The sequence below is a fragment of the Janthinobacterium paucivorans genome (genome assembly GCF_051380805.1).
GTDB lineage: Bacteria > Pseudomonadota > Gammaproteobacteria > Burkholderiales > Burkholderiaceae_D > Janthinobacterium > Janthinobacterium lividum_D.
Genome location: NZ_JBNYXR010000008.1, coordinates 172,297 through 229,967, shown reverse-complemented (window position 1 = coordinate 229,967; position 57,671 = coordinate 172,297). Strand labels below are relative to the sequence as shown.

48 protein-coding genes and 3 tRNA genes (1 of these 51 running past the window's edge) are annotated in these 57,671 nt (G+C 60.7%); 22 read left to right on the top strand and 29 right to left on the bottom strand.

What is annotated here, in order from left to right; translation table 11 throughout:
• The 7 genes from ACQ4V8_RS12430 to ACQ4V8_RS12400 all read left to right on the top strand — a co-directional run.
• A protein-coding gene (locus ACQ4V8_RS12430) for a putative selenate ABC transporter substrate-binding protein (protein WP_029496418.1) crosses the window boundary here: on the top strand, positions 1 to 286 show its 3' portion. Its footprint begins 593 nt before the window's first position; only the last 286 of its 879 coding nucleotides appear in the window; its start codon lies off the left edge, out of view; its stop codon occupies positions 284 to 286.
• Between the two features lie 66 nt (positions 287 to 352).
• The gene (locus ACQ4V8_RS12425; RefSeq protein ID WP_436571557.1) at positions 353 to 1,171 is read left to right on the top strand and encodes a phosphonate ABC transporter ATP-binding protein; all 819 of its coding nucleotides are present in this window, start codon (positions 353 to 355) and stop codon (positions 1,169 to 1,171) included.
• 17 nt (positions 1,172 to 1,188) lie between these two features.
• Positions 1,189 to 2,001 (top strand): PhnE/PtxC family ABC transporter permease, encoded by an 813-nt coding sequence (locus ACQ4V8_RS12420; protein ID WP_436571572.1) that lies wholly within the window; start codon positions 1,189 to 1,191, stop codon positions 1,999 to 2,001.
• Positions 1,998 to 2,798: a phosphonate ABC transporter, permease protein PhnE gene (gene phnE / locus ACQ4V8_RS12415; RefSeq protein WP_436571556.1), complete on the top strand. Its 801-nt coding sequence runs from the start codon at positions 1,998 to 2,000 to the stop codon at positions 2,796 to 2,798. Before ACQ4V8_RS12420 ends, phnE begins: the two co-directional genes overlap by 4 nt.
• Positions 2,799 to 3,036: 238 nt before the next feature.
• The gene (locus ACQ4V8_RS12410; protein ID WP_082261172.1) at positions 3,037 to 3,531 is read left to right on the top strand and encodes a GNAT family N-acetyltransferase; all 495 of its coding nucleotides are present in this window, start codon (positions 3,037 to 3,039) and stop codon (positions 3,529 to 3,531) included.
• A 235-nt stretch (positions 3,532 to 3,766) separates the two neighbouring features.
• Positions 3,767 to 4,675, top strand: a complete 909-nt coding sequence (locus ACQ4V8_RS12405; protein WP_010398369.1) for a LysR family transcriptional regulator — start codon at positions 3,767 to 3,769, stop codon at positions 4,673 to 4,675.
• 85 nt (positions 4,676 to 4,760) lie between these two features.
• Complete coding sequence (locus ACQ4V8_RS12400) at positions 4,761 to 5,930, top strand: ABC transporter substrate-binding protein (protein ID WP_010398371.1); 1,170 nt, start codon at positions 4,761 to 4,763, stop codon at positions 5,928 to 5,930.
• A 107-nt stretch (positions 5,931 to 6,037) separates the two neighbouring features.
• On the opposite strand, the gene ACQ4V8_RS12395 is transcribed toward ACQ4V8_RS12400, so the two are convergent.
• Positions 6,038 to 7,207 (bottom strand): 4-hydroxybenzoate 3-monooxygenase, encoded by a 1,170-nt coding sequence (locus ACQ4V8_RS12395; RefSeq protein ID WP_436571555.1) that lies wholly within the window; start codon positions 7,205 to 7,207, stop codon positions 6,038 to 6,040.
• A 125-nt stretch (positions 7,208 to 7,332) separates the two neighbouring features.
• On the opposite strand from ACQ4V8_RS12395, the gene ACQ4V8_RS12390 reads away from it, so the two are divergent.
• The gene (locus ACQ4V8_RS12390; protein WP_436571554.1) at positions 7,333 to 8,244 is read left to right on the top strand and encodes a helix-turn-helix domain-containing protein; all 912 of its coding nucleotides are present in this window, start codon (positions 7,333 to 7,335) and stop codon (positions 8,242 to 8,244) included.
• Here the strand turns inward: ACQ4V8_RS12390 and ACQ4V8_RS12385 are convergent.
• Positions 8,241 to 9,014 carry an IclR family transcriptional regulator domain-containing protein gene (locus ACQ4V8_RS12385; RefSeq protein ID WP_029496420.1) on the bottom strand — a complete coding sequence of 258 codons (774 nt, stop codon included), beginning with the start codon at positions 9,012 to 9,014 and terminating at the stop codon, positions 8,241 to 8,243. The two genes, ACQ4V8_RS12390 and ACQ4V8_RS12385, sit on opposite strands and share 4 nt — an antisense overlap.
• Positions 9,015 to 9,156: 142 nt before the next feature.
• On the opposite strand from ACQ4V8_RS12385, the gene pcaH reads away from it, so the two are divergent.
• Genes pcaH through pcaCD form a run of 4 tightly spaced genes read left to right on the top strand, consistent with a single transcriptional unit; the run spans position 9,157 to position 13,076 of the window.
• Positions 9,157 to 9,849, top strand: coding sequence for a protocatechuate 3,4-dioxygenase subunit beta (gene pcaH / locus ACQ4V8_RS12380; protein ID WP_010398381.1), 693 nt, complete (start codon positions 9,157 to 9,159; stop codon positions 9,847 to 9,849).
• 10 nt (positions 9,850 to 9,859) lie between these two features.
• A complete protein-coding gene (locus tag ACQ4V8_RS12375; protein WP_010398383.1) occupies positions 9,860 to 10,378 on the top strand; it encodes a peptidase associated/transthyretin-like domain-containing protein in 519 nt (172 codons plus the stop codon).
• An 18-nt stretch (positions 10,379 to 10,396) separates the two neighbouring features.
• Positions 10,397 to 11,824, top strand: coding sequence for a lyase family protein (locus ACQ4V8_RS12370; RefSeq protein ID WP_436571553.1), 1,428 nt, complete (start codon positions 10,397 to 10,399; stop codon positions 11,822 to 11,824).
• A complete protein-coding gene (pcaCD, locus tag ACQ4V8_RS12365) occupies positions 11,814 to 13,076 on the top strand; it encodes a bifunctional 4-carboxymuconolactone decarboxylase/3-oxoadipate enol-lactonase PcaCD (RefSeq protein WP_436571552.1) in 1,263 nt (420 codons plus the stop codon). The genes ACQ4V8_RS12370 and pcaCD overlap by 11 nt, the downstream gene beginning before the upstream one ends.
• A 154-nt stretch (positions 13,077 to 13,230) precedes the next feature.
• On the opposite strand, the gene ACQ4V8_RS12360 is transcribed toward pcaCD, so the two are convergent.
• The 7 genes from ACQ4V8_RS12360 to ACQ4V8_RS12330 all read right to left on the bottom strand — a co-directional run bounded on the left by ACQ4V8_RS12360 (position 13,231) and on the right by ACQ4V8_RS12330 (position 19,204).
• Positions 13,231 to 13,932, bottom strand: coding sequence for an ABC transporter ATP-binding protein (locus ACQ4V8_RS12360; RefSeq protein ID WP_070347409.1), 702 nt, complete (start codon positions 13,930 to 13,932; stop codon positions 13,231 to 13,233).
• A complete protein-coding gene (locus ACQ4V8_RS12355; RefSeq protein WP_010398391.1) occupies positions 13,925 to 14,686 on the bottom strand; it encodes an ABC transporter ATP-binding protein in 762 nt (253 codons plus the stop codon). The genes ACQ4V8_RS12360 and ACQ4V8_RS12355 overlap by 8 nt, the downstream gene beginning before the upstream one ends.
• A complete protein-coding gene (locus ACQ4V8_RS12350) occupies positions 14,683 to 15,684 on the bottom strand; it encodes a branched-chain amino acid ABC transporter permease (protein ID WP_193365530.1) in 1,002 nt (333 codons plus the stop codon). Before ACQ4V8_RS12350 ends, ACQ4V8_RS12355 begins: the two co-directional genes overlap by 4 nt.
• Before the next feature lie 5 nt (positions 15,685 to 15,689).
• Complete coding sequence (locus tag ACQ4V8_RS12345; protein ID WP_070347411.1) at positions 15,690 to 16,556, bottom strand: branched-chain amino acid ABC transporter permease; 867 nt, start codon at positions 16,554 to 16,556, stop codon at positions 15,690 to 15,692.
• A gap of 127 nt (positions 16,557 to 16,683) precedes the next feature.
• Entirely contained in the window at positions 16,684 to 17,886 is a 1,203-nt protein-coding gene (pcaF, locus tag ACQ4V8_RS12340; protein ID WP_436571551.1) for a 3-oxoadipyl-CoA thiolase, read from the bottom strand.
• A complete protein-coding gene (locus ACQ4V8_RS12335) occupies positions 17,883 to 18,539 on the bottom strand; it encodes a CoA transferase subunit B (RefSeq protein ID WP_029496421.1) in 657 nt (218 codons plus the stop codon). The genes pcaF and ACQ4V8_RS12335 overlap by 4 nt, the downstream gene beginning before the upstream one ends.
• A complete protein-coding gene (locus ACQ4V8_RS12330) occupies positions 18,539 to 19,204 on the bottom strand; it encodes a 3-oxoacid CoA-transferase subunit A (protein WP_010398401.1) in 666 nt (221 codons plus the stop codon). Before ACQ4V8_RS12330 ends, ACQ4V8_RS12335 begins: the two co-directional genes overlap by 1 nt.
• A 208-nt stretch (positions 19,205 to 19,412) precedes the next feature.
• Between ACQ4V8_RS12330 and ACQ4V8_RS12325 the strand changes: the two genes are divergently transcribed.
• Complete coding sequence (locus ACQ4V8_RS12325) at positions 19,413 to 20,297, top strand: IclR family transcriptional regulator domain-containing protein (RefSeq protein ID WP_436571550.1); 885 nt, start codon at positions 19,413 to 19,415, stop codon at positions 20,295 to 20,297.
• A gap of 72 nt (positions 20,298 to 20,369) precedes the next feature.
• On the opposite strand, the gene ACQ4V8_RS12320 is transcribed toward ACQ4V8_RS12325, so the two are convergent.
• Positions 20,370 to 21,458, bottom strand: a complete 1,089-nt coding sequence (locus tag ACQ4V8_RS12320) for a porin (RefSeq protein WP_010398404.1) — start codon at positions 21,456 to 21,458, stop codon at positions 20,370 to 20,372.
• A gap of 252 nt (positions 21,459 to 21,710) precedes the next feature.
• Here ACQ4V8_RS12320 and ACQ4V8_RS12315 point away from each other — a divergent pair, with 252 nt between their 5' ends.
• Positions 21,711 to 22,898, top strand: coding sequence for an ABC transporter substrate-binding protein (locus ACQ4V8_RS12315; RefSeq protein WP_010398405.1), 1,188 nt, complete (start codon positions 21,711 to 21,713; stop codon positions 22,896 to 22,898).
• A 50-nt stretch (positions 22,899 to 22,948) separates the two neighbouring features.
• On the opposite strand, the gene ACQ4V8_RS12310 is transcribed toward ACQ4V8_RS12315, so the two are convergent.
• The 7 genes from ACQ4V8_RS12310 to cyoA all read right to left on the bottom strand — a co-directional run bounded on the left by ACQ4V8_RS12310 (position 22,949) and on the right by cyoA (position 29,732).
• A complete protein-coding gene (locus ACQ4V8_RS12310; protein WP_070347413.1) occupies positions 22,949 to 23,485 on the bottom strand; it encodes a response regulator transcription factor in 537 nt (178 codons plus the stop codon).
• The gene (locus tag ACQ4V8_RS12305; protein ID WP_010398407.1) at positions 23,475 to 24,824 is read right to left on the bottom strand and encodes an ATP-binding protein; all 1,350 of its coding nucleotides are present in this window, start codon (positions 24,822 to 24,824) and stop codon (positions 23,475 to 23,477) included. Before ACQ4V8_RS12305 ends, ACQ4V8_RS12310 begins: the two co-directional genes overlap by 11 nt.
• Positions 24,808 to 25,650, bottom strand: a complete 843-nt coding sequence (locus ACQ4V8_RS12300; protein WP_010398409.1) for an SURF1 family protein — start codon at positions 25,648 to 25,650, stop codon at positions 24,808 to 24,810. Before ACQ4V8_RS12300 ends, ACQ4V8_RS12305 begins: the two co-directional genes overlap by 17 nt.
• Positions 25,647 to 26,033 (bottom strand): cytochrome o ubiquinol oxidase subunit IV, encoded by a 387-nt coding sequence (gene cyoD, locus ACQ4V8_RS12295; RefSeq protein ID WP_010398411.1) that lies wholly within the window; start codon positions 26,031 to 26,033, stop codon positions 25,647 to 25,649. The genes ACQ4V8_RS12300 and cyoD overlap by 4 nt, the downstream gene beginning before the upstream one ends.
• Positions 26,030 to 26,668, bottom strand: a complete 639-nt coding sequence (cyoC, locus tag ACQ4V8_RS12290) for a cytochrome o ubiquinol oxidase subunit III (RefSeq protein WP_070347414.1) — start codon at positions 26,666 to 26,668, stop codon at positions 26,030 to 26,032. The genes cyoD and cyoC overlap by 4 nt, the downstream gene beginning before the upstream one ends.
• Positions 26,661 to 28,664 (bottom strand): cytochrome o ubiquinol oxidase subunit I, encoded by a 2,004-nt coding sequence (gene cyoB / locus ACQ4V8_RS12285; protein WP_010398413.1) that lies wholly within the window; start codon positions 28,662 to 28,664, stop codon positions 26,661 to 26,663. Before cyoB ends, cyoC begins: the two co-directional genes overlap by 8 nt.
• A gap of 84 nt (positions 28,665 to 28,748) precedes the next feature.
• Positions 28,749 to 29,732, bottom strand: a complete 984-nt coding sequence (cyoA, locus tag ACQ4V8_RS12280) for a ubiquinol oxidase subunit II (protein ID WP_050855916.1) — start codon at positions 29,730 to 29,732, stop codon at positions 28,749 to 28,751.
• 217 nt (positions 29,733 to 29,949) lie between these two features.
• On the opposite strand from cyoA, the gene ACQ4V8_RS12275 reads away from it, so the two are divergent.
• The 4 genes from ACQ4V8_RS12275 to ACQ4V8_RS12260 all read left to right on the top strand — a co-directional run bounded on the left by ACQ4V8_RS12275 (position 29,950) and on the right by ACQ4V8_RS12260 (position 37,111).
• A complete protein-coding gene (locus ACQ4V8_RS12275; protein WP_436571549.1) occupies positions 29,950 to 31,287 on the top strand; it encodes an MFS transporter in 1,338 nt (445 codons plus the stop codon).
• Positions 31,288 to 31,568: 281 nt separating this feature from the next.
• On the top strand, positions 31,569 to 35,045 hold the full coding sequence (locus tag ACQ4V8_RS12270; protein ID WP_436571571.1) for a response regulator: 3,477 nt from the start codon (positions 31,569 to 31,571) through the stop codon (positions 35,043 to 35,045).
• Positions 35,045 to 35,917 carry a CheR family methyltransferase gene (locus tag ACQ4V8_RS12265; RefSeq protein ID WP_070347415.1) on the top strand — a complete coding sequence of 291 codons (873 nt, stop codon included), beginning with the start codon at positions 35,045 to 35,047 and terminating at the stop codon, positions 35,915 to 35,917. The genes ACQ4V8_RS12270 and ACQ4V8_RS12265 overlap by 1 nt, the downstream gene beginning before the upstream one ends.
• 3 nt (positions 35,918 to 35,920) lie before the next feature.
• On the top strand, positions 35,921 to 37,111 hold the full coding sequence (locus tag ACQ4V8_RS12260) for a hybrid sensor histidine kinase/response regulator (RefSeq protein WP_070347416.1): 1,191 nt from the start codon (positions 35,921 to 35,923) through the stop codon (positions 37,109 to 37,111).
• 44 nt (positions 37,112 to 37,155) lie between these two features.
• Here the strand turns inward: ACQ4V8_RS12260 and ACQ4V8_RS12255 are convergent, their stop codons facing one another.
• Positions 37,156 to 40,353: a PAS domain-containing protein gene (locus ACQ4V8_RS12255; protein WP_436571548.1), complete on the bottom strand. Its 3,198-nt coding sequence runs from the start codon at positions 40,351 to 40,353 to the stop codon at positions 37,156 to 37,158.
• A gap of 127 nt (positions 40,354 to 40,480) precedes the next feature.
• Between ACQ4V8_RS12255 and ACQ4V8_RS12250 the strand changes: the two genes are divergently transcribed.
• Positions 40,481 to 41,371: an alpha/beta hydrolase gene (locus tag ACQ4V8_RS12250; RefSeq protein WP_436571547.1), complete on the top strand. Its 891-nt coding sequence runs from the start codon at positions 40,481 to 40,483 to the stop codon at positions 41,369 to 41,371.
• A gap of 295 nt (positions 41,372 to 41,666) precedes the next feature.
• Here ACQ4V8_RS12250 and ACQ4V8_RS12245 read toward each other — a convergent pair whose 3' ends face one another.
• Positions 41,667 to 42,713, bottom strand: a complete 1,047-nt coding sequence (locus ACQ4V8_RS12245; RefSeq protein ID WP_436571546.1) for an NAD(P)-dependent alcohol dehydrogenase — start codon at positions 42,711 to 42,713, stop codon at positions 41,667 to 41,669.
• Between the two features lie 201 nt (positions 42,714 to 42,914).
• On the opposite strand from ACQ4V8_RS12245, the gene ACQ4V8_RS12240 reads away from it, so the two are divergent.
• Entirely contained in the window at positions 42,915 to 43,856 is a 942-nt protein-coding gene (locus tag ACQ4V8_RS12240; protein WP_070347279.1) for an AraC family transcriptional regulator, read from the top strand.
• Between the two features lie 168 nt (positions 43,857 to 44,024).
• Positions 44,025 to 45,581 carry an NAD(P)H-hydrate dehydratase gene (locus tag ACQ4V8_RS12235; protein ID WP_436571545.1) on the top strand — a complete coding sequence of 519 codons (1,557 nt, stop codon included), beginning with the start codon at positions 44,025 to 44,027 and terminating at the stop codon, positions 45,579 to 45,581.
• A gap of 38 nt (positions 45,582 to 45,619) precedes the next feature.
• Here the strand turns inward: ACQ4V8_RS12235 and ACQ4V8_RS12230 are convergent, their stop codons facing one another.
• Complete coding sequence (locus tag ACQ4V8_RS12230) at positions 45,620 to 46,267, bottom strand: ABC transporter ATP-binding protein (RefSeq protein WP_436571570.1); 648 nt, start codon at positions 46,265 to 46,267, stop codon at positions 45,620 to 45,622.
• 247 nt (positions 46,268 to 46,514) lie between these two features.
• On the opposite strand from ACQ4V8_RS12230, the gene ACQ4V8_RS12225 reads away from it, so the two are divergent.
• Positions 46,515 to 47,090: an arylesterase gene (locus ACQ4V8_RS12225; RefSeq protein WP_436571544.1), complete on the top strand. Its 576-nt coding sequence runs from the start codon at positions 46,515 to 46,517 to the stop codon at positions 47,088 to 47,090.
• 215 nt (positions 47,091 to 47,305) lie between these two features.
• Here ACQ4V8_RS12225 and ACQ4V8_RS12220 read toward each other — a convergent pair whose 3' ends face one another.
• The 9 genes from ACQ4V8_RS12220 to ACQ4V8_RS12180 form a co-directional block, all read right to left on the bottom strand.
• Positions 47,306 to 49,231: a SurA N-terminal domain-containing protein gene (locus tag ACQ4V8_RS12220; protein ID WP_436571543.1), complete on the bottom strand. Its 1,926-nt coding sequence runs from the start codon at positions 49,229 to 49,231 to the stop codon at positions 47,306 to 47,308.
• Positions 49,232 to 49,674: 443 nt separating this feature from the next.
• Positions 49,675 to 49,751 (bottom strand) — tRNA-Asp (locus ACQ4V8_RS12215).
• 17 nt (positions 49,752 to 49,768) lie between these two features.
• Positions 49,769 to 49,845: transfer RNA gene (locus tag ACQ4V8_RS12210), tRNA-Asp, on the bottom strand.
• Positions 49,846 to 49,970: 125 nt separating this feature from the next.
• A complete protein-coding gene (locus tag ACQ4V8_RS12205) occupies positions 49,971 to 50,243 on the bottom strand; it encodes an HU family DNA-binding protein (protein WP_010398442.1) in 273 nt (90 codons plus the stop codon).
• A 204-nt stretch (positions 50,244 to 50,447) separates the two neighbouring features.
• Entirely contained in the window at positions 50,448 to 52,859 is a 2,412-nt protein-coding gene (gene lon, locus ACQ4V8_RS12200) for an endopeptidase La (RefSeq protein ID WP_029496427.1), read from the bottom strand.
• A 273-nt stretch (positions 52,860 to 53,132) separates the two neighbouring features.
• Positions 53,133 to 54,401: an ATP-dependent Clp protease ATP-binding subunit ClpX gene (gene clpX / locus ACQ4V8_RS12195; protein WP_010398446.1), complete on the bottom strand. Its 1,269-nt coding sequence runs from the start codon at positions 54,399 to 54,401 to the stop codon at positions 53,133 to 53,135.
• Between the two features lie 200 nt (positions 54,402 to 54,601).
• Complete coding sequence (gene clpP, locus ACQ4V8_RS12190; protein WP_010398448.1) at positions 54,602 to 55,219, bottom strand: ATP-dependent Clp endopeptidase proteolytic subunit ClpP; 618 nt, start codon at positions 55,217 to 55,219, stop codon at positions 54,602 to 54,604.
• Between the two features lie 84 nt (positions 55,220 to 55,303).
• Positions 55,304 to 56,644, bottom strand: a complete 1,341-nt coding sequence (gene tig, locus ACQ4V8_RS12185; RefSeq protein ID WP_010398450.1) for a trigger factor — start codon at positions 56,642 to 56,644, stop codon at positions 55,304 to 55,306.
• A gap of 763 nt (positions 56,645 to 57,407) precedes the next feature.
• Positions 57,408 to 57,490, bottom strand: a tRNA-Leu gene (locus tag ACQ4V8_RS12180).
• Between the last annotated feature and the right edge of the window lie 181 nt (positions 57,491 to 57,671).

The following is a 57,671-nucleotide window of genomic DNA, read 5'->3' as shown; positions in this document are numbered from 1 at the left end:
TATTTCCGTGTGGGAAAAATTGCTCGAAGCGAAAAAGGTTGATCCAAGCAAGGTGCGCGTGTTTTACACCACGCCCGGCTACTACGATTACAACTGGAGCGTGCGCGCCGACATGAACCCCGTGGTGCGCAAGAAGCTGACGGACGCCTTCCTGGCGCTGGACCCATCCACGCCTGAAGGCAAGGAAATCCTCGAGCTCCAGCGCGCCACGAAGTTCATCCCGACCAAGGCCGAGAACTACAAAGATATCGAAGCTGCCGCGCGCGATGCCGGTCTGCTCAAGTAAAGCAAGCCAATCCGCTGGCCGGCGCCGCCACTGCGGTGCGCTGGCCAGCACTTTCCCCACTCTCGCATGACATTCCAACTTCACAAGATCAGCGTCCACCACGCGGGCGCCGCCAGCAATGCGCTGGCCCTGCGCGAGCTGGACCTGAACGTGGCCCAAGGTGAACAGATCGCCCTGATCGGCCCTTCCGGCGCCGGCAAGACCAGCTTGCTGCACACCCTGGCCTGCGCGCTGCGCCCCGCATCGGGCAGCTTGAGCGTACTGGGCAGTTCTCCCTGGCAGATCGGCAGCGCCGAGCGCCACGCCTTGCGCGCGCGCTTGTTCCTGGCGCCGCAAACGCCACCGCTGCCGCCGCGCCAGCGCGTCGTCAATGCCGTGCTGGCGGGACGCTTGCCGCAATGGAGCTTGTGGACGGCGATCCGTTCCCTGCTGACGCCCGTCGATCCGCGCGCCGCCTGGGAAGCGCTGGGCAAATTCGAGCTGCAAGACAAATTGTATGCGCGCGTCGATCGCCTGTCCGGCGGCGAACGCCAGCGCTGCGGCATGGCCCGCGCGCTGGTATCGAATGCGCAAGTGTTCCTCGTCGACGAACCGTTGTCCGCGCTCGATCCCACACTCGCTGTGCAGACGATGAAGGTGCTGCAAGCCGAAGCGGCAGCGCGCCATGCCACGCTGATCTGCAGCCTGCACCAGGTGGACATCGCGCGCGCCTGCTTTACGCGCATCGTCGCCCTGCGCGACGGCCAAATCGTCTTCGACGCGGCCAGCGCCGAGGTCAGCGACGCCATGATCGAACAACTGTACCGCAACAAGGCCGACGCCGCGCCCCAGGCCGAGGCCGATGCGCTACAAGCGAACCTGGACGCTGCGAGGCCGCTTTGCTGAAAACCGCGAATGCCGCCATGCCGCGCGATCCGGCCTGGCGCGCCCGCCTCAGTGCCGCTGCCGTCGTGCTGCTGGTGCTGTGGCCGATGCTGGTGCAGGCTGAATTTAAGCCGTGGATTTTATGCGATGCGCAAAGCCTGGCGGCCACCTGGCAATTCATTGCCAGCTTCGTGCCACCCGCCCATACACTGGAATTTTTGCACCTGGTGGCCATTGCCAGTTGGCAAACCATCGCCATGGCCACGGCCGGCATGGCGCTGGCCATGCTGGGCGCCATACCCCTGACCCTCCTGGTGACGGAGCGCCTGTCGATTTCGCGCATCGGCTCCGGCCAAGTGTCGCCGCTCGCCGCTGGCGTGCGCCATTGCGTGCGTGCGCTGCTGGTGCTGCTGCGCAGCGTGCCGGAACTGGTGTGGGCCTTGTTATTGGTGCGCATCGTCGGTCTGGGGCCGACGGCGGGCGTGATTGCCATTGCCCTCACGTATTGCGGCATGCTGGGCAAGGTGTATGCGGAAGTGCTCGAATCGTCGGACGCCGCCGCCTGCAACGCCTTGCTGCACAACGGCAGCGGCCGCCTGCAAGCCTTGCTGTACGGCGCCCTGCCCGAATCGGCCGCCGAATTGGTGTCCTACACGATTTACCGCTGGGAATGCGCGATCCGCGGCTCCGTCGTGATGGGCTTTGTCGGCGCCGGTGGCCTGGGCCAGCGCATGGATGAATCGATGAAGATGATGGCAGGCAATGAACTGGCCACCATGCTGATCGTGTTCGTGCTGCTGGTGGCGGGCGCCGATGCGGTCTCGGCCATGCTGCGCCGGAGGTTGGCATGAAGAACGACACCGCCATGCTGCCTGTTTCGCCTCGCGTGCGCTGGTCGACCTGGGCCTTGCTGGCCGGCTTAGTGCTGCTGGTCATCGCCAGCTTTGCCACCCTGCCCTTGAAATGGGGCGAATTCTTTAGCGCCGATGCCGTGCGCACGAGCGCCGACTTCCTGCACGGCTTCGCCCCGCCCGACCTGGCGCCCAACTTTTTGACGAAAATTGGCGTCGCCACCTTCGAAACCCTGGCCATGTCGGCCATCGGCACGGTGATTGCCGCTCTCCTGGGCGCGCTGCTGGCCCTGCCCGCAAGCGGGCGTTTCGGCACCCTGGCCCGCAATGCCACGCGCGCTCTATTGAACGTGCTGCGCTCGATCCCCGAACTGGTGTGGGCCTCCATCCTGCTGATCGCCGCCGGCCTGGGCCCATTCGCGGGCACCCTGGCGCTGGCGCTGCACACGGTGGGCGTGCTGGGACGCTTGTTTGCCGATGCGTTTGAAAATTGCCCGCCCTTGCCGGCCGCCAGCTTGCGCATCAATGGCGCGCGTCCCGCCGCCACTTTCCTGTACGCGACCTTGCCGCAGTGCGGCCCGCAAATGATGTCGTATACCCTTTACCGCTGGGAAAACAATATCCGCGCCGCCGCCATCCTTGGCGTCGTCGGTGCGGGTGGCCTGGGGCAGATGCTGAAATACCACCTATCGCTGTTCCAGATGCCCAGCGCCGCCACCGTCATCGTCGCCATGCTGCTGATGGTGGCCGCCGTCGATGGCCTCAGCTACGTGCTGCGCCGCGCCATGACGCGATAAATGAGACTGTCTACAGCATGAAAAACTGCTCCTCGCCCCCCGCTGCAACCTGCATGCCAGCGCCGCGCCGCTCGCAGACTTTACCGGCAGTTGGCAACTGCAACGCACCACCGTCCCGCACCATAGCGTCATCAAGCACGATGGCGAGCCGCACGATCAAGCGTCATGATGCTGGCAAAAACATACAAGTAGATTTCCCCAACCATGGCCGCGCCACCAGTGAAAGAATCTTGCCGATTTGAACAATATCATTATCCGCGCAAGCAGCGCGGCCGACTGGCCGGCACTGAAAGCCACGCGCCTAGCCGCCCTGCTCGACACCCCCACGGCCTTTGGCGCCAGCCACGCCAGCGCGGCCCGCTTTACCGATGCCGACTGGCAACAGCGCGCCATCAGCACGCCGCTGCGCACCTTTTTCCTCGCCTTTGATGGAGAGCAAGCCATCGGCCTCGCCGCGCAAGTGGTGGCCGGCAATGGCGAGTGCCATCTGATCGCCATGTGGGTGCAGCCGCAATATCGGGGGCTGGACGTGGCGCAGCGCCTGCTCGACGCCGTGAAACAATGCGCCGTCGGTAATGGTCACGCCCGGCTGGTGCTCGACGTGGCACCGGAGAATGCGCGCGCGGCAGCGTTTTACCAGAAACAGGGTTTTGCCTTTTTGCCGGAATGGGCGCCGCTGGAGAGCCACCCGCATATCCAGGTGCAGAAGATGGCGTGGCGGGCGCCAGCATAAGCCCAAGCAGCCCCTCTTTCTGCAATTGCAGCCCGTGATACGCCTGCTTGCTCCCCCCCAAAGATGCACTGTGCTTGATTCGATTTTCGACGCCATCGTCTGTGCTGCAGACCTTAGTCGTAGCAGTGCTTCACCAGTTCCGTGTGGACAGCGCAGAAAACCGGTGTTGCCACCACGATCAATTCATGAAGTACAATGGATATATCTGATAAATTCATGAACATGGCTCATATAAATGCTTGAACGCATCCACCTCAACATCGTCCAGCAAGTCGAGAAACAAGGGTCCTTGACGGCCGCTGCGGGCGTGCTGAACCTGACCCAGTCGGCGCTGAGCCACAGCATGAAAAAGCTGGAGCTGCAACTGGGCACCGACGTCTGGCTACGCGAAGGGCGCAATCTGCGCCTGACGCAGGCCGGACAGTACCTGCTGGCGGTAGCGAACCGGGTGCTGCCGCAATTGGATCTGGCCGAAGAGCGCCTGGGACAATTCGCGCAAGGCGAGCGCGGTGCGCTGCGCATCGGCATGGAATGCCACCCTTGCTATCAGTGGTTGCTTAAAGTGGTGTCCCCCTATCTGACAACTTGGCCCGACGTGGATGTGGACGTCAAGCAGAAGTTCCAGTTCGGCGGGATAGGCGCGCTCTTCGGCTACGAGATCGACCTGCTGGTCACCCCCGACCCGCTGTACAAGCCGGGACTGAAGTTCGAGCCCGTGTTCGACTATGAGCAGGTGCTGGTCGTGGCCAAGGGTCATGCCTTGGCTAGCGCGCCCTATGTGGAGCCGCAGCAGCTGACGCAGGAAGTGCTGATCAGCTACCCCGTCGACATCGAGCGCCTGGACATCTATAACCAGTTCCTGCTGCCGGCCGGTGTCACGCCCAGGCGCCACAAAGCCATTGAAACGACCGACATCATGCTGCAAATGGTGGCCAGCGGGCGCGGCGTGTCGGCCCTGCCGCGCTGGCTGGTCGAGCAATACGCGAGCAAGATGGACGTGGTGCCGGTGCGGCTCGGTGTGCACGGCATCGCCAAGCAGATCTTCCTGGGCGCGCGCGAAGCGGACACCGCCATCGACTACGTGCGCGCTTTCATCGCACTGGCCCGCCAGCCCGTCGTCGCCAGTGCGCAAGCCAGCAACTGATGGCGTCCAGCGTCGAACGCAAACGACTTTCATGACCGGGGCTGGCAAGGCACCAGGCAAACGCCATCACTATAAAGAATGCCCCATGAAAATGAAGACCTGGGCCGGGATCGCAATGGTCGCCGCCCTCCCCTTGGCTAGCGGCCATGCCAAGGCGCAAGAGACAATACGCATTGGTGTCATCGCTGCCCTCACGGGCCCGTTTGCCAACACCGGCAAGCCATTCGAAGATGGCATCAAAACGTACTTGCTGCAGTACGGCGACCGTGTGGCCGGCAAGAAAATCGAAGTCATCTACCGTGACGATGGCGGCACCAACACCGAGATGTCCAAGCGCGCGGCGCAGGAACTGATTACGCGCGACAAGGTGAGCTTCCTGATCGGCTTTTCGCTGACGCCTAGCGCGCTGGCCGTCGCCCCCATCGCCACCCAGGCCAAGATCCCGATGATCGTAATGAACGCGGTCACCACCGGCATCACCGCGAAATCGCCGTATATGCTGCGCACCGGCATGACGATGCGGCAGATGACCGAGCCATTCGGCACCTGGACGGCAAAAAACAAGGTCGGCAAGGTCTACACCCTGGTCAGCGACTACAGCACCGGCATCGATGCCGAAGCGCGCTTCGTCAAGGCCTTTAGCGCCGGCGGCGGCAAGATCGTGGGCTCGTCACGCGTGCCGCTGGCGAACCCGGACTATTCGCCCTTCGTGCAGCGCGTCAAGGATGAAAAACCGGATGCACTATTCTTTTTCGCACCTGGCGCGGAAGACGGCATCGGCGTGCTCAAGGCCTTCAGCGACAAGGGTCTGGACAAGGCGGGCATCAAGTTCCTCGGCGTCGGCGACATGAGCAGCGACTCGCCTACCCTGGAATCGCTCGGTGACCGAGCGCTCGGCGCCATCACGGTGCTGAACTACTCAACTGCGCTCGACAATGCGGCGAACAAGACTTTTCTGAAGGCTTACGCGGCAGCAAATCCCCAGCGTCCACCTGCCACCTTCGTCGCCGTGACGGCCTATGACACCATGGGCATGATCGCCGAAACCATCCGCACGCTCCATGGCAACGTGAGCGCCGACGCGGCGCTCCGGGTGCTGTCGAACATGAAGTGGAGCAGTCCGCGCGGTCCGATCAGCATGCATCCAGAAAGCCGCGACATCGTACAGAATATGTATATCCGCGAAGTCAAGAAAGTCAACGGCAAGCTAGTCAACCAGCCTGTCGCCACCCTCAAGAACGTCATGCCGAATTAAATCTCTGCCTAGTCCAATGCCGCAGATGGCGCGCGGTGCTGCTTGCCTGGAACGCTGTCGTGCTTTGAGCACCACGACAATGAGACGCACCCCGGCAATGAGACCACTCAGAATGCGCCAACATAGTTCTCCGCCAGCGCCGTTGCCATGGCACGCGAGTTGACAATGTTGGCCAGTTCGGCGCGCTGCATCTCGCGTTCGAATGGCGTAGCGTCGGCGAAGGTATGCAGCAGGCGCGTCATCGTCCAGGAGAAGTATTCGGCGCGCCAGATGCGCTTCAGCGCTGCGTCACTGTAGCCATTCAAACGCTCCTCGCTGCCCTGGCGATAAAACTGTTCCAGCCCGCGCGCCAGCAACTGCACGTCCGATACGGCCAGGTTCAAGCCCTTGGCGCCGGTCGGCGGCACGATGTGCGCGGCGTCACCTGCCAGGAACAAACGCCCGGCCTGCATGGGTGTCGAGACGAAACTACGCATGCCGATGATATTTTTCTGAAAAATATGCCCTTCTTTCAGCTTCCAGCCGTCGTGGTTTTCCAGCCGCGCATGCAGTTCGGCCCAGATGCGGTCGTCCGACCAGTTGTCCACGTGGTCGCTCGGGTCGCACTGGAAATACAGCCGCTGCACCGTCGGTGTACGGGTACTGACCAGGGCATAGCCGCGGTCATGCTGGGCGTAGATCAATTCTTCGGACGATGGCGCCGATTCCACCAGGATGCCAAACCAGCCGAAGGGATAAATGCGCTGGAAATTCTTGCGCAGCTCCTGGGCAGGCATGGCCGGTCGCGCCACGCCATGATAGCCATCGCAGCCGATGATGAAATCGGCCTCCAGGGTATATGCCTCGCCGCCATGGCGGTAGCTCACGCGCGGACGCAGGGTCTGCGTGTCATGCAGTTCAACGTCGGCGACCTCGAATAGCACGCTGCCCTTTGCCGCCAGCCGTGCCGCCACCAAGTCCTTGATCACCTCGTGCTGCGGATAGACGGTGATCGCCTTGCCCGTCAATTCGCTCAAGTCGATACGGTGACGGGCGCCATCAAAGGCCAGCTCGATGCCATGGTGCAGCGCGCCTTCGCTGCGCATGCGCTCGCCGACGCCGGCCTGCGTCAGGATGTCCATCGTGCCCTGTTCCAGCACCCCGGCGCGGATGGTCGACTCGATGTCGGTGCGCGAACGCGCTTCCAGCACCACCGATTCGATGCCCTCCAGATGCAGCAGATGGGATAACAGCAGGCCGGCCGGGCCGGCGCCAATGATGGCGATTTGAGTACGCATGACAGTCTCCGATGTTGTGGTGGTATGCCTGCATGGTAGCGGCGCCGGGAAGAAAAAAACATGGATGAAATACGTTAAAACTTGTACTATTTATACACACCTAACCTTTCAAACAATGTCCATCCATGCAAGATACCGCCTTGACGAGCACACCGGAAATTCCACAGTTTTCGCTGTATGGAGAACAATCAGGGGCGGAAAACGCGGAGTTTGTGCATATCGAATTGATCGAAACGCGTAGCCGCCTTCACGACTGGCATATCGCCAGGCATACGCATCCAGGCCTGTTTCAGGTACTTTTTTTATTCGGCGGCCAGGTCAGTGCCAGCGTCAACGATGCGCTGTGGCAGCGTGCTGCCCCCGTCGCCATCACCATCCATTCCTCGGTGGTGCATGGCTTCGACTTTTCACAGGAAGCGCAAGGCTACGTGCTGACAGTGGACCAGAACGTGATCTTCACGGTGGCGCAAAATCACGTCGACCTGTATTCATCGCTATTCGTTGAACCGCTGGCGATCGACCTTGCCAGCGCGCCCGACATACATGGCCGCCTCGATTCGCTGCTACAAAACCTGCTGGTGGAGGCGGCCTGGCCGCAATATGGACACACCCTGATGCTGGAATGGCTGGCGCGCAGCGCTTTGCTACTACTCGTGCGCGTGCATGCAGAGCACCGGCTGGCAGACCAGTCGGGACGCAGCGACTTTGAGCTGTTCAGCCGTTTTCGCGCCGCAGTGGAGCAGCACTACAAGCAGCAATGGCAAGTGGGCCAGTACGCCGATGCCTTGCGCGTCACGCCGACGCGATTGAATCGCCTGTGCCTCAAACTGGCGGGAAAGTCCGCTTTCGACATCACGCAGGACCGCTTGATGCTGGAAGCGTGCCGAAAACTCACCTATGTCCCCGCCAGCATCGCCAGCATCGCCTATGAACTGGGGTTCCAGGACCCGGCCTATTTCAGCCGGCTCTTCAAGAAGCGCATGGGCGCCACGCCCAAGCAGTTCCGCCGCCATTCGGACGAAGGCCGCGAACCTTAGAGCAAGGAACTCAGCTCGACCTGTATCTTGATCAGCGCAGGCAAACAGCGCTGCACCATCTGCTCGATCGGAATGCGCCCCGCATGCACGCTGATATTCATCGCCGCCACTATGTCACCGCGAAAGTTCTTCAATGGCACCGCGATGGTGCGCAGGCCAAGTTCAAGTTCCTGGTCCACCAGCGCATAGCCGCGCGCCCGCGCCCGCGCGATTTCCAGCAGCAGCCGCTCCTTGCTGACGATGGTGTGCTCAGTGATCTGCTCCGGTTCTGCGCGCGCCAGGAAGGCGTCGGCCTGCTCTGGCGTGAGGCTGGCGAGCAGCATGCGGCCATTCGCCGTGCAGTAGGCAGGTACCCGCGTCCCCGGCTGCAAAGTGGCCGACACCAGCTGGCCCGCACTCACGGCAGCCACGCACACCAGTTGGTCATGATCGAGCACGCCCACGGATGCCGCCTCGCCCAGCGCGTAGGCGAGCCGATACAACAGCGGCTGCACCACGCGTGGCAAGCGCGCTGAATGCAGATAGGACTGTCCCAGCCGCAGCACCATCGGCGTCAATGAAAACAGCTTGTTTTCATGGCGCATATAGCCAAGGTGCGTCAGCGTAATCAGATAGCGCCGCGCGGCAGCACGCGTCAGGCCCGTGCGTTCGGCCACTTCCGCGATGCTCAAGCGGCTGCGTTCCTGGTCGAACGCGGCGATCACTTGCAAGCCCTTCTCCAGTCCGGCGATCAAATCGCGGCTGGCTGGCAGCTCTGTTGCTAATGTCATTGTGTAGAAAAAACTTAATTTGGGCGCTATTCGCACAAATTGTGCGCATAGCGAATATAGCACGCCATGGCGACCTTGTAAGGATGGTAGCGCTTGCCTACCATCGTTTCACCCTGCCACATGACATAACAAGGAGACAGCTTTGAAATTCGATGCCATCGCCCCCGGCGTATATCCGGAATTGATCTACCCTCCCTACAAATCGACCGCCAAGCGCGGCCCCACGCAGCCGCTGCTGCGCCTGGACGCCAGCGTGCCTGTCACGCACAACATCGTGCCCTCGCCGCGCATCTTGTTGCCGCATGACATGGATCTGACGACCCAAGGTGATGCCGCACCGCTGGGCGAGAAAATCGTCGTCACCGGTCGCGTGCTGGACGAAGATGGCAAGCCGGTGCGCAATTCACTGCTGGAGGTGTGGCAATGCAATGCCGCCGGCCGCTACCGCCACAAGCGCGACCAGCACGATGCGCCGCTGGACCCGAACTTTAACGGCTGGGGCAAGATGATGACCGATGATGCGGGCCGCTACCGCTTCGTCAGCATCAAGCCCGGCCCCTACCCGTGGGGCAATCACGAAAAGGCATGGCGCCCTGCGCACATCCACTTTTCCTTGTTCGGCAATGTCTACGCCCAGCGCCTGGTGACGCAGATGTACTTCCCCAGCGATCCGCTGTTTGACTACGACCCCATCTTCCAGAGCATTCCCGACCTGGCCGCGCGCCAGCGCCTGATCTCGCGCTTCAGCCTGGAACACACCGTCGACGTTGACATGCTGGGCTATGAATTCGACATCGTCCTGCGCGGACGCGACGCTACGCCGTTTGGCATTTAAGGATACTCACATGAGCAATATCACGACTTCGCAAACCATCGGCCCATTTTCCCACGCAGCCTGGCAATGGGCGGTAGACCTGTGCGCCGCCGACCGCCTGCAAACGACTGCGCCCACCATCGTCATCCACGGCAGCATTTTTGATGGCGACGGCGTGCCCATCAACGATGCGCAGATCGAGGCATGGCAGCCCGCTGGCGCCGCAGCCGAATCAGCCCAGGCCATGCCCGGTTTTCGCCGCGTGCCCAGCGACGACGCGGGCAACTTCAGTCTGCGCCTGTCACTATGCACACAGGCGCCTGGCGAACCGCTGGCCTACATCACAGTATTCGCGCGCGGCCTGGTGAAACATCAGTTCACAGCCGTGTTCCTGGACAGCGACACGCACCTGGCGCAATCGGCCATACTGGAGCAAGTGCCGGCCGCGCGCCGCGCCACCTTGCTGGCCACCCAGGCGGGCGACGGCCAGTACAACTGGAGCATCCACATGCAAGGGCCGCAAGAAACGGTATTTTTCGACTATGTGTAATGCACAACGGGAGGCGCTGTGAGCGTATCGATCTTTGACAGCTTCCTTACCACCAGCGAGATGATCGCCGTGTTCGACGACGCGGCGATCGTGCAAGCGATGTTTCGCTTCGAGCAGGCACTGGCGCAGGCGCAGGCCGACGAAGGCATGCTCGCGCCAGCCGCCGCGCATGCCATCGCCTCGGTCTGCAACGCGCAGCTGTATGACATTGCCGCCATCATCAGCGACGGCCGGCGCGCCGGCAGCCTGGCAATCCCTCTGGTGAAAGAGTTGACCCGCACCGTCGCCCTGTACGATGCGCAAGCGGCCAGCAAGGTCCATTGGGGCAGTACCAGCCAGGACGTGATCGACACGGCCATGGTGCTGGCCACGCGCGACGCCCTGCTGCTGCTTGAGCATGGCTTGAACAGCTTGGGTCAGCACTTGCTGCGCCTGGCGCAGCAGCACCTTGCCACGCCGGTGCTGGCGCGCACCCTGATGCAGCCGGCGCAGGTGACCAGCCTGGGCTTCAAGCTGGCCGGCTGGCTGGCGCCACTCGTGCGTGCACGGGCGCGCTTGCGCATATGCGCGCAGCAGGCCCTGCAACTGCAGCTCGGTGGCGCCGTCGGCACGCTGGCCGTGATGGGCGAGCAAGGTCCGGCGGTGGCGCGCCGCATGGCCGATGCACTGGGCCTGAAGGTGGCCGATGCGGCCTGGCACACGCAGCGTGATGAATGGGTGCGCCTGGGCCTGGAAGTGGCCGTGCTCACTGGCAGCCTGGGCAAGATTGCCACCGATCTGAGCCTGATGGCCCAAGGCGAGATCGGCGAACTGGCCGAACCATCTGGCAATGGTCGCGGCGGTTCGTCGGCCATGCCGCACAAGCGCAACCCCGTCAGCGCCATGATCGCGCTGGCCGCCGCCACGCGCACGCCGCAGCGCGCCGCTGCCCTGCTGGCCAGCATGGGCCAGCAGCACGAACGGGGCCTGGGCAATTGGCAAGCCGAACTGGCAGAATGGCCGGGCCTGTTCCTCAGCGCGCATGGCGCCCTGCAGGCGCTCAACGATGCCTGCGCCGGCCTGCAAGTCGATGCGCCGCGCATGGCGCGCAATATCGACGCACTGCAGGGCCTCGTGTTTGCAGAAGCGGCGGCAGCGTACCTGGCGGCTGCCATCGGCCGGCCGCAGGCGCATGCGCTGCTGGAAAACATGAGCGGCAAGGCGCTGGCCACGGGGCGCCACCTGGCCGATATACTGGCCGAGGCCGTGCAAGCCGATGCCACGCTGGGCGCACAGGTCGATCTGGCGCATTTGGCGACCCTGTTCGATGCCACTGCTGCGGCCACGCCTGCACGCACGCTGGCGCAACAGCAATTGCAGCGCTTGCGTAGCGACATCGCCACCCTGGACGCCGTCCCCCACCCGGCCCTTACTCACCATCTATCGCGAGGCCAGCATGCGCCATGACCCCATCGACCACGACTTCGAGCGTGGCCTGAACAACCGCCGCGCCATCCTGGGAGACGCCTGGGTGGAACGCTCGCTGGCGAACGCCAACAGCTTCAATAGCGACTTCCAGAACCTGATCACGCGTTTTGCCTGGCATGAGATTTGGGGCCGTCCCGGACTCGAACAAAAGACCCGCCGCGCCATCGTCCTGGCGATAACCGCCGCGCTGGGCCGCTGGGAGGAATTCGAACTGCACGTACGCGCCGCACTGCTCGGCGAGGCGTCGAACCGTTTGACACCGGATGAACTGAAGGAAGTGCTGATGCAGTCGGCCATCTACGCCGGCATTCCTGCAGCCAATACGGCCTTCACGCACGCCATGGCGATCCTGCACGAACTGGGCCCGCAGATAGGCTATACGCTGGCCCCCGTGGCACCTGCGGCCAGCCACCATCCAGGCACGGGCTTTGAAGGGCGTAGTGGCGGCAAGCCATCGCTGCACTACAGTGTGCGCGCACCGCGCAGCGGCAAGGCGCCGCGCCACACGGTGGTGCTGAGCCACGCGCTGGGCTGCGATCTGAGCATGTGGGATGCGCTGGCCACGGCCCTGGCCGAAGATTGCCGCGTGCTCGCCTATGACCATCGCGGCCATGGCGGCTCGGAAGCGCCTGCCGGCATGTACGACATGGCGACGCTGGCCGACGATGCCGCTGCCCTGCTGCGCGAACTTGATACGGGGCCGGTGCTGTGGATAGGCTTGTCGATGGGCGCCATGGTAGGCCAGGAACTGGTCTTGCGCCATCCCTCGCTGGTGCGCGCCCTGGTGCTAGCCAACACCACTTCCGGCTATCCGGGCGCTACACGCGAACTGTGGCAGCAGCGTATCGCCACCGTGCAGTCGCAAGGCGTCGATGCCATCGGCGACGCCGTCATGGGGCGCTACTTCACGCAGGACTTCCGCGAGCAGCATGCCGCCACGGTGGCGCGCTTTCGGCGCCGCGTGGTCAGCACCGACGCTGTCGGCTATGCCGGCTGCTGCCATGCCGTCGGCGAGGTCGATACCACTGCGCGCCTGGGCGCGATCGCCGTGCCGACCCTGGTCATCGCAGGAGAGCTGGACCAGGGCACGCCAGTGGCCATGGCGCAGGTCCTGGCCGATGCCATTCCCGCAGCGCAGTTGGTCGTGCTGCAACAAGCCTCGCACCTGAGCGTGATCGAACAGCCGCAGGCGTTCGATCACGCCGTACGCAGCTTCATCGCCCACCTGTAAAAAAATGGCGGCGTCCTTCAAGGCGCCGCCATCTTGCGTGCTTACTTAGATTCCCTCTTCACACGCCCGTAGCGCGCACCTGCCGGTGCTGGCAGAATTGGACTGCTCTCTGACATGCAACAGGCGGCCCGCGTTGCAGGTCGCCTCACTGACATCAAGCCACCGAGACCAGCCGATCGAGCTTGTCGCCATCGGCCAGCAGGCTGGCACTGTCGGAGTCGTGCACAATGCGCCCCCGGTCCAGCACGATGGCGCGCTCGGTCAGTGACAGTGCCAGGCGCGCATGCTGCTCCACCACGATGACGGACAAGCCTTCATCCTTCACCAGCCGGCGCACTATGCGCACCAGTTCCTGCACGATGATGGGCGCCAGTCCCTCCATCGGCTCGTCGAGCAGCAGGATGCGGGGATTCGTCATCAGGGCGCGGGCGATGGCCAGCATCTGCTGTTCGCCGCCCGACAACTGGTTCCCCATGTTCTGGCGCCGCTCCAGCAGACGCGGAAAGATCGCATAGATCTTTTGCAGATGCCATGGGCCGGGGCGCGCCACCACCGTCAAATGCTCTTCTACCGTCAGCGAGGGAAACATGTGGCGCTCCTGCGGTACCCAGCCCAGCCCGGCGCGCGAGCGCTTCCAGGTAGGCACGCGCGCCAGGTCGCTACCGTTCCAGCGGATCGTACCCCGGTGCAAGCGGGTCAGCCCCATCAATGTCACCAGCAAGCTGGTCTTGCCAACGCCATTGCGTCCCAGTAGCGCCAGGCTGTCTCCCTCGTTCATCGACAAGGACACGTCTTCCAATACGATCGATTCGCCGTAGCCGGCGCTGACCTTCTCCAATGCCAGCAGCTCACGCATGTTCGGCCTCTCCCAGATAAACTTCCTTGACGCGCGGATCGGCCGCGATCTCTGCCGGCGTACCTTCCGTCAGCACCTTGCCTCCCACCATCACCGTGATGCGATCGGCGAAGCGGAACACCAGTCCCATGTCGTGTTCGATGAACACCACCGTGACATCGCGTGGCAATTGCGCGATCACTTTGAACAGTTCCCGGCTTTCGGCCGAAGGAATGCCGGCGGCCGGTTCATCGAGCAGCAAGATGGACGGCTTGGTGGCCAGCGCGAGGGCTATTTCCACCAGGCGCTGCTTGCCGTATGCCATGCTGCGCGTGATGCTGTTGATCTCGTCCGTCAGTTTCAGGCTGGCAAGCAGCGCCATGGCCTCCTCGACCACCTCGCTCTGGCTGGCGACGGTCTGGTACCAGACCGACTGCAAGCCGCGTCGCTCGCTGATCGCCAGCACCACCGATTCGAGCACGGTCATGCCGGCAAACAGATTATTAATCTGGAAGGTGCGCGTCAGGCCCAGCTTGACGCGCTGGTGCTGCGGCAAATGCGTGATATCGGTCTCGCCCAGCCACACCTTGCCAGCGCTGGGAGGGAAGGTACCCGTCAGCAGGTTGATGAAGGTGGTCTTGCCGGCGCCGTTCGGGCCGATCAACGCATGGCGCGCACCGGGCTGGAACGTCAGGCTGACGTCGCTATTGGCGGCAAAGCCGCCCCATTTCTTCGACAGCGCTTCGGTGCGCAGTGTCATCGCGGCGGTGTTCATGCTTTCTCCTTGGCAAACAGTTTTTGCAGACGCTCCAGGCCGCCGAGGACACCGCCGCGTGCGAACAGCACGATCAGCACCAGCAGCATGCCGATGTAAAATTGCCAATACGTGGGATTGAGGCCGGCGATAAAGTCTTGTGCCAGCATAAAGACGGCCGCGCCGATCAGCGCACCATACAGGCGCCCCGTGCCGCCCAGCACCAGGATGATCAATAATTCTGCCGAGCGCGAAAAGCCCAGCATGTCCAGGCCCACGAACTGCGTAGTCTGCGCCAGCAGCGCGCCAGCCACGCCGGCAACGGCAGCGCTGATGGTAAAGATGACACCGAGGCGACGGTTAACGTCCACGCCGATGGCCGGCATGCGCTGGCCGCCTTCGCGTATGCCGATCAGGCTGAGGCCGAACGGCGAATGCACCAGCCTGCGCAGCGCCACGAACAGCAGGAACAGCACCGCGAAACTGTAGAGGTAGGCCGTCTTGCCCTCGAGGTCAAATTCGAACACACCGAACAGTTTGCCGAGCATCATGCCGGACAATCCATCGACGCCACCCGTGATGAAGGCGGCCTTGTTGGCCGCTTCGAACAGCATCAGGCCGATGCCCAGCGTGACCATCAGGCGCGTCAGATCCTGTCCGCGCACCACCAGGAAACTAGTCATGTAACCAAACACGCCGGCCACCAATGCCGCCGCCAGCAAGCCGCTCAGCGGCTCGCCCCAGCCATGCACGGCCAGCAGGCCGGCCGTGTAAGCGCCCAGGCCAAAAAAAGCGGCATGGCCCAGCGACACGATGCCGGCATAACCGAGTATCAAGTCGAGCGACAGGGCAAACAGGCCGACGATCATGATCTGGCTAATCAGCACCAGATAGCCGGTAAAGGCGAAATAGGCGCCCACCGGCAGCAGCCAGAAAGCGATTTCCAGTGCTCGCCAGCGGCCATCGGCCAGGCGCGGCGCAGGCGCGGCAATGCGCGCGACGACGGGAACTTCATGCATGACACTCATGCTTTTCTCCTCATCAAGCCGGCGGGGAAGACGATCAACAGCACCACCATCAAGCCATAGATCACGAAAGCACCCATTTGCGGCACATAGTATTTGCCGGCGACGTCAAAAATGCCGAGGATGAGCGCAGCCACCAGCGGCCCCTTGATGGTGCCTGCGCCGCCGACGGCGACCACCAGCAGGAAGTACACCATATACTTGAAGGGGAACGTCGGGTCCAGGCCCAGCACGTCGATGCCGAGGCCGCCGCCCAGGCCAGCCAAGCCCGAACCGAGCGCGAAGGTCAGGCTGAAGACGCGGCTGACATTGATGCCCAGGCCGGCCGCCGCTGTCTGGTTGTCCACCGAGCAGCGGATCTGCGCGCCGAAGCGCGTGCGCTCGATCAGCACACCCAGAGCTGCGGTGACCAGCACCACCACGCCGATCAGGAACAGTCGATAGGCGCCCACGTCCAGGCCGAACAGCGCAACCTGGCCGCGCAGCCAGTCAGGCAGCAGCACCGGTTGCTGGGTCGGGCCGAAGAAATACGTGGCGCCCGCCACCGCCATGAACGTCAGACCGATGGAGAACAGCACCTGATCGAGGTGACTGGCCTTGTACAGGCGGCGGTACAGCGTACGCTCGAGCAGCAGGCCGACCAGCGCGCAGATGAGGAAAGCGAGCGGCAAGGTGGCCAGGAAAGGCAGGCCCAGCTGCGATAGCAGCATGACGCAGACATAGCCGCCCAGCATGGCAAAAGCACCGTGCGCCAGATTGATGAAGTTCATCATTCCCATCGTTACCGACAGGCCTACACTGATGATAAATAACAGGCTGCCGTAGGCGATGCCGTCGAATAAAACGCCGATGAAGTTGCCTAGCATATGCCGGCCCTCCCCGCGCGCGTGCTGCGATGTGCAATAGTCACTGCTGTCTCCTTTTTGTTTCTTGTTGTTTTGTATGGTCTTGCTCGCCACCGCATGCCGGCGCCGTGCAGGCCACGCCGCCAGGTCATACGCGTTCGATGACGATGGCGATACCCTGGCCGACGCCGATGCACATGGTACACAGTGCATAGCGCCCACCGCTACGTTGCAGTTGGTACATCGCCGTCGTTACCAGGCGTGCGCCGCTCATGCCAAGCGGGTGGCCAAGGGCGATCGCGCCCCCGTTCGGATTGACGCGCGGGTCGTCATCGCGCAAGCCTAGCATGCGCAGCACGGCCAGCGCCTGCGCGGCGAATGCCTCATTCAATTCGATGACGTCCATTTGGTCCAGCGTCATGCCCAGCTGTGCCAATACCTTTTGCGTGGCAGGCGCCGGACCGATGCCCATGACGCGCGGCGCCACACCAGCGGTGGCCATGCCGACGATGCGCGCCTTTGGCATCAGGCCGTGCCGCGTGGCCGCTTGCGCGCTGGCCAGCAGCAAGGCGCAGGCACCGTCATTGACGCCCGAGGAATTGGCCGCCGTCACGCTGCCATCGGGGCGCACCACGCCGCGCAATGTGGCCAGCGCCTCCAGGCTGGACTGGCGCAGGTGCTCGTCGTGTTCGAACAGCTGCGGCTCGCCCTTCTTCTGCGCGATGTGCACGCCGACGATTTCCTGTGCCAGGATGCCATCCTTCTGCGCCTGCGCCGCCTTGCGCTGGCTATGGAAGGCAAACAGATCCTGGTCGGCGCGACTGATGGCGTCGTCTTCAGCAACATTTTCTGCCGTTTCCGGCATCGCATCGGTACCATACAGCTGGCGCATCAAGGGGTTCGGGAAACGCCAGCCGATGGTGGTGTCATAGATGGCAGCGTTGCGGGAAAAAGCCGTTTCCGCCTTGCCCATCACGAATGGTGCGCGCGTCATCGACTCGACGCCACCGGCCAGCATCAGCGCGCAGTCGCCAGCAGCGATGGCACGCGCGGCGCTGCCCACGGCATCCATGCCGGAACCGCACAGGCGGTTCACGGTGGAGCCGGGCACTTCCTGCGGCAAGCCCGCCAGCAGCGCCGACATGCGCGCCACATTGCGGTTGTCTTCGCCGGCCTGGTTGGCGCAGCCATAAATCACGTCATCGATGGCATGCCAGTCGACGCCGGGATTACGGCGCATCAATTCACGCAATGGCAGCGCACCCAGGTCATCGGCGCGCATATCTTTCAGCGCGCCGCCATAACGACCGATCGGGGTACGGATCGCATCACAGATAAAAGCTTCTTTCATGGCGTCTCTCCAGGCAGCGATTGAATCAGCGCAGCGCCCGTGCGGGCCTGCAGTTCGTCGAAGTCCAGGCCCTCCGCCATTTCGCAGACCAGCAGGCCGGCCGGCGTGACGGCCAGCACGGCCAGGTCGGTATAGATGCGGTCGACGCAGGCAACCGCAGTGAGCGGGTAACTGCATTGCGCGACGATCTTGCTTTCGCCCGCCTTGGTCTGGTGATCCATCATCACGAATACCTTGCGCGCGCCCAGCGCCAGGTCCATGGCGCCACCGACTGCGGGAATCGCATCGGGCGCACCCGTATGCCAGTTGGCCAGGTCGCCGCCGGACGACACCTGGAAGGCACCGAGTACGCAGATATCAAGGTGGCCGCCACGCATCATGGCAAATGCATCGGCATGGTGAAAATAGGCGCCGCCCGTCAGCAGCGTCACCGGCTGCTTGCCGGCGTTGATCAGGTCTTCGTCTTCCTCGCCGGGCGCCGGTGCGGGGCCCATGCCCAGCAAGCCATTTTCGCTGTGCAGGAACACTTCGCGATCAAGCGGCAGGTAATTGGCGACCCGGGTCGGCAAGCCGATACCGAGGTTGACATATGCGCCATCGGGAATATCCTGGGCCACGCGGGCCGCGATGTCATCGCGTGTATAGCGCTTGATCATGCTTGCTCCCTGACAACACGTTGCACATAAATGCCGGGCGTGACGATCACCTCGGGATCGAGTTCGCCCAGCGCCACGACATCATGTACCTGGGCGATGGTGCAGCTTGCTGCTGCGGCCATGATAGGACCGAAGTTACGCGCCGCCTTGCGATACACCAGGTTGCCCCAGCGGTCGCCGCGATGTGCCTTGATCAAAGCGAAGTCGGCATGGATAGGTGATTCCAGCACGTACTGGCGGCCATTGATCAAGCGCGTTTCCTTGCCATCAGCCAACAAGGTGCCATAGCCAGTGGGGGTAAAGAAGCCGCCTATGCCGGCGCCAGCGGCGCGGATGCGTTCGGCCAGATTACCTTGCGGCGTGAGTTCGAGTTCGATCTCGCCTGCGCGGTAGAGCGCATCGAACACTTGCGAGTCGCTCTGGCGCGGGAAGGAACAGATAATCTTGCGCACCCGTTTGGCCTTGAGCAATGCGGCCAAGCCGGTTTCTCCATTGCCGGCGTTATTGTTGACGATGGTGAGCTCGCGTGCTCCTTGCGCGATCAGGGCATCGATCAGTGCAGCAGGCATGCCGGCGTTGCCGAAGCCACCGATCATCACGGTGGCACCGTCGGGAACGTCGGCCACCGCCCGTTCCAATGATTCATATATTTTATCGATCACGATATGGTCTCTTGAGTAAAGGTCTAACTTGCCAATCTATTCGTTTCGTTCGATAATCGCACTAATGTATTATTACCGCACAAATAAGTGTACCCATGCGTGGCCCTCGTGGTCAAGCTAAACATGCGCTGCACACAAACCGCAGCGACTCGACTAGAATCAGCCGTACATTGCGGGCACGCTCCAGCGTCGCCGCACCAACCCGATCATGATCATGCCCAAACCAGCCACTAAACCAGACACTAAACCAGCCACCAAGCGCCCCATCAATTCGCCGCCCGAGTCCATCACCGAGCAAGACGCTGCCGAACTCACCATTGCCGAGCAGATCGATGCGCTGACCGATCCCAACTTCATGACCTCCCTGGCGCGCGGCCTGGCCGTGCTGCGGGCATTCAGCGACTCGCGCCGCGCTTTGACGATCGCACAAATTAGCCAGAAAACCGGCATCCCGCGTGCGGCGGTGCGCCGCTGTCTGTATACGTTCCAGCAACTCGGCTATGCTGAGGCGGAAATGAACAATTTTTCATTGCGCCCGAAAGTGCTGACGCTCGGCTATTCCTATCTTTCATCGACGCCACTGGCCGTGTCGTCCCAGCCCTACCTGAATAACATCAGCCGCGCCCTCAATGAATCGTGCTCGCTGGCGGTACTCGACGACAGCGAAGTGCTGTACGTGGCCCGCTCGGCTACCTCGCGTGTGATGTCGGTAGCACTGAACGCGGGCAGCCGCCTGCCCGCTTACTGCACCTCGCTTGGACGCGTGATGCTGGCACAGCTGGAAGCGGACGAACTCGATACCTACTTTGCACAGGCCAAATTACGCCCGATGACCGAGCGCACCATTGTCTCGGAAAAGCAGCTGCGCGAGGTGCTGGCAGGGGTGCGCCGGAACGGCTATGCGATCAATGATGAGGAACTGGAACTGGGTCTGCGCTCCATCGCGGTGCCCGTGCGCGGCGCGTCGGGCAAGGTGCTCGCGGCACTGAACATCGGCGCGCAGGCATCGCGCGTGAGCGCCACGCAAATGGAACAGGAATTTTTGCCCGTGCTGCAGCGCGGCGCCAAGGAATTGTCGGTGCTGCTGCCCTAGCAGAATTGGTGTCGCCAGGATGCCAGGATGGGGGGGGCGACGAGCGCCCCCTCTTTGAACCGCCAGCCCCGCTTAGAACGTATGACGCAGGCCGCCCATCATGCCGTTCTGCGTCTTGCCCGCACCCACCGTGCCGCCCGCATCAAGGGCAACGGCTGATGTCCCCTTGTTCTTCATCTGCCCTACAGCAGCGTACACGGCAGTGCGCTTAGATAAATTGTAAGTCAGACGCGCCGCCAGCATGGTGACATCCGACGCACTCGCCTTGGTGTCACGGTGAGCCACTTGGGCATCGAGCACGAAGGCATCGAAGCGATAGTTGAAGCCAAGGTAGTACAAATCGCTATCGAGCGCACCGGTGCTGGCGCGCAACTTGCGCTCGACAATGCCGGCGCCAATTTTCGTTGGCCCCACCATCACGTAAGCGTTCAGGGTCGAACGTTTATCCGTGTTGTCGCTGCTGCTCATGCCACCGGCGGCGCCCACATTGCCATGCATGACATCGTATGAGGCGCTGACGCCGAAGCCCTTGCTGTCGTAGGCCAGCATCGCTGTCACCTGACGGCAAGCCTTGGCATTGCCTGGTACCTCCCCGGCACAAGCGGTAGCAGCAGGCCCACCTGCGGCCGATCCGTCACGACCGAAACTATAGGTGGCACCTACGCTCACGCCAGAAAAGACGCCCAGGTAGCCCAGTGCATTGTCGCTGCGCGCGTTCGGCAGGTAAGGATCGATGCTGCCGATGGCGAACAGGTTCGGACCCAGCACGTCGGCTTTCATCGTCGCAAGATAGCTCATGTTGTGCTGGCGGCCCACAGTAATGCTGCCTAAGCTGCCCTTCAAGCCCACGTTCGCCTGGCGCCCGAACAGGCGTCCGCCCTGGCCGGTCGCACCAGTATCGACGCCAAAGCCATTTTCCAGCACAAATACGGCTTGCAGGCCGCCGCCCAGGTCCTCGATGCCCTTGAAACCGATACGCGAGGGGAAGGAGCTGCTCAGTGACGGCATCTTGGTGATGGCGTCACCGAGTGCATTGGCGTTGGTCGTGTAGACCAGGCCGCTGTCGATGATGCCATACATGGCCACATTGCTTTGCGCCATGGCCGTGCTGGCGCACAGGCCGCCGAGCAGCGCCACGGCGCTACGGATCGTGTTGTTCATACTGTTGTCTCCTCCGGGTTGTAAAACGGGGTTTCCTGCTGGATGCAGAATTTTTATCTATCTTATTGTGTGCGATTATCGAACAATCAGTTGTTTATCGAACGGAAATTGCGATACTATTGTTCCCGTGATGCATTGTCAAGAACGTATTGACGCTAGCCGTTGCGACAGTGTCGCCCTTGCGCGACAATGCGGCACCGTGCCAGACCGTATGCTGGCCCACCATAAAAATGCAATAGATAGGAGACTGAAATGACGATGAAAAAAGCAGCGGCACTGGCGATGCTGGTCGGAACAAGCCTGCTCCACGCCGGCCTGGCACAAGCACAGGACACCATCAAGATCGGTGTGATCGCCGCGTTTTCTGGTCCATTTGCCGATTACGGCAAGCAGATGGAAGGCGGTATCAAGACTTATATGGCGCAGCATGGCGCCAGCGTGGCGGGCAAGAAGATAGAGATCATCCTGAAGGACACCACCGGTCCCTCGCCGGAAATCGCCAAGCGCCTGGCGCAGGAATTGGTCGTGCGCGACAAGGTCGATTTCCTGGCAGGCTTTGGCTTGACGCCGGAAGCGCTGGCGGTTGCGCCGATTGCCGAGCAGGCCAAAAAACCGATGATCATCATGAACGCGGCCACCTCGGCCATCACCAGCAAGTCCAACTATATCGCGCGCTTTTCCATGACTCTGCCGCAGATCTCGGCGCCGATGGCCACCTGGGCGGTCAAGAACAATATCAAAAAAGTGGTGACTCTGGTGGCCGATTACGGTCCCGGCATCGATGCCGAAGCTGCCTTCAAGAGCGAACTGGTCAAGGGCGGAGGAACGGTGACCGAGGCGATCCGCGTACCGCTGCGCAATCCGGATTTTTCGCCCTACATCTTGCGTATCAAGGATGCCAAGCCAGACGCGGTCTTCGTTTTCGTGCCTGCTGGCGAGCAGAGTATCGCATTCATGAAGGGCTACCGCGAACGTGGTCTGGCCGAAGCCGGCATCAAGGTTATCGCCACCGGCGACCTGACGGACGACCATGTGTTGCCAGCGATGGGTACGGCAACCCTGGGCGTGATTACTACCTTCCATTATTCGGCGGCGCACAAATCGCCGGAGAACGCTGCATTCCTGAAGCATTTTGCCAGCACCAATCCAGGCGCGGGCAGGCCGAACTTCATGGCAGTTGGCGCCTACGACGGCATGGCCGCTATCTATGAAGTGGTGCGCAAATTGAACGGCAAGATCGATGGTCCGCAGGCAATGGCCGTGCTAAAGGGCATGAAACTGAACAGCCCGCGCGGGCCGATCATGATCGATCCTGCAACGCGCGATATTGTACAAACCGTGTATGTGCGCAAGGTTGAACAAGTCGACGGCAATGTCTACAACGTGGAATTCGATCAATTTGCGAACCAAAAAGATCCCGGCAAAGATCCCGGCAAGTAAGCACTAAGCAGTTCGGATCAGCATTCGCCAACGCTTCGCTGTCGCAGCGCCTATTTCACGCGCTGCTTTTCCAGCTTGCGCGCCAGCGTGCGCCGGTGCATGCCCAGCCTTCTCGCCGTTTCCGAGATATTGAAATCCGTCTCGGCCAGCATTTCATGGATGCGTTCCCATTCCAGGGTCTTGATGTTGCTGACGCGGTTCGACAGTTCAATATCGGCATTGCCGGCGACGTGGCCGAAGGCCGTCTCGATGTCGTCCGTATTCGATGGTTTTGCCAGGTACTGGCAGGCGCCCAGTTTGATGGCTTCGACGGCCGTGCCGATGCTGGCGTAGCCGGTCAGCACGACGATCAGCATTTCCGGGTCGTGCTGATGCAGCATCTGCACGCAAGCCAGGCCCGAAGTATTGCCATTGAGCTTCAAATCGACGACGGCGTAATCGGGGCAATGCTGTTCCAGCAAGGCACTCGCCTCATCGAAATTGGTGGCCAGGATGACCTCATAGCCGCGCCGCTCGAACGAGCGGCCCAGGGTGCGGGCAAATGCGGCATCGTCTTCGATGATGAGTAACAGGCGCTCATCTTGCATGGTGATCGCTTTCTTTTTCCAGTTTGATGGCCGCCAGCGGCAAGGCCAGGTGCACCAGCGCCCCGCCCTGCACCCGGTTGCGCGCCGTCACCGTACCGCCGAGGGTACGCGCAACATTGACCACCAGGAACAGGCCAAGTCCGCCGCCAGGCTTGCCCTTGCTACTTTGATAAGGCTTGCCCAGATGCGTCAGCATCGATGGTTCGAAGCCGGGACCGGCGTCGGTAATCACCAGGTGCAATGAATCGGCTTCGCGCGTAGCTTCGAAGCGCAGCCAGTCGGGCGACGCTTCCAGCGCATTATCGAGCACATTGCAGATGGTTTGTTTCAGGGTCGAATCGAAGACCACGGGCACATCGTGCTCGATGCGGTTATCGTACTCGAACTGCTGGATCGGCCGGCTGCTGCGCCACTCGTCGACCAAGTCGTTGAGGAAGGTGTTGATCGTCGTTTTCACGGACGATTCGCCGCGCGCCTCGCCCGCCGAGAGCAAGATGCCGCTGACGATACTTTTGCAGCGCCGCAATTGTGCCTGCATTTCCGTGATTTCTTCCAGCAATTCGCTGTTCTTGCTCAGCTCCGGCATGCGGCGCCAGTCGCCGAGGATGACGGACAGGGTCGCCAGCGGCGTACCCAGTTCGTGCGCTGCGCCCGAGGCCAGCAAGCCCATGCGAATGATGTGTTCTTCTTCGGCCGCGCGCTGGCGCAAGTCGGCCACCTTGGCGTCGCCGGCGCGCTGGTTGCGGTTGATGCGCGTGATGAACACCACCAGCAAGGCGGCATTCAAAATAAAACAGATCAGCAAGCCTTGCACGTACAAGCTGGAAAAACCGCGCTCGGGATCGATCGGCAAGATCAAGGGGCCGGGCAGCAAGGCCAGGCCGGCCAGGCACAGGCTGGTAATGGCCACCATGATCCAGGTCGACCACGCTTCGAGCAGCATGGCGCTGAGGAAGACTTGCAACAAATACAGGAAAGTAAACGGGTTGCTGATACCGCCGCTCAGGTAGAGCTGGGCCGTCAGTATGGTGACGTCGACCAGCAAGGCGAGAAACAGCGCCGTATTGGAAACGGGCTGGCGTTCGTGCCAGCGCAGCAGGCTGGCTAAATTGAAGGCGATCAGGCAGGACAGCAATTCGAGCATGTAAGGCACAGGCAAGGCGATACCCAGCCCGAGGCCCACGCCAACGATGGTACTGACCTGGCCGATCACGGCCAGCCAGCGCAGCTGTATCAGCAGTTTCATGTTCTGGTGGCCGGCCGGATGCTCCATCTCGGGGGCCACCGCACCGCGCTCCAGTACTTCGCGATTGGGCAGGATCTCAATCCGGCCCGACATGATCACTTTCTTGCTCTTTATCAAGGCTTTTCTCACGCGCGCGGCGACGCCTACTGGCGCGCACCAGCCACCAACTGATGCCCGCTACCATCAAGGCCAGCGCAAACCATGTCAGGGCATACACGAGGTGGTTGTTGTGGAAGGAAATTACGGTCAGGCCGCCGACGGGAGCGTCACTGGCAGTTTCCGATTTTTCCTTCGCATCGACAAAGTAAGGCGCCACGTTGGTCAGCATGTGCGAAGCGCCGATGGCAGCCACATCGCGCGAATACCAGTGCTGCGTGGCAGGACTGTTTTCGCGCAGAAAACCGCCACCCGTTTCGCTGATGCGCAACAGGCCATCGACGTGAACGATGCCGGCCGGCGTGCTGGCGGCGATGCTTGCGCGTTTCGCCACGAAGCCGCGGTTGACCAGCACAGTGCTGCCATCGGCCAGGCGCAAGGGCGTCACCAGCCAATAGCCGCTGCCCAGTGCGGTCGTGGCCTGCACCAGGGTGTTGAAAATGGGGAGATAAGTACCGGAGAGTCGCACGTGGCGGTATTCATCGGTTTGTGGCGTAATGCTGGCCCAGGCTGCAGGTCCAGGTGCGTCCGTTGCGGGTGCATGTACGCGTTGTTCGACGCGCTCGATCAGGTCAAGCTTCCAGAACAGACGCTTGACTTGCCAGGTGCCCAAGGCACAGAAACCGGCAAAAATGATCCCCGCAAGTATGGCCAGTGCAATGCTTGAATAATGCACAGCCATGCCGCGTGGGCCTGGCGCGGCATCTTGCGATGCAGCGCCAGGGGCGCGCCCGGTGTTGCTTGGGCGCGGTTGACTCATCATGGAGCCGTTTTCGTATGCATGTACTCAGGCATCAGATCGGGCATCATGTTGTGGTTCATGTGGTACATGACCCACACTGAACCAGCCATGGCAATGACCACCATCATGATGGTGAAGATCAGCGCCATCATGTTCCAGCCGCCTTCGGACTTGGTGTTCATGTGCAGGAAGTACACCATGTGCACCACCACTTGAACCGCTGCGAACGCCAGCAGGACCAGGCCCATGGTACTCGAGTCGGTGATGACTTTCGTCATTACCAGCCAGAACGGAATGGCTGTCAGGATCACCGACAGGATGAAGCCGATAGTGTAGCTTTTCAGGCTGCCATGATCGTGTTGGTCATGGTGTTGGCTATCGCCGTGTGTGTGGTGGTCGCTCATGGCAGCACTCCCATCAGATAGACAAAGGTGAAGACGCCAATCCAGATGACGTCCAGGAAGTGCCAGAACAGCGACAAGCACATCATGCGACGGCCGTTTTCCGGGGTCAGGCCATGCTTGTTCAACTGGAACATCAAGGTCACGAGCCAGATTATGCCGAACATCACGTGCAAGCCGTGCGTACCGACCAGCGCGAAGAACGACGACAGGAACGCGCTGCGCTGCGGACCGGCACCTTCGTGGATCAGATGAATGAATTCATATATTTCCAGCGACAGGAAGGCCAGGCCGAACAGGCCCGTGATGCCCAGCCAGACCAGGGTGCTGCGCAATTGCTTGCGCTGCATAGCCAGCATGGCGAAGCCGTAGGTGATCGACGACAGCAACAGCATGGCTGTGTTGACGGCCACCAGCGGCAGGTCGAACAGCGCGGCGCCCGTCGGGCCGTCCGCGTAGTTGCGGCCCACCACGGCGTACGTGGCGAACAGACAGGCGAAGATCAGGCAATCGCTCATCAGGTAGAGCCAGAAACCGAGCAAGCTGCCGTTTTCCGGGTGGTGCTCGCGCACAAAGTAGCTGCGCGTGCTTGGTGCGGCGCCAGCGGCGCCGGTGTTATGGGCGATGGTATCAGACATGGCTGCTCAGCAATTTAGTATAAGCGTCTTCAGTACGAATCACTTCTTCCACAGGAATGTAGTAATCGCGCTTGTAGTTAAAGGTATGGACGATGATGGCGATCAGCATGATCATGAAGCTGATGCCGGCGACGAGCCACATCTGCCAGATCAGGCAAAAGCCAACCGCTGCGCTCAGTGCGGCGATCGCGAAACCAGCCCAGGTATTCTTCGGCATGTGAATCTTCATGAAACCGGACGTCGGACGCTGGTACGCATGTTTTTTCATGTCAGTCCATGCATCGAGTTCGTGCACTTGTGGCGTGAAGGCGAAGTTGTAGTCTGGCGGTGGCGACGACGTCGACCATTCCAGCGTACGACCACCCCATGGATCACCGGTCACGTCGCGCAGGGCGTGACGATTGCGGTAGCTGACGACGAACTGGATCAGCATCGAGCCGATGCCCAGTGCGATCGAGACGGCGCCAAACCAGGCGATGATGGTCCAGATTTGCAGCGACGGATCTTCAAAGTGGTTGACACGACGGGTCACGCCCATCAGGCCCAACACATACAGCGGCATGAAGGCCAGGTAGAAGCCGACCAACCAGAACCAGAACGAGCATTTGCCCCAGAAGGTGTCGAGCTTGTAACCGAAGGCTTTCGGGAACCAGTAGTTAATTGCAGCAAATACACCGAAGACCACGCCGCCGATAATCACGTTATGGAAGTGGGCAATCAGGAACAGGCTGTTATGCAACACAAAGTCCGCTGGTGGTACGGCCAGCAGCACGCCGGTCATGCCGCCGATGGTGAAGGTGACCATGAAGCCGATCGTCCACAACATTGGCAGTTCGAAGCGGATACGGCCGCGGTACATGGTAAACAACCAGTTGAAGATCTTCGCGCCCGTCGGGATCGAGATAATCATCGTCGTGATGCCGAAGAAGGAATTGACGCTGGCGCCCGAACCCATGGTGAAGAAGTGATGCAGCCATACCAGGTACGACAGAATCATGATGACGCAGGTGGCGTACACCATCGAGGCGTAGCCGAACAGGCGCTTGCTGCTGAACGTGGCGACGACTTCCGAGAACACGCCGAACAGCGGCAGAATCAGAATGTAGACCTCTGGGTGACCCCAGATCCAGATCAGGTTGACGTACATCATGGCGTTGCCGCCCAACTCCGTCGTGAAGAAGTTAAAGCCGGCAGCGCGGTCCAGCGACAACATGGCCAGAACCGCCGTCAGTACCGGGAAAGCGGCGACGATCAGGATGTTGGTGCACAAGGCGGTCCAGGTAAAGACTGGCATTTTCATCCAGGTCATGCCTGGCGCGCGCATCTTGACGATGGTGGCGATCAGGTTGACACCGGACAATAGCGTGCCGACCCCGGCAATTTGCAAGGACCAGATGTAATAGTCTACCCCCACGTCCGGACTGCCGACGATGCCCGACAGCGGTGGATACGCAAGCCAGCCCGTGCGGGCGAATTCGCCGACGAACAGCGAGGCCATGACCAGGGCGGCGCCCATGGCAGTCATCCAGAAGCTGAAGTTGTTGAGGAATGGGAAAGCCACGTCGCGCGCGCCGATTTGCAGCGGCACGACGTAGTTCATCAGACCCGTCACAAAAGGCATCGCGACGAAGAAAATCATGATCACGCCGTGGGCGGTGAAGATCTGGTCGTAATGATCGGGTGGCAGGAAGCCGGCATTGTCGCCAAAGGCGATTGCCTGCTGGGTGCGCATCATCAGTGCATCGGCAAAGCCGCGCAGCAGCATGACCAGGCCCAGGATCATATACATGATACCGATTTTTTTATGGTCGATACTGGTGATCCAGTCGCGCCACAGGGGAGCCCAGAGGCGGAAATACGTCAGTGCCGCAACGAGTGCGATACCGCCCAGGCCAACCATTGCAAAGGTCGCCAGCAGGATAGGCTCGTGAAATGGAATTGCATCCCAAGTCAGACGGCCGAAGATAAGCTTCGTCAGATCAATATGGTCTAGCATTGTTACTCTCAGAGAAAAAAGGGAGGCGCCTGGCAAACGGCGCCAATATCTACAACGCAATGCGCTGCGGGATTCATGCAATCGTTACTTGGCTTGAACACCCTTTTCAACTACTACATCGCTAGCGACTACTGCCGTTACGGCCGCTACCGGGCTATTTGCCATCGTCAATTTATATGGTTCGACCGGCGTTACACATAGGGCGTCGGACACGATGGTACGGTTCAAAATTGCCTTATACAGATCGCTAGGTACGGCGCTAAAACGACGTACCGGGTCGCGTTCGCTTGGCTGGGCCAGCGACAGGTAGTCGTCGCGGTTCAGCGCGCCGCCACCGGCACGTGCCGATGCCACCCATTTGTCGAAGTCTGCATCATTCACGCCGTGGAACTTGAAGTGCATGCCCGAGAAACCGGCACCACTGTAGTTCGCCGAGAAACCCTTGAATACGCCAGGCTTGTTGATGACGGCATTCAATTGCGTTTCCATGCCCGGCATGGCATAGATCTGACCTGCCAGTGCGGGGATAAAGAACGAGTTCATGACGGACGAGGCGGTGATCTTGAAGCGGATCGGACGATCGACGGGTGCATACAGTTCATTCACGGAAGCGATGCCTTGCTCGGGATAAATGAACAGCCATTTCCAGTCCAGCGCCACCACTTCGACGATCATCGGCTTGTGGCTGGCAGGAATCGGGCGATTGGCGTCGATACGGCTCAGTGGGCGATAAGGATCGAGGGTGTGGGTACTGATCCAGGTCAGCAGGCCCAGCACAATAATGATCAGCAGGGGCGCGCCCCAGATGATCAGCTCGAGGCGAGTCGAGTGGTCCCAGTCCGGCTCGTATTTGGCCGCGGTATTGTTTTTTCTATAGCGCCATGCGAAAAGCAGGGTCAGGGCGATTACCGGAACGATAATCAACAGCATCAGCAATGTCGAAATGACAATCAGATTGCCTTGCTGAACTGCGATGTCACCGGACGGGTTCAGTACCACCGTATTGCAACCAGCCAACAATGCGAGAGGTAAGAGAGGCAGTCCGCGACTAACTTTTAATGAAAACATCAGGAAAGTCCAGTACAGGGGATGAAGATATGTTACTGTATTCTCACTGGAACGCGTTGGCAATTGGACGTTTTGTCCTACCCCCTTGCTCGGACTTTTGATAGGTATTTGCGGACTTTTCCTACAACTATCTATCACATAGTCCTACTCCGGGCGTGAGACACCTGGAGTATGTTACGCGTTGGCCTAAGTCGAAACTATATTGGAGACGATCATCATGTCCAGCACACACATACACAGCGGGAATGTACCCGCCGACTCCTCCCCGCACAATGCCAGCGGGAAAGCCACAGTCGACTCACATATCGACCCCGGTGAGATCGCCGTCGGCGTGATCATCGGCCGCGCTTCCGAATACTTTGACTTCTTCGTCTACGCCATCGCCTCGGTGCTAGTGTTTCCGCGCGTCTTCTTTCCGTTTGAAGAACGCCTCGAGGGCACATTATATGCCTTCCTGATTTTCTCGTTTGCCTTCATCGCCCGGCCGTTCGGCACCCTGATCTTCATGGAGATTCAGCGCCGCATGGGACGCAGCGCCAAGCTGACGCTGGCGCTCTTCCTGCTGGGCGTGTCGACGGCCGGCATCGCCTTCCTGCCGACCTATGCCCACCTGGGCTTTGCTGCCATTATCTGGCTGTCCGTGCTGCGTATCGGCCAGGGCGTGGCGCTCGGTGGTTCGTGGGACGGCCTGCCATCGCTGCTGGCCCTGAATGCGCCAGAAAACAAGCGCGGCTGGTACGCCATGCTGGGCCAACTGGGCGCACCCTTCGGCTTCCTGATCGCCGCCGGCTTGTTCTGCTTCATGTTGGTCAACCTGAGCGATGAAGACTTCCTCGACTGGGGTTGGCGCTATCCTTTCTATGTGGCTTTCGCGATCAACGTCGTCGCCCTGTTTGCCCGCCTGCGCCTGGTGTCGACGCCGGAATATGCACGCCTGCTCGATGAACGCGAACTGCAACCGGTGAGCATACTTGAAATGAGCCGCGGCCAGGGCCGTAACGTGCTGATCGGCGCCCTGGCAGCGCTGGCCAGCTACGCCCTGTTCCACCTGGTCACCGTGTTCCCATTGTCCTGGATTTCCGTCTACCAGACGCGTTCGGCCTCGGACTTCCTGCAAGTGCAAATGCTGGGCGCCGTGCTGGCCGCCATCGGCGTGGTGATCTCCGGCTTGCTGGCCGATAGAGTGGGCCGTCGCACGACCCTGGCCGTGCTGGCCGTGCTGATCGCTGTCTTTAGCGCATTCGTGCCGACCCTGATGGGCGGTGGCAATGCCGGCCAGGACGTGTTCATCCTGGTCGGCTTCAGCCTGCTGGGCTTGTCCTACGGCCAGGCAGCGGGCGCCGTGACGGCCAACTTCCCTGCCCGCTTCCGCTACACGGGCGCGGCCCTGACATCCGATCTGGCCTGGCTGGTCGGTGCCGGCTTCGCCCCGCTGGTGGCGCTGGGCCTGTCGGCCAACTTCGGCCTGGCCTATGTCAGCTTCTACCTGCTGTCGGGCGCCGTCGCCTCGCTCGCTGCCCTGAGCCTGAACCGGGCGCTGGAAATTCGCGACTGATACCCGTCGCTGCAGCAGTTGCAAGCACACAGCGCCGGATTCGTCCGGCGCTTTTTTTATACCAGAGCGCTCACGGCTATACATGCTCTGTTTCGGCAGGGGTTAGCCATGTTTCACATTTCAACTGTACGCTAGCGCACTTTGCAACGCCTTGCAGCGCCTTGCGAGCAGGCGATCCAGCGCCAGGCTGTTATGCTGGCGCACGCTTTGTTTGAACGCAAAAAAATTGCTTTTCAATTAAAATTGCTTTTCGCGCCAGCCTTAAGCCTTATATGGATATGATGAATACCAAAACCCCGATCGATTCCTTCAGCTTTCGCCGCATCCTCGCCCGTAACGTGACCTTGCCGCTGGTCATCGGGGTCGTCACGGCGCTCGTGTTTGTCGGCCTGATCGCCTACCTGCTCTCGGCGCTGCGCTCGGTCGAGCATTCCGAACGGGTGATCGGTAATGCAAACGAGGTCATGAAGTTGTCGGTCGACCTGGAAACGGGCATGCGCGGCTACCTGCTGACGGGCGATGAAACGTTTTTGGCCCCGTACAAATCGGGCAAGGCAAAAATCAGCGTCGAAATGACTACCCTGCTCGACCTGGTCTCCGACAGCGCCATCCAGGTCGATCGTTTGCGGCGCATCCGCGCGCTGCAAAAACAGTGGATGGAATACGCCGAGAGCGTGATCGCGCAACGCCGCAGCAACCAGGAATTTCTCGCACGCGTGCGCCAGGGTGAAGGCAAGCTGGAGTTTGATGAAATTCGCCGCGATTTTCTTACCTTCCTGTCCATGGAGCAGCGCTTGCGCCAGGAACGCGCCGATACTGCCGAGAGCCGCACCATACTCGCCGTACTGGTATTCCTCGTCCTCAGCCTGGGCATGTCCGGCTTGCTGGCCTATTTGGGACGGCGCGAACTGCTGCGTCTATCCGACATCTACAACGATGCGCTCGAACAGCGCGGCAAGGACAACGACGTGCTGCAGGAGCAAGCCTGGCTGCGCACGGGGCAGACCGAATTGGCGGCTCACACCAGCGGCCAGCTAGGCCTGCAGCAACTGGGGCGGCACGTGCTCGATTTCCTCGCCCACCGGCTCGACGTGGCCGTGGCCACCCTGTACGTCGTCGACGACGATGGTAGTCTGCGTCGCACGGCCGTATACGGCTTCAGGCAACAGGGCGTGCAGGACAAGCAGGTGATCAAGCTGGGCGAAGGCCTGGTGGGCGAGACAGCGCGAGAAAAACGCCTCAAGCATGTGCAGCAAGTACCCGACAATTATCTGAGCGTGACATCGAGCCTGGGCAGCGGCACGCCGCTGGAACTGATCCTGGTGCCAGTCAGCAATGAAGGCATCGTCAACGGCGTCATCGAACTGGGCTTTACGCATCGCGTCAGCGCCCGTGCCAAGCAATGGCTGAACCTGATTGCCGCCAATGTCGGCACCTCGCTGGAAGCGGCCCTGTACCGCCAGCGCCTGCAAAACGTGCTGGAAGAAACCCAGCAACTGAATGAAGAGCTGGAAGTGCAGCAGGAAGAATTGCGCACCGCTAACGAGGAGCTGGGCGAGCAGTCGCGCGTGCTGGAACAGTCGCAAGCCCACCTGGAAGAGCAAAAGGCGGCGCTGGAACAGTCGAATCAGCAACTGGCCGTGCAGGCGCTGTCGCTGGACCAGAAAAACATGGCCATCGTCCAGGCACATGCCCAGCTCGAGGCGCGCGCCGAAGAGCTGCAGCGGGCCAGCCGCTATAAATCGGAATTCCTGGCAAATATGTCGCACGAGCTGCGCACGCCGCTGAACAGCTCGCTGATCCTGTCCAAGCTGCTGTCAGACAACACCAGCGGCAACCTGACGCCGGAACAAGTGACGTTTGCGCAAACCATTTATTCGGCCGGCAACGATTTATTGAGCCTTATCAACGATATCCTCGACATTTCCAAGGTCGAAGCGGGCAAGCTGGAATTGACGCCGGCAGCCGTGCCCTTCGACGAACTGCTCAGCAGCATGAAGATGCTGTTTGGCGCCCAGGCGCAGCAAAAGAAACTCGTTTTCACTACGAGCGTCGCGCCGGACGCGCCGCCGTCGTTGCTCAGCGACCGCCAGCGCCTGGAGCAAATCTTGAAAAACCTGTTGTCGAACGCCATCAAATTTACCGATACCGGCACGGTGTCCTTGCACGTCAGCACCGATGCGGCCGGCCAGGTACGCTTCCAGGTGCAAGATACCGGCATCGGCATCGCCACTGAGCAGCAGCAAAAAGTGTTCGACGCCTTCCACCAGGCCGACGGCACCACCAGCCGCCGCTATGGCGGCACGGGCCTGGGCCTGTCAATCTCGCGCGACCTGGCAGCCTTGCTGGGCGGCAGCATCGAGCTGACCAGCACGCCAAGCCAGGGCAGCACGTTTTCCTTGCTGCTGCCGGCGGTCATGCCGGAACGTGTGGCGACAATGACGCAGCAGCAGCAGCAGCAGCAGCCTGCACAAATCAGCGCCACGCCGCCCAGGGCAACGCCCGCCGTCCAGCCCGTCCCGTTAGCCACCTTCCTCGACGACCGCAACAGCGTGGCAGCCGGCAAGACCGGCCAGCGTTCCGTGTTGGTGATCGAGGATGAACCGGCGTTTGCCGGCATCCTGTTCGAGCTCGCGCATGAAATGCAATACCGCTGCCTGGTGGCCCATGGCGCCGACGAAGGCTTACGACTGGCGCAACAATTCCTGCCCGATGCCATCCTGCTCGACATGGGCTTGCCCGACCGCCCGGGCTTGCTGGTGTTGCAGCAGTTGAAGGAAAACCCGCTGACACGCCACATTCCGGTGCACATCGTGTCCGGCAATGACCAGATCCAGGAAGCCATGCAACTGGGCGCCGTCGGTTATGCCACCAAGCCGCGCACGCGCGAGCAGTTGAAGGAAGTGTTCCGCAAGCTCGAGTCGAAGTTCACGCAAAAGATGAAGCGCATCTTGCTGGTCGAGGACGATCAACGCCAGCGCGAAAGCGTGGTCCACCTGATCAGCGATGACGACGTGGAAATCACCGCCGTGGCGCTGGGCGAGCAGGCGCTGGAATTACTGAAGACACAGATTTTCGACTGCATGATCATCGACTTGAAACTGCCCGATATCGAGGGTAACGAATTGCTCGAGCGCATGGAACATGAAGAACTGTGTTCGTTCCCGCCCGTTATCGTCTACACGGGCCGCAACTTGAGCCGCGAGGAAGAGGCGGATCTGATGAAGTATTCACGCTCCATCATCATCAAGGGCGCCCGCTCGCCCGAGCGCCTGCTCGACGAAGTGACCTTATTCCTGCACAAGGTGGAATCGGAACTGTCGAGCGAGCGCCAGGGCATGCTGCAGCAGGTGCGCAGCCGCGAACGCGTGTTTGAGGGACGCAAGATTTTGCTGGTCGATGACGATGTGCGCAACATCTTTGCGCTGACGAATGCGCTGGAGCAGAAAGGCGTGGTGGTGGAAATTGGCCGCAACGGCTTCGAAGCCATCAGCAAGCTCAACAGCGTGGACGATATCGATCTGGTGTTAATGGATGTCATGATGCCCGGCATGGATGGCCTGGAAGCGACGCGGCTGATCCGCGCCGATGGCCGCTATAACAAACTGCCCATCATCGCCATTACCGCCAAGGCCATGAAAAATGACCAGGAAGAATGCCTGCAGGCGGGCGCCTCCGATTACCTGGCCAAGCCGATTGACCTGGACCGTTTGTATTCGCTGCTGCGCGTGTGGATGCCTAAAATGGAACGCATCTGATGCCCCTGCATACCACGGACACGCAACTGCATGCACTGATGGAGGCGATCTGTCAGCGCTACAGCTATGATTTTCGCAACTATTCCCTGCCCTCGCAGCGGCGTCGCCTGAACCAGGCGCTAGAGCGCTTCGCTTGCGCGGACTTGCCTGCCCTGCAGCAACTGGTGCTGGACGACCCTGCCGCTTTTGGCAAGCTGTTGCAGATGTTGACCGTGCCAGTCACGCAAATGTTTCGCGACCCGGCTTTTTTCCTCGCCGTGCGCCAACACGTGGTACCCGTGCTGAAAACCTATCCATCGCCGACGATCTGGGTGGCCGGTTGCTGCACGGGCGAGGAAGCGCTGTCGCTGGCCATCGTGCTGCACGAGGAAGGCTTGCTTGAGCGCAGCACAATTTACGCCACCGACATCAATCCGCAAGCGCTGGCCACGGCCGCGCGCGGCGCCTATCGGCTGCAGCGCCTGTCCGACTATGGCGACAACTACCTGGCTGCCGGCGGCCTGGGCCGGCTGGCCGATTACTACACGGTCGAGCATGCTACCGCGCAGTTCGACCAGCGCCTGCTCGACAGGATCAACTTTGCCGACCACAGCCTGTCCACGGACAGTGTCTTTATTGAAGCGCAATTGATTTTATGCCGCAACGTGTTGATTTACTTCAATAAAACCTTGCAGGAACGCGCTCTGGGTTTGTTCCACGACGCGCTGTGCCATCGCGGCTTCCTCGGCCTGGGCAGCAAGGAAAGTACCCATTTCACGCGCTTTGCCGTCGGCTTCGACCCATTGCCGGGCGCCGAAAAGCTCTACCGCAAGCGTGCGCTGTCGCACGCCGCCCCCCCATTACGCTGCACGGCATGGCCATGCCAGGAATGAAACATGACAATTGAAACAAGTACCAAACTGCTTATCGTCGACGACTTGCCGGAAAACCTGCGCGCGCTCAATGCCCTGATCCGCGAGAGCGACCGCAGTGTCTACCAGGCATCGTCCGGCGAAGAAGCGCTGACCCTGCTGCTCGAGCACGATTTCGCGCTGGCCATCCTCGACGTGCAAATGCCGGAAATGGATGGTTTTGAGTTGGCGCAATTGATGCGCGGCACGGAAAAAACGCGCCATATTCCCATCGTCTTCGTCACCGCGGCCGGCAAGGAAATGAATTTCGCTTTCCAGGGCTATGAAAGCGGCGCCGTCGACTTCCTGCATAAGCCGCTCGACATCAATGCCGTGCAAAGCAAGGTCAACGTCTTCGTGGCACTGCACCAGCAGCGCAGCGAGACGCGGCGCCAGGTGCAGGCGCTCGAACACAGCCGTCAGCAGCAGGAAGCGTTATTAAAACAATTACGCGTCACCCAGGCAGAGCTGCAACGCTCGCTGCGCCTGCGCGACGAATTTATGTCCATGGTGGCGCACGAGCTGCGCACGCCCTTGAATACCTTGTTCCTGGAAACACAGATGCGCACCGTCAACCTGGAACGGGGCAATCTCGCCGCCTTCGAACCGGATAAGCTCAACAAGATGGTGGCGCGCGACGGGCGGCAAATCCGCAGCATGGTGCGCCTGATCGACGACATGCTCGATGTGTCGCGCATCAGCAGCGGCAAGCTGTCGATCCGCCGCGTAGCGGTCGACCTGGTCGGCCTGGTGCGCCGCGTGGCAGACGACCTGGGCGCATGTGCAGCGGCCACGGGCAGCGTGCTCGAAGTGCTGGCATTCGAACCCATCGACGGTAACTGGGATGTCTTCCGCGTGGAACAGATCGTTGTGAACCTGATCAGTAATGCCTTGCGCTATGGCCAGGGCCAGCCGGTCGAAATCAGCCTCGCGCGCACGCAGAACAGCGCCATCATCGAAGTGCGCGACCATGGCATCGGCATCAGTGCGCGCGACCAGGAACGCATCTTCGACGCCTTCGAGCGCGTCATGCACCAAGACCACACGGGCGGCCTGGGCCTGGGCCTGTTCATTACCAAGCAGTTGGTGGACGCGCATGGCGGTGCCATCACTGTGCAAAGCGCGCCCGGCAACGGCGCCCTGTTCAGCGTCACCCTGCCGCTGTCTGGAAGCTGAGGCAGACAAGATAAGCGCACTGTAAGCACACTGCCGCCAGCCGACTACGCGTCGCGCCGGCGCGTCTTCAGTGCGCCAGCCAATTCTTCCAGGCCAAATGGTTTGCGCAGGAAACGCGCGCTGGCGTCCTGCATCAGGCTGGCGCCCCAGTCGTGCCCTGACGCAAACACCACGTCCAGTTGCGGCCAATGCACACGCGCATGGCGCGCCAGTTCCAGGCCGGACATGGTGGGCAGACTGATGTCGGTCACCAGCACGTCCAGGCCAGGCATGGCCAGCAGGGGCAAGGCCGCCTCGGCGCTGGCCACGGCATGCACGGTATGGCCGAGCATATTGAGCATTTCCGTCGTCATTTCACGCGCATCGTCGTTGTCTTCTACCAGCAAGATGCGCCGTCCCGACGGATCGGGCGCGCCCACCAGGCGGCGGTCGGCCAGCAGGTGGCGGATGCGCCGCGCCAAGTCTTCGCGCCGATAAGGCTTACTCAACAGCTCTACGCCCGGATCCAGCCGGCCACCTTGCATGATGGCATTGTGCGTATAGCCTGAGGTAAACAACACGGCCAGTTCCGGCAGCAACAGCCGGGCTTGCTGCGCCAGCTCCTTGCTGCTGACAGGGCCAGGCATGACCACGTCCGTAAACAGCAGGTCGATGGCCACGCCCGTGCCCAGCAGGGCCAGTGCCGAGGCGCCATCGTCCGCATGCAGCACGTCGTAGCCCAGGCCGCGCAGCATGTCAACGACAGTATGTTGCACGGGAGCATCATCCTCCACCACGAGGATGGTCTCGCTGCCGCCCAGTACAGGCCCCGTCAGGCCCGCTGGCGGCTCGGCCAGCTTTTCCAGCGAACGCGGCAGATATATTTTGAAGGTTGTGCCGGCACCCGGCGCGCTGTGCACCTTGATGTGGCCCGCGCTCTGGCGGATGAAGCCGTAGGCCATGGACAGGCCCAGGCCCGTGCCATCGCCTTCGCGCTTGGTGGTAAAGAAGGGCTCGAAAATCTGGTCGATCACGTCGCGCTCCATGCCATGGCCCGTGTCAGTAATGGTCAGCAGCACGTATTGCCCTTCGAGCACATCGGCATGCAGGCTGGCGTAGGCGGCATCGAGGGTGACGTTGCTCAAGGTAAAAGTAAGGCGTCCGCCCCCCTGCATCGCGTCGCGCGCATTGATGGCCATGTTCAGCAGCACGTTTTCCATCTGGTTCGGGTCGACCAAGGTATGCCACAAGCCCTCGCTGATGAAGGTTTCTTCGCTGACCGCTTCGCCCAGGGCGCGGCGGATCAACTCGTGCATGCGGCGCAGCAAGCTGCCCAGGTCCGTCACCAGCGGCTTCAACGGTTGACGCCGCGCAAAGGCCAGCAGTTGCGATGACAGTTTGGCGCCACGCTCGACGGCCGAGGCGGCCGAATCGAGTCGCCTGGCCGCCTGCGGATTGTCGGCCACCGTCAGTTTCAGCAGCTGCAAATTGCCGGAAATGATTTGCAGCACGTTATTAAAATCGTGGGCCACGCCACCGGTCAGCTTGCCTATCGATTCCAGTTTTTGCGCCTGCAATAACGCTTGCTCGCTGCGCATCAGCGCCAAGCGCGCCTCCTTTTCATCGGTGACATCGCGGCCGATGGCGTGGATCAGCTTTTGCGCTGGCACGGCCGTCCAGGAAATCCAGCGGTAGCCGCCATCGCGGCGCCGGTAGCGGTTTTCCATGCGCAAGGTGGGCGCGCCATGGGCCAGGCGCGACAAATCCTGCAAAGCCGCCATGCGGTCATCGGGATGCACGAGGCTGATGAAATCCATGCCCAGCGATTCGATTTCAGGACGTTCGAGGATTTCACTCCAGGCGGGATTGACAGCGATAATCATGCCGGCCAGGTCGGCCACCAGCATGATGTCGGTCGACAGCCGCCACATGCGGTCGCGGTCCGCCGTACGGTTGGCCATTTCCACTTCCAGCGAGGAATTGAGGTAGGCCATCTTTTCCAGCACGTTTTTCTGCTCCTGCACGTCGGTATTCGTGCCCACCCAGCGCAGCACCGTGCCTGTCTCGTCGAACAACGGCAAGGCGCGTGCCAGGAACCAGCGGTAGGCGCCGTCGCTGGCGCGGCGCATGCGGAACTCGTATTCGTAAGCGCTGGCCGTGGCAACGGCCCGTTCCCAGCTTTGCTGCATGGCCTGCACGTCGTCCGGATGCATGCAGTGGCGAAAGCCGCTGGAGACCAGGGACTTCATCGACTGCCCCGTATATTCGCACACCTGTTCATTGACCCAATAGGTGGCGCCGCTGCCATGCGCCAGCCAAGCCTGGTTGGGCATGGCCGAGGCGAGCGAACGGAACTGCGCCTCACTGTCGAGCAAGGCATTGCGCGCCTGCCAGTGCTGGTCGATATCCTCGCAGGAGCCATACCATTTCGCCGGCTGGCCGCGCGCGTCGAGCCGGCAATAGGCGCGTGTATGCACCCAGCGGTACAAACCGTTTTGCCAGCGCACCCGCATCTCTTGGTCGAAAGGCTGGCCGCTGTCCACCGATGCGCGCCACGCCGCCAGACAATGGGGCACATCGTCGGTATGCAGGGCATCGAGCCAGTTGCTGCCCAGGCCGCTGCAGCCGGTCCATTCGCGCCAGCGCTGCGCCACATAGTCGAGCTTACCGTCGGGGTCGGCCGTCCACAGCACTTGCGTGTTCAGCTCGATGGCGTAATGAAAGTGTTGCTCGCTATCGTGCAGCGCTTTTTCCAGCTGGCCCCGCTCGATGACATGCGCGGCCACGCGCGCGGCCAACACCAGCAATTCGATTTCGGGTTGCGTGGGATAACATGGGGCCTGGAAAAACAGGCCCAGCACGCCCAGGATATGCCCCTTGGCACCGAAGACGGGGGCGACCCAGCAGGCGCGATAGCCATGCAGCATGGCTTCCTTGCGGCCCGCGCTCCAGTGGGCGTCGCGCGAGATGTCGCCGCAATACACGGGCGCACCGGAAAAGGCCGCCGTGCCGAACGGCGAAGCTTCTGCGCCGGCGTGGCGCACGGCCATACACAAGTCTTGCGGCAGGCTAGGGGCCGACAAAGCGTAAAAGCGGTCGGCGTCATCGATCAGCACGAGACAGGCATGTGCGCCGCCCTCGGCCAGGTCTTGCAGCGCCAGTAACAAATGTTCCAGCGCATGGGGCAAGTCGGTGCCTGCGGCGATATTGCCCAGCGCGCTATGCTCTGCGTCCAGCAAGGAAAGAATGTTGTTTGCGTGCACCGTGTCGACAAGGGGAAAACTGATGCCCGAAATATACCATGGGGCAGCCCTCTTCCAGCTAAAACAGCGTTCTGCGACCACGCGGCGCTATGCTAAAGTATTGTTCCCTTCTCAAGCGAAACCAACGATGTCCACCTTCTTGCCATCCGCCCTGCTCGCCTCCGTCGACGGCGCCGTCGTCGCGCCCATGAGCCTGGACGACTACCTGGCCCTGGACGGCCCCGCGCCCACGGCGCGCATCGCGTATGGCTGCGCGCCGTCGCAATACGCCCAGCTGTTCCGGCCCGAAGGCAGCGGGCCTTTCCCCGTCGTCGTACTGGTGCATGGCGGCTGCTGGACGCTGGCCTTCGGCGGTATCGAGCAGATGCGCAACGTGGCAGGCGCGCTCGCCGCGCAAGGCATTGCCGTCTGGAATGTGGAATACCGTCGGGTCGACGAGCCGGGCGGCGGCTATCCGGGCACCTATGCAGACATGCACGCGGCGCTGGACAGCCTGCAGCAGCACGCCGCCCTGTACCAGCTCGACGTGAAGCGCATCATGGCCATGGGCCACTCGGCCGGAGGCCAGTTGGTGCAATGGATCGCCGGGCGCGAAAAACTGCCGAAGAATAGTCCGCTGTACCGCGACCAGTACTTGCCAGTGCCGCATATCCTCAGCCTGGGCGGCCTGGCCGATCTGCGCCACGAACGCGATTTGATCAAGCGCAGCTGCGAACGCGACATCGAGCAATTGGCAGGCTGCGCCAGTACTGAGCGCCCCGACATCTACAGCGACACCAACGCGGCCGACCTGATACCGAATGGCAGCCGCACCGTGCTCGCTACCGGCGAGCTCGACACCATCTCGCCACCGCGCGTCGCGCACGACTATGCGGCCAGGGCCAACTTGGCCGGCGACCAGGCACAAGTGCTGATTTTACCCGGCGCCAGCCACTACGACGAGATCTCGGCCACGTCGAATGCGTGGCAGATGATTTTACCGGTGATCAAACAGATGCTGGGAATCGAGGCGAAATGAAGCGCCCGTCGTCCGCTTCCTTGGAGCCGCGCATGCGTTCGATCGGTGGCGTGCAGGCTTGGTCGCTATATTTTGCGCAACAATCGCCTTCATCTGGGCCTCAAAAAAGAGTGAGTCCAGCTTGCGTCCAGCTAGGCTAAGCTACGTCAAGCTGCTGTAGATAGGCGACCAGGACGATAAGGTAGAAAAAAAACACTACTTCGGGGTCCGCCGAAAAGTCTGCATCCAAGCTCAATCGTCCACGATTGCGCTTCGATGAGAAGACGGGGCGACAAGGCCCCGGGGGTTTTCGGACTTACAAAGAGGCCATGTCGATCACGAAGCGATAGCGCACGTCGCTCTTGACGACGCGCTCGAACGCTTCATTGATATCCTGGATGCGGATGATCTCGATATCGGAGACGATATTGTGCTGGCCGCAGAAATCGAGCATTTCCTGGGTTTCCTTGATCGAGCCTATCATGGAGCCCGACAGGCTGCGCCGCGCGCCGACCAAACCGAAGGCGCTGATAGGCGGCACGGCACCGTCGGGAATGCCGACGATGACCATGCTGCCATCGACTTTCAGCAAGTTGATGTACTGGTTCCAGTCGATCGACGCACCCACCGTGCAGATGATCAGATCAAAAGTACCGGCCAGCTCGCTGAAGGTTTGCGCGTCATTGGTGGCGTAGTAGTGGTCGGCGCCCAGGCGCAGGCCGTCTTCGCGCTTCGACAGCGTCTGGCTCAGTACCGTCACTTCGGCGCCCATGGCGTGGGCTATCTTGACACCCATGTGGCCCAGGCCACCCATGCCCAGGATGGCGACTTGCTTGCCAGGGCCGGCTTTCCAGTGCTTGAGCGGCGAATACAGCGTGATGCCGGCGCACAGCAAGGGCGCGGCAGCGTCCAGCGGCAGGTTGTCGGGGATCGACAGCACATAACCTTCCTTGACGACGATACTGTCCGAGTAGCCGCCCTGAGTGGCCGTCTTGCCATCGGCTTCCAGGCCGTTGTAAGTCTGGATCAGGCCTGGCATATACTGTTCCAGGTCCACGTTGCGCGTCTTGCAGGTGGTGCAGGAATCGACGAAGCAGCCCACGCCCACATGGTCGCCCACCTTGAACTTGCTGACGTTGGCGCCGACGGCGGTGACGACGCCGGCGATTTCATGGCCGGGCACCATCGGGAAGGCAGCGCCGCCCCATTCGTCGCGTGCCTGATGGATGTCGGAATGGCATACGCCACAGTATTTGATCGAGATGGCCACGTCGTCTGCGCGCGGGGCGCGGCGCTCGAACGTGAACGGTTGCAGTGTGGAGGTGGGGCCCAGTGCGGCGTAGCCTTTGGCGATGGTGGTCATGAAATCTCCTGTATCTATAGGTGTGTGACGAGGGGGCGCGTGCTGCGCATGCGATGCTTGCAGTGTGCCTGAGAATGACGGCCACCGTTACCGCGATCCTGCAAGACCTTTGCACGATCCTCCAAATCTGCGTAAGATCAGCTCCTGCCGTGCCGTGCCCTGCCCTTCATGACCTTGACATTAACATTGACACTGACACCCATGTCCACAGCACTCGCTCCACAAGATGAAATCGTCGCCCTGATCAGCCGCCACGCGCCGCGCAACGGCGACTACGCGACCGCCATCGGCAATCTGACCTTCCACCGCCAGTCGTGCGTCACCGACTCGCTGTTCCATGCGGCGCGCCCCAGCGTGGCCATCATCGCGCAAGGGGCGAAGGACGTCACATTGGGCAGCGAAACCTTCCATTACAGCCGCATGCAGTATCTGCTGACCTCGGTCGACCTGCCGGTGCAGGTGCGCGTGGCGCAAGCGAGCGAAGAACAACCGCATTTGTGCGTAGTGCTGGGTATCGACATCGTTGACGTGGCGGCGTTGCTCGACAGCGAGGGCGCCAACGGCGGCGCGGTAGCGCAAAAGGGCGTTCCCGCCACGCGCGGCATTTCCGTCAGCGACGTCTCGCCCGACCTGCTCGACGCCATGCTGCGCCTCGTGCGCCTGCTCGACAAACCGCAGGAAATCGCTGCGCTGGCGCCCTTGATTCGCCGCGAACTGACCTATCGCCTGCTGAACGGCCCCGTCGGCGCGCGTCTGCGCCACATGGCGCTGAGCAGCAGCCAGTCGCACCAGGTGGGGCAAGCCATCGACTGGATCAAGCACCATTACGCACAGCCGCTGCGCATCGAGCACCTGGCAAGCATGGCGAACATGAGCATGTCGTCGCTACACCACCACTTCAAGGCAATTACGGCCATGACGCCGATGCAGTACCAGAAGCTGCTGCGCTTGCAAGAAGCGCGGCGATTGATGCTGGTCGAGCAGATCGACGCTGGCACGGCAGGCTACCGGGTCGGCTACGCCAGCGAATCGCAGTTCAGCCGCGAATACAGCCGCCAGTTCGGCCGCGCGCCCATGCGCGACGTCGGCCAAGTGCGGGCGCAGCTGAGCGGCGCCGGCATGGCCTATTCCGGCTTGGCGTAAGCGCCCCGGCCCGACGTGTCGCAGATGAACACCTCGCCTGGCTAGAAATAGCATCACTAACACTTACTGAACGGCATTAGCTAGACAGGGGCGCTTTTCAGGCGTGCGCGCCTTGCCTTGCGCGCGGATAGGCCGTATGTTGAAGGCATACTAACAAAGGAAAGCAGCATGACTTCGAACGACTTTGCCAGCACCGCCCTTCCCCTCTATTGCATCGCCGAACTGCGCGCCATCGAGCAAGCGGCCATGCAAGACTTGCCGCAAGGGCTGCTGATGCAGCGTGCCGGCCAGGCTGGCGCAAGTGCCGCCCTCAAGCTGCTGCACGCCACGAAAGACGGCAACGCGGGGCACCGGCGCGTACTGGTGCTGGCCGGCCCCGGCGACAACGGCGGCGATGCGCTGGAAGCGGCCGCGCTCCTGGCCCACAGCGGCACCGAGGTGCGCGTATGGCTGGCGGGCGAGGTGCAAGCCACCTCGCCCGAGCGCGCACAGGCGCTCAGCCGGGCGCGTAACAGCGCCGCGAGCTTCATGGACGCGGCCAGTACCGTGGCCTCGGCCGTCGTGGGCAGCGCGCAGTGGCATCTGGTCATCGATGGCCTGTTCGGCATCGGCGCGTCGCGCCCTTTGGCCGGCGAATGCCGCGCAATGGCGCAGCTGGTCAACGAGCTGGCATGCCCCGTGCTGGCGCTCGACGTACCCAGTGGCTTGCACGCGGACACGGGCGCCATCGACGGCGTCGCCATCTGCGCCACGCACACGCTTACCTTTATCGGCGACAAGCCGGGCCTGCATACGGCAAACGGACGCGATTATGCGGGCGAAGTGGAAGTGGCCGCGCTGGCCATCGATGCTTCCCTGCTGCCACCGGCCAAAGCCCAGCTAAGCGGCCTGCACCTGTTCGCCCGCCAGTTACAGCGGCGACGTCATAATACGCACAAGGGCAGTTACGGCAGCGTGGCCATCGTCGGCGGCGCGCAAGGCATGGCGGGCGCACCCATCCTGGCAGCCCGCACGGCGCTGCACGCGGGCGCGGGGCGCGTCTACATCGCATTTCCCGACGCGCCACCCGCGTTCGACAGCGGCCAAGCGGAACTGATGTGTCGCCGCGCCCAGGACGTGGATTTCTCTGGCCTGCACTTTGCCGCGCTGGTGGCAGGGCCTGGCCTGGGCGACGACGTCGACATGGTCGAGCTGCTGCAGCGCACGTTTGAGAGCGACAGCGCACTGCTGCTGGACGCCGATGCGCTGAACCTGATGGCAGCCGAAGTGGAACTGCAATCGGCCCTGGCCGTGCGCACGGGTCCGGGGGCGACGATATTGACGCCGCACCCGCTGGAAGCGGCCCGCTTGCTCGATATGACGCTGGCCGAGGTGCAGGCTGACCGCCTGGGCGCGGCGCGCCAGCTGGCCGCGCAGCTGGGCGTGATCGTGGTGCTCAAGGGTTCCGGCACGCTCATCGCCGCGCCCGATGGCGGCATCGTCATCAATAACACGGGCGGCCCCGCCCTGGCCACTGCCGGCACGGGCGACGTGCTGTCCGGCCTGTGCGGCAGCCTGCTGGCGCAGGGTTGGCCGGCATGGGAAGCGGCAGTGGGCGCCGTGTGGCTGCATGGCGCGGCGGCCGACGCGCTCGTCGCCGCTGGCAACGGCCCCATCGGCCTGACAGCTGGAGAATTAATCCCGGCGATACGCAAGCTGATCAATGCCCTGTCGCAGGCTGAATGACGCAGCTGACTGGCGTCAGACCCTGCGGGTCCGACCCATCAGACCAATCTGCCCGCCGCAATCGTAATGGTGCGCCCGCAGCGGGCCGCAATCGAACTATCGTGCGTGACGAGCACCAGGGTCGAGCCGCGCTCACGGTTGAGTTCGAACATCAGCTGGATCACCGCTTCGCCCGTGGCGGCGTCGAGGCTGCCCGTCGGTTCATCGGCGAACAACAACGGCGGCTCGGTGACAAACGCGCGCGCCAGGGCCACGCGCTGCTGCTCGCCGCCGGACAAGTATTTCGGATAGTGCTTGAGGCGGCTGCCAAGGTTGACCCTGCCCAGCATGGCTTGCGCCTTTTCCTTCGCCTCCGGGTCGCCGCGCAATTCCAGCGGCAGCATGACGTTTTCCAGCGCCGTTAGGTGCGCCAGCAACTGGAAGGACTGGAACACGAAACCGAGCTTTTCCTTGCGGAAACCGGCGCGGCCATCTTCGTCCAAGGCGAAGATGTCGGTGCCGTCGAGGATGACCTTGCCCTCGCTGGGCGTATCCAGGCCGGCCAGCAAGCCCAGCAAGGTGGACTTGCCGGAACCGGAGGCGCCGACGATGGCCAGCGTCTCCGCCGTTTGCACGGTAAAATCGAGATGGTGCAGGATGGTGAGCTCACCATCGGCATCGGGTACGCGCTTGGCCAGCTGGACCACTTCGATGGCCGGCTGGGCATGTTGGCCGTTTTGGCTGTTTTGGCTATTACTTGCGGCGGGCCGCTGGGCCGCTCGCCGTGCTTCTGTCTCGGATGGGAGAAAACTGGTGGAAGTCGCTTTAGGGAATTCGGACATGCTGATCTATCTTAAAAAATTTCGTGAACAAATAAGTAGCAAGAGCAGTAGCCGCATGCGGCGGCGCGCACTGTCCCTGCTTCCTGCTGCAGCCCTGCTGCTGGTATCTGGCATGACGAACGCCTATTCTGCACCAAAAACGCTGCTGGTGCTCGGCGACAGCCTCTCAGCCGAATATGGGCTGGCAAGGGGTACGGGCTGGGTGGCGCTGCTGGAACAGCGCCTGGCGGCGCAAAAGAACGACACACGCATCGTCAACGCCAGCATTAGCGGCGAGACCACCAGCGGCGGGCGCGCGCGCCTGCCCGCGCTGCTGGCCAAACACCAGCCCGATGTCGTACTGATCGAACTGGGCGCCAACGACGGCTTGCGCGGCTTGCCGGTGGCGGCCGCTGAAGCGAATCTGCGCGCCATGGGCGCAGCGGCCAGGCAATCGGGCGCGCAGGTGGTGCTGGTGGGCATGCGCATGCCGCCCAACTATGGCCGCGCCTACGGCGAACAATTCTATGGCGTATACGGCAAGCTGGCCAAGGAATGGAAGGCGCCGCTGGTGCCCTTCATGTTCGAAGGCATCGCCGACCAGCCACAGCTATTCCAAGCCGACCGCATGCACCCGAATGCGCAGGCGCATCCAACGATCCTGAAAAATATCTGGCCGCAGCTGTCGCCCTTGCTGAAAGCCAAGTAAGCCGGTTCATAAGCTCACTTAATTTTCATCCCGTTTTCACCCCGAAGGCCGAACTGCCGGGGTCGGACCCTCAGGGGGATTACGCTCCAATGGAGCGTATTGCGATCACGAAGTGACCGACCCCAGTCTTACGCAGTTGGGTTACATAAAGTGCCCGACTCGCAGACAAAAAAATAGCCGCTCTTGGAGCGGCTATTTTTATGCGCTGCGACCGATTATGGTGCGGTCGGCGCTGCTGCGGCTGGGGCGGAGACCGGCTTGACGATCTTTACCTTGGCCTTGTTTTTCAGGTACTCGACGTAATCAAACATTTCCTGCTGTGCCAGGATGGCGCTGATCTGGTCTTTTTCTTGCTGGCGACGCGCAGCATCGACTTGCGCCGGCTGCTGTACCTTGCCGATGCGGTAGATGCCGTAACCGAGCGCTGGCAAGTCCACGCCAACGTAGGCAGGCAGCTTGCTCGTGTCGGCTTTCATGACTTGCGCGATGGCGGCGCGGTTGATGCCGTCGAGCTTGCTACGCGACACCCATTGTGCGGCGCCGAAACCGGTCGCATCACCAGACGCCTTCAAGGCAGCCAGCTTGGCTTCGCCAGCTTTTTTGGCCAGCTTTTCCGCTTCTTCCAGTGTCACGCGCTGACGTATCATCGCTTCGACTTCGGCCAGTGGCCGCTTGCTTGCTGGCTTGAATTCCACCACGCGGCCAGCGATCAGCACGTTCGGTGCGACGCTGACGGCTTCCGTGTTGCGCTTGTCCTTCAAGGAATCGTTCGAGAAGATGGCGCTCAAGAACTTGGCGTTGTTGAACGGCGCTTTGCCCAGCGCTGGCGACGGCGTGCGCGACAGGTTGGCGGCGCTTTCCACTTTCAGCTTCAGCTTGTCGGCCACCGGCTTGAGGCTATCCGATTGCTCGTAGACCGTGTTGGTGAACGTTTCCGCCATTTCCGAATATTTCTTGGCAGCAAATTGCTTGCGCAGGTCAGCCGTGATCTCGCCGCGTACTTCGTCCAACGCTTTCACATGCTCTGGCTTGAGCGAGGTGACGGTCAGGATGTGGTAGCCGAAATCGGAAGCGACGACATCGCTGATCTCGCCTTGCTTGAGCTTGCTTACCGCGCTCAGCATTGGTGCTGGCAAGCCATCCTTGCCTATCACGCCCAGGTCGCCACCTTGCTCTGCCGAAGCAGGATCTTCGGACTTGGCTTTCGCCAGGGCGGCAAAACTGGCAGGCGTTTTGCGCACGTCAGCCAAGATGGCTTCCGCCTTGGCCTTGGCGGCTGCCTTGTCGGCGGCCGAGGCATCTTTCTTGACAGCGACCAGGATGTGGCTGGCCTGGCGCGCTTCCGGCGTCGCGTAAGCTTTCTGGTTCTTCGCGTAATAACTGCTCACGTCGGCATCGCTGACGTCGACTTGCTCACCGGCGGCGCTGCCGTCGAGCACCACGTATTCGATCTTGGCTTGTTCCGGGATTTCGAAGAACTTACTGTTCTTGTCATAGAAAGCCTTGATCATGGCGTCCGTCACTTTGACTTGCGACACGTACTGGGCGATCGGCAACAGCAATTCCTGCACTTCGCGTTCTTCCGACGTGATGTCGGACAGGCGCTTCGAGACGCTGCTCGGCGCGAAAGCGCTGCCTTGCACGGCGCCGGCCAGTTGCTGCAGGGCCAAGTCGCTGCGGCGACGCGCGTCGTACATCTGCGGCGTCATGCCTTGTGCCGCCAGCATGGCCTTGTAGCGTTCCAGGTCGAATTTACCGTCCGGCAAGGTCAAGCCCGGAATTTCCAGCACTTCCTTTTGCAGCACGGCATCGCTGATGACGAGGTGGCTACGGCCCACTTCGGCAGCCACGGCGCGTTCGGCGATCAGGTTATCGAGGATGCTCTGGCGCGCTTGCGGCGTATCAAACATTTTCTGGTCGAACTGCTCGCCCATCATCTGGCGATAGCGGTCGATCTGCTGGCGTTGCGCTTCTTCGTATTGCTGCTGCGTAACGACCTGGTCGCCGACCTTGGCGATGGTGTTCGCGTCATCGCCGAAGCTTTGGTAGCCGCTGATACCGACCAGTGCAAAAGACGGGACGATGACCAGCATCAAAAGAAACTGCATCAAGCGTCGATGGGTACGAATAAATTCAAACATGGTCAGCCAATTCGGGATGAGTGGATCACTATAAAAAAAGGCGAACATGCGTTCGCCTTGATTTCTTCGGCGGAATGGACGGGACAGATGTCCACTTCCCCTTTAGATTCAACAACTTGGCGCTGGAACTAAAGCAGGATTCTGACGCCCAAGCCATTATCTCCTGATTCTACAATGCCCATAGCGCTATAGCAAGAGTAAATCAGGGAGCGCGCCCTGCCCCGGCGCCGCATGGCTGGCCAGGCGCCAAGCAAAACATAGCCGGGCCATTCAACAGCGGAAAGCTTGAAGCGGATTTAATTGCAAGGGCCAGCCATTTAAAAAGCCGCCGTCGCAGAATTGAAATGACAGGAGCGCCAAGATAATCGGACGCATGGGATGCATAGGACGACGCATAAAGAAAAACCCGCGCTACTTATTCAGCAGCGCGGGTTTCTATATTCTGGCGGAGCGGACGGGACTCGAACCCGCGACCCCCGACGTGACAGGCCGGTATTCTAACCAACTGAACTACCACTCCTTAAGAGCGTATTTTTTTGGCGGAGCGGACGGGACTCGAACCCGCGACCTCCGACGTGACAGGCCGGCATTCTAACCAACTGAACTACCACTCCGAAAAATACACAGTACTACTTGCATTTATATCCAGGATTGCGATTCAATGAACTTCAACCCTGAAATCGCGGCACCGTTGGGCACCGCCAAATGTTTTCGGTGATTGTCACCTCACCGAAGTGCATTAGTTTACAGCATCCTTCAAAGCTTTACCAGCTTTAAATTTTGGAACTTTTGCCGCTTCGATCGTGATCGCTTCTTTGGTACGCGGATTGCGGCCGGTACGCTCAGCGCGTTCGCTAACCGAGAAAGTGCCAAAACCAACGAGCGTCACGCTGTCGTTGTTTTTCAAAGTTTCCGTCACGCCGCCGATAACAGCGTCGAGTGCGCGCGCAGCGGCGGCTTTGGAAATGTCAGCTTTTTCAGCAATGTGGTCGATCAATTCAGTCTTGTTCACTAGCATCCCCAATTACAAAGGTATAAAACGTTTACCGTATCGTTGCGGCACTTTTGGCACCACAGCTGTCCGGCGAAAAAAATGTGCAGGCGTATTAAACAAGCCACACTGTATATGTGTCAAGCGCTTTGGGAGCGCAATTCACGTTTCAATATAAAACAAGCGCTCTAAAAGCGCTTGTTCGGGGAAAACAGGGGAAAACAGTTAGTGTTTTACCACCTCGCCAGCCGCATCCGGTTTCGCCGCAGCGGCCGTGACAGCCTCCACTGCCGCGACTTCCACCAGCGGTTCCGGCATGCGCTCGAGGGCAATTTCCAGCACTTTATCGATCCAGCGCACGGGCACGATTTCCAGCTTGTTCTTGACGTTGTCCGGAATTTCGGCCAGGTCCTTCACATTTTGCTCTGGAATCAAGACCGTCTTGATGCCGCCGCGATGGGCCGCCAGCAGCTTCTCTTTCAGGCCGCCAATCGGCAACACTTCGCCGCGCAAGGTGATCTCGCCCGTCATCGCCACGTCGGCACGCACGGGGATGCCCGTGAAGACCGACACCATCGCCACCGTCATGGCGGCGCCAGCCGAAGGACCATCCTTCGGTGTCGCGCCTTCCGGTACGTGGATGTGGATATCGCTCTTCTCGAACACGTCGGCCTTGATGCCCAGGCGCTGTGCGCGGCTGCGCACCACCGTGCGGGCTGCCTCGATCGACTCTTTCATGACGTCGCCCAAGGTACCCGTGCGGATGATGCCGCCCTTGCCCGGCATCGACACGGCTTCGATGGTCAGCAGATCGCCGCCCACTTCGGTCCACGCCAAACCGACCACCTGGCCCACTTGGTTTTCTTTCTCCGCGACGCCGAAATCGTAGCGGCGCACGCCGAGGAATTTATCCAAATTCTTCGAGTTGACGATGACTTTTTTGTCGGATTTCTTCAGCAGCAGCATCTTCACTACCTTGCGGCAGATCTTCGACACTTCACGCTCGAGCGAACGTACACCGGCTTCGCGCGTGTAGTAGCGGATGATGTCGCGCAAGGCCGACTCGGCTACCGAGATTTCATCTTCCTTCAAGCCATTGTTCTTGATCTGCTTCGGCAGCAAATAACGCTGCGCGATGCTGGTCTTTTCGTCTTCCGTGTAACCGGACAGACGAATCACTTCCATACGATCAAGCAAGGCTGGCGGAATGTTGTACGAGTTCGAGGTGGCCACGAACATCACGTCGGAGAGGTCGAAATCGACTTCGATGTAATGGTCGGAGAACGTGTGGTTCTGTTCCGGATCGAGTACTTCGAGCAGGGCCGACGATGGATCGCCACGGAAATCGGCGCCCATCTTATCGACTTCATCGAGCAGGAACAAGGGATTGCGCACGCCGACTTTCGCCAGCGATTGCAAGATCTTGCCCGGCATCGAGCCGATATAAGTGCGGCGATGGCCACGGATCTCGGCTTCGTCGCGCACGCCGCCCAAGGCCATGCGCACAAACTTGCGGTTCGTGGCACGGGCGATGGACTGGCCCAGCGAAGTCTTGCCGACGCCCGGAGGGCCGACGAAGCACAAGATAGGCGCTTTCAGCTTGTCGACGCGCTGTTGCACCGCGAGGTATTCCAGTATGCGTTCTTTGACCTTGTCGAGGCCGTAGTGGTCGCCTTCGAGCACTTTTTCGGCATTCGCCAGGTCGTTATTGACCTTGGATTTCTTTTTCCAAGGCAAGTTGACCAGGGTGTCGATGTAGTTGCGCACGACGGTGGCTTCGGCCGACATCGGCGACATCAGCTTGAGCTTTTTCAATTCGCTCGTAGCCTTGTCGAGCGCTTCCTTCGGCATCTTGGCCGAAGCGACTTTTTTCTCCAGCTCGTCGAGGTCGGCACCATCTTCGCCCTCGCCCAGTTCTTTCTGGATCGCCTTGACTTGCTCGTTCAGGTAATACTCGCGCTGCGACTTTTCCATCTGGCGCTTGACTCTGCCGCGGATACGCTTTTCCACCTGCAAGATGTCAAGCTCGCCTTCGAGCTGGCCCAGCAGGTGCTCTAGGCGCTTGGCCACGCTGAAAATTTCCAGGATGACTTGTTTTTGCTCAAGCTTCAGGGGCAGATGCGCAGCCACCGTGTCGGCCAGGCGACCGGCGTCGTCGATACCCGACAGTGAGGCAAGGATTTCTGGTGGAATCTTTTTATTCAGTTTGACGTACTGATCGAACTGCTGCACGATCGCGCGGCGCATGGCTTCGACTTCCGACTCGTCGCCCGGCTCGGACTCGAGCGGCGTGAGGTCGGCGATGAAGTGCGTCGGTGCATCGCTGATATGGTTGATACGGGCACGCTGCGCGCCTTCGACCAGCACCTTGACGGTGCCATCGGGCAGCTTCAGCATTTGCAGAATATTGGCCACACAGCCAATTTCATAGATATCCGAAGGCGACGGCTCGTCCTTCGCGGCTGCTTTTTGAGCGGCAAGCATAATGCTCTTGCCCTGCTCCATCGCAGCTTCCAGCGCCTTGATCGACTTTGGACGGCCAACGAACAGCGGTATCACCATATGCGGGAAAACGACGACATCCCGCAACGGCAATAACGGCAGTTGAGTTTGCTCAGTTAATTTGGAAGTTGTCATGGCGTACCTTATAGAAAGCGTGTTTACGATGTTGGCGCTCGCTGCCAAAACACAAGACCGGCGAGAATAAATAATTCTGCGAAACAAACATAGTGTCTATTTCGCAAAACTCACCCGCATGACTTTAACAAATGCAGTGGCAATAATAAAAAAGCCACACGCAGCTAAGCGCCGCGAGTGGCTTTACGATTGAAGCCTGCACTCATTAATTTAAATTGTACTGCCATGCATTAGGTAATCAAAACCCTTTTTATGCATTTGTCTCGGCAGTTTTCAATTTTCTCCGGAGGCCTTGGCAGTCTCTTGGTAAATCAATAAAGGTTTGGCGCCACTGGTGATGGTATTTTCGTCGATGACGACCTTCACCACGTTTTGTTCGCTCGGCAATTCGTACATGACGTCCAGCAAAGCATGTTCCAGGATGGAGCGCAAGCCACGCGCGCCGGTCTTGCGCGCCAGCGCCTTCTTGGCGATCGCATGCAGGGCGGCCGGACGAATCTCCAGTTCAGCGCCTTCCATCTCAAGCAACTTCGAATACTGCTTGATCAGCGCATTCTTCGGCTCGACCAGAATCTGGATCAGCGCTTCTTCCGTCAACTCGGCCAACGTGGCGATGACGGGCAGACGGCCCACCAGCTCCGGGATCAGGCCGAACTTGACCAGATCTTCCGGTTCCGCTTGCAGCATCAATTCACTGGCCGAACTTTGCGACTTGCTGCGTACCGTGGCCGAGAAGCCGATGCCGCTCTTTTCGGAACGGTTGGCGATCACCTTCGACAGCCCGTCGAAGGCGCCGCCGCAAATGAACATGATATTGGTCGTGTCGATTTGCACGAAATCCTGGTTCGGATGTTTGCGCCCGCCTTGTGGCGGCACGGAAGCCATCGTCCCTTCGATGAGTTTCAACAAGGCTTGCTGCACGCCCTCGCCCGACACGTCGCGCGTGATGGACGGATTGTCGGACTTGCGCGAAATCTTGTCGATTTCATCGATGTAGACGATGCCGCGCTGGGCTTTCTCGACGTCATAGTTGCAGCTTTGCAGCAGCTTCTGGATGATGTTTTCCACGTCTTCACCCACGTAACCGGCTTCGGTGAGGGTGGTGGCGTCGGCGATCACGAACGGCACGTTGAGCATGCGCGCCAGGGTCTGTGCCAGCAGGGTCTTGCCCGAACCGGTAGGACCGACCAGCAAGATGTTGCTCTTGGCCAGTTCGATGTCGTCTTTCTTGCCCAAATGCTTGAGGCGCTTGTAATGGTTGTATACCGCCACCGACAGGATGCGCTTGGCAGTTTGCTGGCCGATCACGTACTGATCGAGCAAGGCGGCAATTTCTTGCGGCGTCGGCAGGTCCGATTTGGTACCGGTCACCGTCTCGATGCTCGACGTTTCATCACGGATGATGTCGTTGCACAGGTCGATACACTCGTCGCAAATGAACACGGACGGGCCGGCGATGAGTTTCTTCACCTCGTGCTGGCTTTTGCCGCAGAACGAGCAATACAGTAATTTTTCGCCGCTAGAGGATTTTTTGTCTGACATAAGGCATTTTGGTTGGAACTGCATTAACAATATTGCAAAATCGCAAGCCGGAGTGCGGCAGCAGCCTGCAAAGACCGCCACCATTGGCGCAAGTAAATAACGCGCACAGACTCCATGCTACCCGAAATAAAAGCGAAACGCCCGAACGTTTGATCGCCCGGGCGTTTACTTGCATACTTAACAATACCGGTAGGGGCTCATCAAGCGCGGCTGGTCAACACTTTGTCGATCAAACCATACTCAACGGCCTCGTCGGCGGACATGAAACGGTCGCGGTCGGTGTCCTTGGCGATCTGTTCGATCGACTGGCCCGTGCGCTCGGCCATGATGCCGTTCAAGCGGGTACGCAGGTAAAGAATTTCCCTGGCCTGTATCTCGATGTCGGACGCCATGCCTTGCGAACCACCGGACGGCTGGTGAATCATGATGCGCGAGTTGGGCAGCGAAAAACGCTTGCCCTTGGCGCCAGCGGCCAGCAGGAAAGCGCCCATCGAGGCAGCCATGCCCGTACACAGGGTCGAGACGTCCGGCTTGATGAACTGCATGGTGTCGTAAATGGCCATGCCGGCCGAGACCGAACCACCTGGCGAGTTGATGTAGAGCGAGATTTCCTTTTCCGGATTTTCGCTTTCCAGGAACAGCAGCTGGGCGACAACCAGGTTGGCCATCTGGTCATTGACCGGGCCGACCATGAAAATCAAACGCTCCTTCAGCAGGCGCGAGTAAATATCATACGAGCGCTCGCCGCGACCGCTTTGTTCCACCACCATCGGCACCAGGCCGAGCATCTGTGTGTCCAGCGCCGGATTACGGTTCATACCTGTCATTTCATTTCCTTGTGAAGCAGTTAGGGGATGCTGCCACTGCCTTTCGGCAATAACGGCATCCCAATACCAACTGGTTTACGCTTGTGCGTTGCTTCCCATCAGTTCGTCGAAGGCAACTGCTTTCGACGTGACTTTCGACAGGCCCAACACGTAAGTGACGACGTTTTCTTCCAATACAAGGGCTTCGATCTCACCCAGACGACGACGGTCGCTGTAGTAGTACTTCAGCACTTCGCGTGGATCTTCGTAGCTTTGGGCGAAATCTTCGATTTGCGCCTTGACTTGCTCAGGCGTTGCCTGCAGCGTGTTGTCGCCCACCAGTTGCGACAGGATCAGGCCCAGGCGTACGCGACGCTCGGCTTTGTCTGCGAACAGTTCTGCTGGGAAAGGCACGTCCTTGACGTTCATGCCGCGCTGCGCCATGTCTTGGCGGGTCATTTCAGCCAGGCGCTCGGAATCCTGAGCGATCAGCGTTTTAGGCACGTCCAGCTCAGCAACTTTGATCAGCGCGTCCATGACGGCTTCCTTGTTGCGTGCTTTTACGCGGCCAGCGACTTCGCGCTGCAGGTTGACTTTGATGTCTTCGCGCATTTTGGCCAGGTCGCCATCGGCAACGCCCAGGGACTTGGCGAATTCAGCATCGACTTCCGGCAAATGCGCCCATTCCAGCTTTTGCAGCGTGATGGTGAACGAAGCGGTTTTGCCGGCCACGTCCTTGCCATGGTAGTCCTCAGGGAAGGACAATGGGAAAGTCTTGGACTCGCCCACTTTCAGGCCCAGGGTCGCTGCTTCGAATTCCGGCAGCATGCGGCCTTCGCCCAGCACGAAAGCGTAGCCTTCAGCTTTGCCGCCTGGGAATTCAACGCCGTCGATAGAACCGACGAAGTCCACGGTCACGCGGTCGCCATTGGCAGCGATCGGCTCACCGCCGTCGCCATGTTCGCCAGCTTCGCCCTTGGTGTGGAAATGCACGCGTTGCTTGCGCAAGATATCGATGGTCTTGTCGATTTCGGCTTCCGACACGTCCGCTTGCACGGTTTCGATTTCAACGGCCGTCAAATCGCCGATAGCGACTTCTGGATACACTTCGAAGGTAGCGTCGAAAGCCAGCTGGCCTTCGGCTGCTTCTTCTTTCGGCACGATGTTCGGGAAACCGGCCACGCGCAGATTGTTTTCGTTGGCGGCGTCGTTGAACGCGCGGCCGACTTTGTCATTCAACACTTCGGATTCAATTTGGTAGCCGTATTGTGCTGCGACCATTTTCAACGGCACTTTGCCCGGACGGAAGCCCGGTGCCTTAGCCGTACGGGCTTGCACTTTCAGGCGCTTCTCAACTTCCGTGCGGACGTCCGTCAGCGGGAAGGAGATCGTGATACGACGTTCGAGTTTGCCCAAGGTTTCGACTGCAGTTGCCATGTAAAAAATCGTCCAAAAAATAAACACTGTTGGTGCGAGAAAAGAAGACCCGACCCCTTGCGCCATCACTGACGGCAAGACTTGGGTCCAGCTTCACTCGCTCGCATATTCATCTGTAAAAGTACGGGAAGACGGGACGATGGACCTGGTATACCCGGCGCAGGGAAAACCCGCACCAGGCACCAAACAATCCGCCGCTTCCAGTACTGCGACAGGGCTCCGAGCGTCCAGCCATGCTTGTATGTCAATACAGGGCCGGCCATCATTCGGTAAAGCTTGGCATTATAACAAAGGACTTCGGGAAAGTGGCTGGCTTTGCAGCCCGGCCACAGAGGATCCCAGCGGCGGCGAACGAGTCGCTACAGCCTGGGTGGCCCTGTCTTTACTCTTGCCCCGGCATTCTTCATTTCGCCAGAGACAGGCCTTCCAGCCTGCTTCGCTCATTAGTATATGCGAACTGTCGCTCGGTCCGAAACAAAGAAATGCGCTCTCGACGAAGATTTCAGCCAAAAAACCTTGGATTTAGCCCAATTTGACATTTTTTTCAGGAAAATCTGTGTCGGTGACCAGCCCTGCTACCCAGTGACTGGCAAAAAATGACGCGCACGGGCGAGCCGAATCAGGCAAGGATAGACGGGAGAAAAGCATGAAAGGCGCCTAAGACGAGATTAAAGAACACGCGACTGAAAAGCACGAGGCCCATATACGAGAGCCTGAAGAACAACTTGATGGTGCTGCACTTCCGGGCTGGAGCAACCCGGAATGGTGCGGATGGGGAGACTCGAACTCCCAAGCCGAAGCACTGGCTTCTAAGACCAGCGTGTCTACCAATTCCACCACATCCGCATTATCTGCTACTTGACGCAAGCTGCACGCCGCGCAGGTTTTTAGCCTGCGCACACCCTGATTTTAACAACTCGGGAGCGATCTGACCAGCCTGGACTTGCCAGGCAAGCGCTCGCTACAGCAGAGGCGGCATTTTACTGGATTTCTCAGAGGAATGCCGCCTTTTTTATGCCTATGGCCT

Coding starts and splice junctions, on each gene's coding strand:
- ACQ4V8_RS12425 (WP_436571557.1), top strand. CDS start 353: ATGACATTCCAACTTCACAAGATCAGCGTCCACCACGCGGGCGCCGCC.
- ACQ4V8_RS12420 (WP_436571572.1), top strand. CDS start 1,189: ATGCCGCGCGATCCGGCCTGGCGCGCCCGCCTCAGTGCCGCTGCCGTC.
- phnE (WP_436571556.1), top strand. CDS start 1,998: ATGAAGAACGACACCGCCATGCTGCCTGTTTCGCCTCGCGTGCGCTGG.
- ACQ4V8_RS12405 (WP_010398369.1), top strand. CDS start 3,767: ATGCTTGAACGCATCCACCTCAACATCGTCCAGCAAGTCGAGAAACAA.
- ACQ4V8_RS12400 (WP_010398371.1), top strand. CDS start 4,761: ATGAAAATGAAGACCTGGGCCGGGATCGCAATGGTCGCCGCCCTCCCC.
- ACQ4V8_RS12395 (WP_436571555.1), bottom strand. CDS start 7,207: ATGCGTACTCAAATCGCCATCATTGGCGCCGGCCCGGCCGGCCTGCTG.
- ACQ4V8_RS12390 (WP_436571554.1), top strand. CDS start 7,333: ATGCAAGATACCGCCTTGACGAGCACACCGGAAATTCCACAGTTTTCG.
- ACQ4V8_RS12385 (WP_029496420.1), bottom strand. CDS start 9,014: ATGACATTAGCAACAGAGCTGCCAGCCAGCCGCGATTTGATCGCCGGA.
- ACQ4V8_RS12375 (WP_010398383.1), top strand. CDS start 9,860: ATGAGCAATATCACGACTTCGCAAACCATCGGCCCATTTTCCCACGCA.
- pcaCD (WP_436571552.1), top strand. CDS start 11,814: ATGCGCCATGACCCCATCGACCACGACTTCGAGCGTGGCCTGAACAAC.
- ACQ4V8_RS12360 (WP_070347409.1), bottom strand. CDS start 13,932: ATGCGTGAGCTGCTGGCATTGGAGAAGGTCAGCGCCGGCTACGGCGAA.
- ACQ4V8_RS12355 (WP_010398391.1), bottom strand. CDS start 14,686: ATGAACACCGCCGCGATGACACTGCGCACCGAAGCGCTGTCGAAGAAA.
- ACQ4V8_RS12350 (WP_193365530.1), bottom strand. CDS start 15,684: ATGCATGAAGTTCCCGTCGTCGCGCGCATTGCCGCGCCTGCGCCGCGC.
- ACQ4V8_RS12345 (WP_070347411.1), bottom strand. CDS start 16,556: ATGCTAGGCAACTTCATCGGCGTTTTATTCGACGGCATCGCCTACGGC.
- pcaF (WP_436571551.1), bottom strand. CDS start 17,886: ATGAAAGAAGCTTTTATCTGTGATGCGATCCGTACCCCGATCGGTCGT.
- ACQ4V8_RS12325 (WP_436571550.1), top strand. CDS start 19,413: ATGATCATGCCCAAACCAGCCACTAAACCAGACACTAAACCAGCCACC.
- ACQ4V8_RS12320 (WP_010398404.1), bottom strand. CDS start 21,458: ATGAACAACACGATCCGTAGCGCCGTGGCGCTGCTCGGCGGCCTGTGC.
- ACQ4V8_RS12315 (WP_010398405.1), top strand. CDS start 21,711: ATGACGATGAAAAAAGCAGCGGCACTGGCGATGCTGGTCGGAACAAGC.
- ACQ4V8_RS12310 (WP_070347413.1), bottom strand. CDS start 23,485: ATGCAAGATGAGCGCCTGTTACTCATCATCGAAGACGATGCCGCATTT.
- ACQ4V8_RS12305 (WP_010398407.1), bottom strand. CDS start 24,824: ATGTCGGGCCGGATTGAGATCCTGCCCAATCGCGAAGTACTGGAGCGC.
- ACQ4V8_RS12300 (WP_010398409.1), bottom strand. CDS start 25,650: ATGATGAGTCAACCGCGCCCAAGCAACACCGGGCGCGCCCCTGGCGCT.
- cyoD (WP_010398411.1), bottom strand. CDS start 26,033: ATGAGCGACCACCACACACACGGCGATAGCCAACACCATGACCAACAC.
- cyoC (WP_070347414.1), bottom strand. CDS start 26,668: ATGTCTGATACCATCGCCCATAACACCGGCGCCGCTGGCGCCGCACCA.
- cyoB (WP_010398413.1), bottom strand. CDS start 28,664: ATGCTAGACCATATTGATCTGACGAAGCTTATCTTCGGCCGTCTGACT.
- cyoA (WP_050855916.1), bottom strand. CDS start 29,732: ATGTTTTCATTAAAAGTTAGTCGCGGACTGCCTCTCTTACCTCTCGCA.
- ACQ4V8_RS12275 (WP_436571549.1), top strand. CDS start 29,950: ATGTCCAGCACACACATACACAGCGGGAATGTACCCGCCGACTCCTCC.
- ACQ4V8_RS12270 (WP_436571571.1), top strand. CDS start 31,569: ATGAATACCAAAACCCCGATCGATTCCTTCAGCTTTCGCCGCATCCTC.
- ACQ4V8_RS12265 (WP_070347415.1), top strand. CDS start 35,045: ATGCCCCTGCATACCACGGACACGCAACTGCATGCACTGATGGAGGCG.
- ACQ4V8_RS12260 (WP_070347416.1), top strand. CDS start 35,921: ATGACAATTGAAACAAGTACCAAACTGCTTATCGTCGACGACTTGCCG.
- ACQ4V8_RS12250 (WP_436571547.1), top strand. CDS start 40,481: ATGTCCACCTTCTTGCCATCCGCCCTGCTCGCCTCCGTCGACGGCGCC.
- ACQ4V8_RS12245 (WP_436571546.1), bottom strand. CDS start 42,713: ATGACCACCATCGCCAAAGGCTACGCCGCACTGGGCCCCACCTCCACA.
- ACQ4V8_RS12240 (WP_070347279.1), top strand. CDS start 42,915: ATGTCCACAGCACTCGCTCCACAAGATGAAATCGTCGCCCTGATCAGC.
- ACQ4V8_RS12235 (WP_436571545.1), top strand. CDS start 44,025: ATGACTTCGAACGACTTTGCCAGCACCGCCCTTCCCCTCTATTGCATC.
- ACQ4V8_RS12225 (WP_436571544.1), top strand. CDS start 46,515: ATGACGAACGCCTATTCTGCACCAAAAACGCTGCTGGTGCTCGGCGAC.
- ACQ4V8_RS12220 (WP_436571543.1), bottom strand. CDS start 49,231: ATGTTTGAATTTATTCGTACCCATCGACGCTTGATGCAGTTTCTTTTG.
- lon (WP_029496427.1), bottom strand. CDS start 52,859: ATGACAACTTCCAAATTAACTGAGCAAACTCAACTGCCGTTATTGCCG.
- clpX (WP_010398446.1), bottom strand. CDS start 54,401: ATGTCAGACAAAAAATCCTCTAGCGGCGAAAAATTACTGTATTGCTCG.
- clpP (WP_010398448.1), bottom strand. CDS start 55,219: ATGAACCGTAATCCGGCGCTGGACACACAGATGCTCGGCCTGGTGCCG.
- tig (WP_010398450.1), bottom strand. CDS start 56,644: ATGGCAACTGCAGTCGAAACCTTGGGCAAACTCGAACGTCGTATCACG.